At 51.7% G+C, this 57,671-nt stretch carries 51 protein-coding genes and 3 tRNA genes; 25 read left to right on the forward strand and 29 right to left on the reverse strand.

Going from position 1 to position 57,671, the window contains the following annotated elements:
• The first annotated feature begins 276 nt into the window (after positions 1-276).
• Together mtaB and ABD843_RS03995 are read left to right on the forward strand one after the other, a co-directional pair.
• Positions 277-1,563 carry a tRNA (N(6)-L-threonylcarbamoyladenosine(37)-C(2))-methylthiotransferase MtaB gene (gene mtaB / locus ABD843_RS03990; protein WP_345078872.1) on the forward strand — a complete coding sequence of 429 codons (1,287 nt, stop codon included), beginning with the start codon at positions 277-279 and terminating at the stop codon, positions 1,561-1,563.
• Positions 1,564-1,633: 70 nt separating this feature from the next.
• Positions 1,634-1,706, forward strand: a tRNA-Lys gene (locus ABD843_RS03995).
• 382 nt (positions 1,707-2,088) lie between these two features.
• Here ABD843_RS03995 and ABD843_RS04000 read toward each other — a convergent pair.
• From ABD843_RS04000 to ABD843_RS04025, 6 genes are all read right to left on the reverse strand, one after another.
• Positions 2,089-4,911 carry a GEVED domain-containing protein gene (locus ABD843_RS04000; RefSeq protein WP_345078875.1) on the reverse strand — a complete coding sequence of 941 codons (2,823 nt, stop codon included), beginning with the start codon at positions 4,909-4,911 and terminating at the stop codon, positions 2,089-2,091.
• 6 nt (positions 4,912-4,917) lie between these two features.
• A complete protein-coding gene (locus ABD843_RS04005; RefSeq protein WP_345078878.1) occupies positions 4,918-5,145 on the reverse strand; it encodes a hypothetical protein in 228 nt (75 codons plus the stop codon).
• Between the two features lie 94 nt (positions 5,146-5,239).
• A complete protein-coding gene (locus ABD843_RS04010; protein ID WP_345078881.1) occupies positions 5,240-5,773 on the reverse strand; it encodes a hypothetical protein in 534 nt (177 codons plus the stop codon).
• Positions 5,774-5,790: 17 nt separating this feature from the next.
• A complete protein-coding gene (locus ABD843_RS04015; RefSeq protein ID WP_345078884.1) occupies positions 5,791-7,941 on the reverse strand; it encodes an RHS repeat-associated core domain-containing protein in 2,151 nt (716 codons plus the stop codon).
• 75 nt (positions 7,942-8,016) lie between these two features.
• Entirely contained in the window at positions 8,017-8,511 is a 495-nt protein-coding gene (locus tag ABD843_RS04020) for a hypothetical protein (protein ID WP_345078887.1), read from the reverse strand.
• Positions 8,512-8,513: 2 nt separating this feature from the next.
• Positions 8,514-8,879, reverse strand: coding sequence for a hypothetical protein (locus tag ABD843_RS04025; protein WP_345078890.1), 366 nt, complete (start codon positions 8,877-8,879; stop codon positions 8,514-8,516).
• 106 nt (positions 8,880-8,985) lie between these two features.
• On the opposite strand from ABD843_RS04025, the gene ABD843_RS04030 reads away from it, so the two are divergent.
• The 4 genes from ABD843_RS04030 (at position 8,986) to ABD843_RS04045 (ending at position 12,897) form a co-directional block, all read left to right on the forward strand.
• Positions 8,986-10,104, forward strand: coding sequence for an OmpA family protein (locus ABD843_RS04030; RefSeq protein ID WP_345078893.1), 1,119 nt, complete (start codon positions 8,986-8,988; stop codon positions 10,102-10,104).
• A 35-nt stretch (positions 10,105-10,139) separates the two neighbouring features.
• The gene (locus ABD843_RS04035; protein WP_345078895.1) at positions 10,140-11,543 is read left to right on the forward strand and encodes a PI-PLC domain-containing protein; all 1,404 of its coding nucleotides are present in this window, start codon (positions 10,140-10,142) and stop codon (positions 11,541-11,543) included.
• A gap of 167 nt (positions 11,544-11,710) precedes the next feature.
• Positions 11,711-11,784: transfer RNA gene (locus ABD843_RS04040), tRNA-Met, on the forward strand.
• 390 nt (positions 11,785-12,174) lie between these two features.
• Positions 12,175-12,897, forward strand: coding sequence for a hypothetical protein (locus tag ABD843_RS04045; protein ID WP_345078897.1), 723 nt, complete (start codon positions 12,175-12,177; stop codon positions 12,895-12,897).
• Positions 12,898-13,074: 177 nt separating this feature from the next.
• On the opposite strand, the gene ABD843_RS04050 is transcribed toward ABD843_RS04045, so the two are convergent.
• The 4 genes from ABD843_RS04050 to alaS all read right to left on the reverse strand — a co-directional run bounded on the left by ABD843_RS04050 (position 13,075) and on the right by alaS (position 17,750).
• Entirely contained in the window at positions 13,075-13,809 is a 735-nt protein-coding gene (locus tag ABD843_RS04050; protein WP_345078900.1) for an outer membrane beta-barrel protein, read from the reverse strand.
• Between the two features lie 192 nt (positions 13,810-14,001).
• Positions 14,002-14,526 carry a DUF4402 domain-containing protein gene (locus tag ABD843_RS04055; protein ID WP_345078903.1) on the reverse strand — a complete coding sequence of 175 codons (525 nt, stop codon included), beginning with the start codon at positions 14,524-14,526 and terminating at the stop codon, positions 14,002-14,004.
• Between the two features lie 247 nt (positions 14,527-14,773).
• The gene (locus tag ABD843_RS04060; RefSeq protein WP_345078906.1) at positions 14,774-14,995 is read right to left on the reverse strand and encodes a hypothetical protein; all 222 of its coding nucleotides are present in this window, start codon (positions 14,993-14,995) and stop codon (positions 14,774-14,776) included.
• A gap of 127 nt (positions 14,996-15,122) precedes the next feature.
• Positions 15,123-17,750, reverse strand: a complete 2,628-nt coding sequence (alaS, locus tag ABD843_RS04065; RefSeq protein ID WP_345078909.1) for an alanine--tRNA ligase — start codon at positions 17,748-17,750, stop codon at positions 15,123-15,125.
• Positions 17,751-17,850: 100 nt separating this feature from the next.
• Here alaS and ABD843_RS04070 point away from each other — a divergent pair, with 100 nt between their 5' ends.
• Complete coding sequence (locus tag ABD843_RS04070) at positions 17,851-18,339, forward strand: hypothetical protein (RefSeq protein WP_345078912.1); 489 nt, start codon at positions 17,851-17,853, stop codon at positions 18,337-18,339.
• A gap of 66 nt (positions 18,340-18,405) precedes the next feature.
• Here ABD843_RS04070 and ABD843_RS04075 read toward each other — a convergent pair whose 3' ends face one another.
• The 5 genes from ABD843_RS04075 to ABD843_RS04095 form a co-directional block, all read right to left on the reverse strand.
• Entirely contained in the window at positions 18,406-19,164 is a 759-nt protein-coding gene (locus tag ABD843_RS04075) for a DUF4290 domain-containing protein (protein ID WP_345078915.1), read from the reverse strand.
• A gap of 235 nt (positions 19,165-19,399) precedes the next feature.
• A complete protein-coding gene (locus tag ABD843_RS04080; protein ID WP_345078918.1) occupies positions 19,400-20,284 on the reverse strand; it encodes a Ppx/GppA phosphatase family protein in 885 nt (294 codons plus the stop codon).
• Positions 20,284-22,359 carry a polyphosphate kinase 1 gene (ppk1, locus tag ABD843_RS04085; protein ID WP_345078923.1) on the reverse strand — a complete coding sequence of 692 codons (2,076 nt, stop codon included), beginning with the start codon at positions 22,357-22,359 and terminating at the stop codon, positions 20,284-20,286. The genes ABD843_RS04080 and ppk1 overlap by 1 nt, the downstream gene beginning before the upstream one ends.
• Before the next feature lie 171 nt (positions 22,360-22,530).
• A complete protein-coding gene (locus ABD843_RS04090) occupies positions 22,531-23,451 on the reverse strand; it encodes a bestrophin family protein (protein ID WP_345078926.1) in 921 nt (306 codons plus the stop codon).
• 23 nt (positions 23,452-23,474) lie between these two features.
• Positions 23,475-23,951 carry a hypothetical protein gene (locus tag ABD843_RS04095; RefSeq protein WP_345078929.1) on the reverse strand — a complete coding sequence of 159 codons (477 nt, stop codon included), beginning with the start codon at positions 23,949-23,951 and terminating at the stop codon, positions 23,475-23,477.
• Between the two features lie 173 nt (positions 23,952-24,124).
• Between ABD843_RS04095 and ABD843_RS04100 the strand changes: the two genes are divergently transcribed.
• Positions 24,125-24,523: an RNA-binding S4 domain-containing protein gene (locus ABD843_RS04100; RefSeq protein ID WP_345078932.1), complete on the forward strand. Its 399-nt coding sequence runs from the start codon at positions 24,125-24,127 to the stop codon at positions 24,521-24,523.
• On the opposite strand, the gene ABD843_RS04105 is transcribed toward ABD843_RS04100, so the two are convergent.
• The 6 genes from ABD843_RS04105 to ABD843_RS04130 all read right to left on the reverse strand — a co-directional run bounded on the left by ABD843_RS04105 (position 24,520) and on the right by ABD843_RS04130 (position 30,690).
• Positions 24,520-25,707, reverse strand: a complete 1,188-nt coding sequence (locus ABD843_RS04105; RefSeq protein WP_345078935.1) for a beta propeller repeat protein — start codon at positions 25,705-25,707, stop codon at positions 24,520-24,522. The genes ABD843_RS04100 and ABD843_RS04105 overlap by 4 nt on opposite strands.
• A 138-nt stretch (positions 25,708-25,845) precedes the next feature.
• Positions 25,846-27,477 (reverse strand): DUF4836 family protein, encoded by a 1,632-nt coding sequence (locus ABD843_RS04110; protein ID WP_345078938.1) that lies wholly within the window; start codon positions 27,475-27,477, stop codon positions 25,846-25,848.
• A gap of 16 nt (positions 27,478-27,493) precedes the next feature.
• Positions 27,494-27,931 (reverse strand): DUF3127 domain-containing protein, encoded by a 438-nt coding sequence (locus ABD843_RS04115; RefSeq protein ID WP_345078942.1) that lies wholly within the window; start codon positions 27,929-27,931, stop codon positions 27,494-27,496.
• Between the two features lie 100 nt (positions 27,932-28,031).
• Positions 28,032-28,108 (reverse strand) — tRNA-His (locus ABD843_RS04120).
• Positions 28,109-28,188: 80 nt separating this feature from the next.
• The gene (locus ABD843_RS04125) at positions 28,189-28,674 is read right to left on the reverse strand and encodes a hypothetical protein (protein ID WP_345078945.1); all 486 of its coding nucleotides are present in this window, start codon (positions 28,672-28,674) and stop codon (positions 28,189-28,191) included.
• 21 nt (positions 28,675-28,695) lie between these two features.
• A complete protein-coding gene (locus ABD843_RS04130; protein ID WP_345078948.1) occupies positions 28,696-30,690 on the reverse strand; it encodes a M1 family metallopeptidase in 1,995 nt (664 codons plus the stop codon).
• 150 nt (positions 30,691-30,840) lie between these two features.
• Here ABD843_RS04130 and mqnB point away from each other — a divergent pair, with 150 nt between their 5' ends.
• The 3 genes from mqnB to ABD843_RS04145 are packed head-to-tail and all read left to right on the forward strand — an operon-like array spanning position 30,841 to position 33,330.
• Entirely contained in the window at positions 30,841-31,464 is a 624-nt protein-coding gene (mqnB, locus tag ABD843_RS04135; protein WP_345078951.1) for a futalosine hydrolase, read from the forward strand.
• 43 nt (positions 31,465-31,507) lie between these two features.
• Entirely contained in the window at positions 31,508-32,338 is an 831-nt protein-coding gene (locus ABD843_RS04140) for a 1,4-dihydroxy-6-naphtoate synthase (protein WP_345078953.1), read from the forward strand.
• 47 nt (positions 32,339-32,385) lie between these two features.
• Positions 32,386-33,330: a hypothetical protein gene (locus tag ABD843_RS04145; RefSeq protein ID WP_345078956.1), complete on the forward strand. Its 945-nt coding sequence runs from the start codon at positions 32,386-32,388 to the stop codon at positions 33,328-33,330.
• 10 nt (positions 33,331-33,340) lie between these two features.
• On the opposite strand, the gene ABD843_RS04150 is transcribed toward ABD843_RS04145, so the two are convergent.
• On the reverse strand, positions 33,341-35,299 hold the full coding sequence (locus ABD843_RS04150; RefSeq protein ID WP_345078958.1) for a M1 family metallopeptidase: 1,959 nt from the start codon (positions 35,297-35,299) through the stop codon (positions 33,341-33,343).
• Between the two features lie 227 nt (positions 35,300-35,526).
• Positions 35,527-36,561: a threonine aldolase family protein gene (locus ABD843_RS04155; protein ID WP_345078962.1), complete on the reverse strand. Its 1,035-nt coding sequence runs from the start codon at positions 36,559-36,561 to the stop codon at positions 35,527-35,529.
• Between the two features lie 82 nt (positions 36,562-36,643).
• On the opposite strand from ABD843_RS04155, the gene ABD843_RS04160 reads away from it, so the two are divergent.
• On the forward strand, positions 36,644-37,144 hold the full coding sequence (locus ABD843_RS04160) for a hypothetical protein (protein ID WP_345078965.1): 501 nt from the start codon (positions 36,644-36,646) through the stop codon (positions 37,142-37,144).
• On the opposite strand, the gene ABD843_RS04165 is transcribed toward ABD843_RS04160, so the two are convergent.
• Complete coding sequence (locus ABD843_RS04165) at positions 37,145-37,528, reverse strand: energy transducer TonB (protein WP_345078968.1); 384 nt, start codon at positions 37,526-37,528, stop codon at positions 37,145-37,147.
• 114 nt (positions 37,529-37,642) lie between these two features.
• Here ABD843_RS04165 and ABD843_RS04170 point away from each other — a divergent pair, with 114 nt between their 5' ends.
• The 7 genes from ABD843_RS04170 (at position 37,643) to miaA (ending at position 43,669) form a co-directional block, all read left to right on the forward strand.
• Positions 37,643-38,842: a di-heme oxidoredictase family protein gene (locus tag ABD843_RS04170; RefSeq protein ID WP_345078971.1), complete on the forward strand. Its 1,200-nt coding sequence runs from the start codon at positions 37,643-37,645 to the stop codon at positions 38,840-38,842.
• 3 nt (positions 38,843-38,845) lie between these two features.
• A complete protein-coding gene (locus ABD843_RS04175) occupies positions 38,846-39,289 on the forward strand; it encodes a Rieske (2Fe-2S) protein (protein ID WP_345078974.1) in 444 nt (147 codons plus the stop codon).
• A complete protein-coding gene (locus ABD843_RS04180) occupies positions 39,289-40,512 on the forward strand; it encodes a hypothetical protein (RefSeq protein WP_345078977.1) in 1,224 nt (407 codons plus the stop codon). The genes ABD843_RS04175 and ABD843_RS04180 overlap by 1 nt, the downstream gene beginning before the upstream one ends.
• A gap of 58 nt (positions 40,513-40,570) precedes the next feature.
• Positions 40,571-40,798 (forward strand): hypothetical protein, encoded by a 228-nt coding sequence (locus ABD843_RS04185; RefSeq protein WP_345078979.1) that lies wholly within the window; start codon positions 40,571-40,573, stop codon positions 40,796-40,798.
• A 385-nt stretch (positions 40,799-41,183) separates the two neighbouring features.
• Positions 41,184-42,065 (forward strand): ACP S-malonyltransferase, encoded by an 882-nt coding sequence (fabD, locus tag ABD843_RS04190; RefSeq protein ID WP_345078981.1) that lies wholly within the window; start codon positions 41,184-41,186, stop codon positions 42,063-42,065.
• 64 nt (positions 42,066-42,129) lie between these two features.
• Positions 42,130-42,738, forward strand: a complete 609-nt coding sequence (locus ABD843_RS04195; RefSeq protein WP_345078984.1) for an IS1096 element passenger TnpR family protein — start codon at positions 42,130-42,132, stop codon at positions 42,736-42,738.
• A 19-nt stretch (positions 42,739-42,757) separates the two neighbouring features.
• Positions 42,758-43,669: a tRNA (adenosine(37)-N6)-dimethylallyltransferase MiaA gene (miaA, locus tag ABD843_RS04200; RefSeq protein ID WP_345078986.1), complete on the forward strand. Its 912-nt coding sequence runs from the start codon at positions 42,758-42,760 to the stop codon at positions 43,667-43,669.
• On the opposite strand, the gene ABD843_RS04205 is transcribed toward miaA, so the two are convergent.
• The 5 genes from ABD843_RS04205 to hutH form a co-directional block, all read right to left on the reverse strand.
• A complete protein-coding gene (locus ABD843_RS04205) occupies positions 43,656-45,113 on the reverse strand; it encodes a TlpA family protein disulfide reductase (RefSeq protein ID WP_345078989.1) in 1,458 nt (485 codons plus the stop codon). The genes miaA and ABD843_RS04205 overlap by 14 nt on opposite strands.
• Positions 45,114-45,125: 12 nt before the next feature.
• Positions 45,126-46,154, reverse strand: a complete 1,029-nt coding sequence (locus ABD843_RS04210; RefSeq protein WP_345078991.1) for a homocysteine S-methyltransferase family protein — start codon at positions 46,152-46,154, stop codon at positions 45,126-45,128.
• Between the two features lie 149 nt (positions 46,155-46,303).
• Positions 46,304-47,041 (reverse strand): phosphoglycerol geranylgeranyltransferase, encoded by a 738-nt coding sequence (locus tag ABD843_RS04215; RefSeq protein ID WP_345078994.1) that lies wholly within the window; start codon positions 47,039-47,041, stop codon positions 46,304-46,306.
• Between the two features lie 96 nt (positions 47,042-47,137).
• Positions 47,138-48,046, reverse strand: a complete 909-nt coding sequence (locus ABD843_RS04220; RefSeq protein WP_345078996.1) for a hypothetical protein — start codon at positions 48,044-48,046, stop codon at positions 47,138-47,140.
• A 40-nt stretch (positions 48,047-48,086) separates the two neighbouring features.
• Positions 48,087-49,565 carry a histidine ammonia-lyase gene (gene hutH / locus ABD843_RS04225; RefSeq protein WP_345078998.1) on the reverse strand — a complete coding sequence of 493 codons (1,479 nt, stop codon included), beginning with the start codon at positions 49,563-49,565 and terminating at the stop codon, positions 48,087-48,089.
• A 249-nt stretch (positions 49,566-49,814) separates the two neighbouring features.
• On the opposite strand from hutH, the gene ABD843_RS04230 reads away from it, so the two are divergent.
• The 6 genes from ABD843_RS04230 to ABD843_RS04255 all read left to right on the forward strand — a co-directional run bounded on the left by ABD843_RS04230 (position 49,815) and on the right by ABD843_RS04255 (position 57,654).
• Positions 49,815-50,585: a tyrosine-protein phosphatase gene (locus ABD843_RS04230; protein ID WP_345079001.1), complete on the forward strand. Its 771-nt coding sequence runs from the start codon at positions 49,815-49,817 to the stop codon at positions 50,583-50,585.
• A gap of 127 nt (positions 50,586-50,712) precedes the next feature.
• Positions 50,713-52,005, forward strand: coding sequence for a nucleotide sugar dehydrogenase (locus ABD843_RS04235; RefSeq protein ID WP_345079004.1), 1,293 nt, complete (start codon positions 50,713-50,715; stop codon positions 52,003-52,005).
• A gap of 152 nt (positions 52,006-52,157) precedes the next feature.
• The gene (locus tag ABD843_RS04240) at positions 52,158-52,931 is read left to right on the forward strand and encodes a polysaccharide biosynthesis/export family protein (protein ID WP_345079007.1); all 774 of its coding nucleotides are present in this window, start codon (positions 52,158-52,160) and stop codon (positions 52,929-52,931) included.
• An 11-nt stretch (positions 52,932-52,942) separates the two neighbouring features.
• Positions 52,943-55,465: a GumC family protein gene (locus ABD843_RS04245; protein WP_345079010.1), complete on the forward strand. Its 2,523-nt coding sequence runs from the start codon at positions 52,943-52,945 to the stop codon at positions 55,463-55,465.
• A 47-nt stretch (positions 55,466-55,512) separates the two neighbouring features.
• Positions 55,513-56,379: an ABC transporter permease gene (locus ABD843_RS04250; protein WP_345079012.1), complete on the forward strand. Its 867-nt coding sequence runs from the start codon at positions 55,513-55,515 to the stop codon at positions 56,377-56,379.
• Positions 56,380-56,385: 6 nt separating this feature from the next.
• Positions 56,386-57,654, forward strand: coding sequence for an ABC transporter ATP-binding protein (locus tag ABD843_RS04255; protein WP_345079015.1), 1,269 nt, complete (start codon positions 56,386-56,388; stop codon positions 57,652-57,654).
• The last annotated feature ends 17 nt before the right edge of the window (positions 57,655-57,671 follow it).

Below are 57,671 nucleotides of genomic sequence, written 5' to 3' on the forward strand. Positions count from 1 at the left end.
TTGGTATTCCGATGAATTTGATGAAATGGTCAGGGAGCGTAGCAAATAATTTCAAACTGAGACACTACCTAATAATCGTGTCAAGATCTGATGAATGCGTCAATATCGTCCGTAACTGAGTATCAGCACCGCAACACGTTGCGCATACTTTGTATTGAAATTTACGCTTAAAGTAGCTACACTACCTGCTTTTATATTGACGATATTTATTATTCGAAAAGGACATTGTGGGTATTTAACCCTAACTTTGCGGCCTTTTAGTATCGTAGGGCATATATGAATAGGTCTGTGGCATTCCATACGCTGGGTTGTAAGCTCAACTACTCCGAAACATCGGCCCTTGGCCGTATGCTGGAGGCCGATGGGTTCACAAAGAAAGAATTCGACGAGGTGGCCGATGTATATGTGATCAACACCTGCTCTGTGACCGAGAATGCCGATAAGGAATGCCGCCAGATAGTACGCCGCATACAGAAACGCAATCCCGATGCCACAGTGGTCATCACCGGCTGCTATGCCCAGCTGAAGCCTCAGGAGATAGCCGCCATAGAAGGTGTGGACCTGGTGCTGGGCGCTGCAGAGAAATTCAACCTGGCCACCCACCTGAGGGAGATAACCGCCGGCCCGGCCGATGGCGGTGGCGCCCGCATATGCTCTTGCGATATAGAGGATGTAGGCGGTTTCCATAGCTCTTACTCCGTCAACGACCGCACCCGTACCTTTCTGAAGGTACAGGACGGCTGCGACTACAATTGCAGCTTTTGCACCATACCACTGGCACGCGGCCACAGCCGCAGCGACAGCATACAGGGCGTACTGAACAATATAGAAGAACTGGCCGCCGCAGGCGTGAAGGAAGTAGTACTTACCGGCATAAACCTGGGCGACTTTGGCAAGGGCGCCGATGGCGGGCGCACTCGCGATACCTCTTTCTACGAGCTGATACAGGCCATAGACAGCCATGCAGCGGCAGGTGTAGAGCGGTTCCGCATATCGTCTATAGAGCCAAACCTGCTCACCGACGAGGTGATACGGCTGGTGGCGGGGTCCAAAAGATTCATGCCTCACTTCCATATACCATTGCAGAGCGGCAGCGACCGCATACTGGGCCTCATGCGCCGCCGCTACCGCCGCGACCTGTATGCCGACAGGGTGGCGCTGATAAAGCAACTGATGCCCCACTGCTGCATAGGGGTAGATGTGATAGTAGGCTTCCCCGGCGAGACCGATGCAGATATGGATGAGACATTCCGCTTCCTGCACGACCTGGACATATCTTATCTGCATGTCTTCACCTACTCAGAGCGGACCAATACCCTGGCCGCCGAAATGAGGCCACAGGTGCCCATGCATGTGCGCAACGAGCGTAACAAGACGCTGCGCAACCTATCGTTCCAGAAAATGCGCTATTTCACCGAGGCACATACGGGCGCTACACGCAAAGTACTCTTCGAGCATGCCGAAAAGAACGGGATGATGGAAGGCTATAGCGACAACTACATCAAGGTACAGGCCCCCTTCCGCCAGGAAATGGTGAACCGGGTGGTGGATTGGACCTTGTAAAAGAGAAGAAATTCCACCACGATTTGCATACATCGTCCGATACCCCTAAATTTGCACTCCCATAATGAATGGTCTCGTAGCTCAGTTGGTAGAGCAGCTGACTCTTAATCAGCGGGTCTAGGGTTCGAGTCCCTACGCGACCACACCTTAATTCAATTGATTATCAAGGCGTTACATGCAAAGTGTGACGCCTTTTTACTTTCATCGAAATTTGCCCGCACTGAAAATTGCAGTATTCGTGGCAGGGAAGTGCTTTAAATGTTTTTTACCATACATGTCATACATGTGAATTTTATTATTGCATTTGTGCTCGCTGGCAGAATCGTGTCTACTTCAAATCGAAAACTACCAACTATTTTTGGACGCATTATTGCAATCGAAATATAAACAATCTACTAAAGCATCCTGCATAAATAATAATAATAAATTATTCACATAAAACGTAATAGCGTTCAGTACTACTCCACTCTTATATTGAACTATTTCGCATGAAAGCCATTAACAAACAGCCAAATCCAATCAGACCTAATACAATACAAATACTTTTACCTTTTTAGAATAGCACAGTTTGCCTTCTAATTGAATAAAAATACAAAAGTAGCCTTTGCCTACACTAGCAGGAGCTACAGTAAGATCGCCAGTAAAATTAGAATAAATATTTACTCGAGGCGTTGCTACTGGTTCCTGAGAAAAACCATATGAAGGCCCCCAAGGTGCGCTACTCGCCCAAGGTGAATAATTCATAGCCACACCGTATATCACATGTGAAGATAGATAAACAACAGGGAGTCCGCTTACCGTTATCAACTCCGGACGATTACGAACAGTAACTGTTTTTGATACAGGACAACTTCCAAGATCATACATAAGAACAACAGAGCCCCCGGGGTCATTATCTCTAATAGTAATATCCCCCGATGGAGATATAGAAAGTAGAGATGGATCAGAGCTAGTCCACACCCCTCCTGTGGGAGAACCAGTCAACGAATAACCGGTTCCCGTAATGCAATAATTGTCATTGCTGTTCGTAATTTGAGGCTTTAGCGATGTTATTGAATATGTACCCACGCATCCTTGCATACTTGTGTAAGAGATGAGAACACTGCCATATGCTAAACTAGTTACGATACCACCACTTGTTACCGTTGCGAGACCAATATTACCGCTTGACCAAGTTCCGCCACTCATATTAGAGGATAGGGTGGTAGGGGCACAAACGGATGAAGCTCCCGAAATGGCTGGCATACCATAAACAGTAACTACCTTAGTTGCTTCGCATCCATTAGAGGCCACATAAACGATGGTAGGTGTTCCAGCAGCCATGCCGGCAACTACCCCACCACCACTTACACTTGCCTGTAAGTTGCTACTGTACCATGTGCCGCCAGATGGGCTTCCTGTAAGGGTAATGGTAGAGCCTTGGCAAACGGTAGAAGTACCCGAAACAATAGGTGATTCTAAAACAGCTATCTGATGAACGACAGGGCATCCGGCACCAAAATACGAGGCAGGTGTGAAGGTAATATTTGCGGTGCCTGTCCCCACGGTCGTTACTAGACCATCGTTAAGCTCAACATCAACTACCGCGATATCGCTGCTGGTCCATGTGCCATCACCATCTATAGAGAAGTCCAGAATATTACCCATACATAAGTTCATAGTCGGCATTAAAGGTGTTGTGCCAACAGCAACAGTTTTAGTGGCAATACAACCAGGGGTCATAGTATATGTGATAATGGCCGTTCCTGTTGCGACACCAGTAACATAACCGGTACTGCCATTGGCAGTTGCCACAGAAGGATCACTACTGCTTAACATAACACCCGATACAGGACTTGGAGGAAGCTCTGGATTAAAAGATATCCACACCTGTATTGAAGAGCCAATACATATGGCATCTGGCAGATGGATCCGGGCACTGTTAACATTTACCAAGGTCGTACCCTGACACCCGGCAGGTGTTGTGTATGTGGCCATTGACCCATCACGATAGGTATATATGCCAGAAAGTACTCCATCCGAGCTATGTGTCATTCCCGATGCAGTAAAATGCAAGGCCCAGGTACCACCAGATGGTGTTGCAGTCAATGTGGTCGTAGCTCCGGCACAGACGTCAACCTCATAAGGCGTAATAACATCTTCTACCGTCATTATCTTATAGCCCATACATCCACCATAAGGCGCCGTATATGTGATAATAACTGTGCCGGGAATAACGCCTGTTACTACGCCTCCTGTACCTATGGTAGCAATAGAGGTATTGTTACTGCTCCATGTACCACCCGGGGGTACAACAGATAGTGCCTTGGTACCAGCCGGACACACAATAGCATCACCACTGACCGAAACATTACTATAAATATTCATCGGCATACTCGCAGAACAATCTCCAAAAGTATATGTGAGTGCGGTACTGCCTGCGTGTACACCCGTAACATCGCAAGTAGCGCCAGAGGCACTGATAATTGCTACATAACTAGACCCTATACTCCATGAACCACCTGCGGGCCAAGATGTCGCAGTGGCTATACCTCCGATACATAGAGGGGTCGGCATTGCTATAGTGGCAGGCGCTACTGACACCACCACGGTTGAGCGCCCACAAGCAATGGAAGAATATGTGATGATTGCGGTACCTGTGGCGGTACCAGAGGTAATAACACCATTAGTATCTACCGAAACATATATTGAATTGCTACTTTCCCATTCCCCACACCCATAGCTAGCTCTCAACGTGGCTGTATCATTGCGACAAAGCAGAGTATCACCTACAAGAATATTATTGGGACAATATGAGTTGAAATAAAAATCATAGGCCTGACCGTAAGTGCCAATACAAGGGGCATCGGTATTGTTACGAGCCTCCGAAAGCATCACACGCATATGGTAGCGCCCTGCAGGGGCACCACAAACAAGACTTATTTCATAAACCGAGTCCATGACAGTGGGGCCAAGCTCCACATCGGGGGTAGGATTTGCAGGCCAGTTAGCATACTCTGTCGACCCGAATATATTATCACGATTCCAGTCTATATAAACCGATACATAACCCGTATAGTGAGTTGTGTAGCGCGATATATGCAAGTATACCTTGGCGCCTACGGGGGCATCTATACCCTGGGTGGCAGAGAGGTCGGTATAGGTGCCGGTGCAGCTGGTGGCATTCACGCTGATGGTAGATGTGGTACCCATATCTCCGGTGGCATGTATATTGGTGAAATACTCTGTGAAGCAGCTTTTACTGAAGACCGGCGCAGTAGCGGTATCGCACCCCTGCCCATAACTATTGGCCATGCCCGCCACACACAGCAGCAGCAAAAAAACACGCATATATCTTCTAAGGTCCATTTTTTGTTATTTTATAGAGTTGTATAGTTCTTTATTTTTGTTCGTTATTACGGTGGGTATGCCGCTGGCCATGCTTAGGGTGGGGCCTATGGCAGAGCCCGTACTAACATCGGTAACGGTGATGTCGTGCAGGTTTATCATGCTGTTCACGGCTATCTGCACATTGTCGCAATACGATGATACAGCAAGGTCTATCTCGCCTCCCATGCCGGAAGTGAATTTACTTACAGGCATACCCATAGCCCTGCCACATGCCAAAAGGCACAGAAACATTAGCCATATTTTTACCTGTTTCATCCTATTCATCTCTTTATGCTATTCCGTTTTTTTAGTTCCCCAAACATGCGTTCCAAATGTCCACACATTGCATAGTGGGAGAAAGCCAACCGTGCAATACCCCTTCACCCCTTTTCTCAAGGACAATTTGCAACCAAATCTGATTACGAATGAAGGCTACTTTGCTAATTGAAAAGGGGTTTGCCAACCTGTTTGAATCAATATAAATTTTGCTAGAGGTGTTATCCGTCCCCGTATAAACGAATGGCATAACCGAGCGCTTTGCAGCATAATAAATACCAATATCACCAGACTTTATCCAGCCCGATAGAACCTGTTTTGCATCATGTTCTGCGTCAATCGTGTATTTCACCTTTACTTTAATCCTGTCCCCATGTGTTCTAACAAATTTAAAGATGTAGTATTTGTCTTTTAGTTCATCATTCTTAACGATACGGCATACTTTTGAGCCTACACTATCGATATATATAGTACATCGATGATCATTCAACAGGAATGCATTACCATCAAATTCATTTTCCTGAGCTAGAATCACTCCACACGAAATGAAGAGAAACTGCACCATTAATATTATACGATACATCATTTGCTTCTACCGTTTACCTGTAAATGAAATTGTTTTACACCATTTAACTGCTGGTTGAATTCATTCCAACCAATACTTTTGACATTCCCTTTGATATCATATTGAGTAGGTGTAATGATAAGGCATCCCGTAGTCACACCTCCCTTTAATTTGCCCTTTAGCGGACCGTCTTTATAATACGTTTTACCAGCCCAACCATTTCTATTCGATGTGTGGATATATACACCATCTTTCTGAGTAGCACTATATGGGTGTATAGGACTTGGATTAACTCCATCTAACGTATTGACTGGACCTGTATTATTGATTGCCCAGTTAGATTTTAAGGCTCCTGACTTACCTGGATTTCGATACGAGACGGTATAGTCACCATCATCAATTGCACCAAACGTTTTGAAATCAGATGTCATCGAGAGGCCTTTATAATACTGAATATCATTTTCTCCTTTAGGTCCATATACAGTAACGTCAGCAAGCTTTGCTCCCTTGCCAAAAAGATTCTCCCCTTCGCCAAGCTTTTCATCTCTGCTACCTTTAAAATCAACCACCGCTTTCCCCAAGTATTTTTCACCTGGTTTAGTTGTTGCCTGAGAAGTTGCATCTTTGTCCCAAACGATATTTCCATCCTTCTTTTCAACCCAGTCATCAATATTTCCTAGAGGATCGTTTCGGGAGATAGGGTTGCCACTGAAAGTTGAATACGTTGAAATCGAAGGATTACCGTTCCAATCATCTTTATTCCACCTCCTTCCTATCCTCGGGTCATACTCCCAATACAATGCAGAATAGTGGTTGCCCACACCCGCCACTTCATTCTCCTTCATCTGCCCATTATACCCATACCTATATCCATCATTGTTGCACACCGTGCTTACGATGTTGCGCGGTACTACGGTGTCTTGCTGGGCGCGTATGCTTACCAGTTCCACATCGCCGCCACCGGGGTTGGTGCATTCTATCTTCAGGTGTATGTTGCCGCTGTGCGGGGTGCTGGTAATGTTCACCGTTATTACGGTGGGTATACCGCTGGCCATGCTTAGGGTAGGCCCTATGGCAGAACCCGTACTAACATCGGTAACGGTGATGTCGTGCAGGTTTATCATGCTGTTCACGGCTGTCTGCACATTGTCGCAGTATGATGATACCGCAAGGTCTATCTCGCCTCCCATGCCCGCACCTGTGCTGTAAATATGATAACCGGTAAGGCCACCGCCAATGCCGGAGGTAGCCCCTACTATACCCACAAAGGCCCCGCCGAACGAGGTGAACGCGAGGTCGTAGCCGCGGTATACCAGCACATTGCCCATGCCGCTGTAGGTGGTGGTGAAGCAGTGTGTGGCCGTATCGACCGTATAGCGGCCGGGTATGTACTGCCCAAAAGGATAGTGGTCGTGCGCGGAGGGCACTATGGGCGCCCACGCATCTATAAGGGCATCTACACCCGTGGTGAGCCAGCCGCTCACAGGGGTGAACTCGCTACCCTTGCGCTTGTCGCTGAGGGTGGCCAGCACATTGCCCAGGTGGTCGGGCACTTCATACTCGTTCTGGCCCGTACCATGCTTCGCATAGCGCCATAGCTTGTCGCTGTTGCCATAGGGGTTGGTACTATCTATCGTTATCACGTCCTGGCACTCCAGGCTATACCATGGCACCCGGGCAAACAGGCGCACCGTATCGTACACACCTGTGGGTATCACAGTGCCATCTACCGTCATACCTATCTCCTGCCCATAATACTGCTTCTGCCCCAGCCGGCTACTGCCATATATATCGTGAGATGCAAGGGCGAAATCGTGGTAGAAGCCAGGATTTCTGGACGTACCAGAACCTTTGTAAGTAGCCAGTATATTGCCCCCGGCATCGCGTATGTAGTATTCATCGTGCCTTACCTTAGGCAAGCTGCCTATCTTGCTGTAGTGCTTGGCCACGCGGTTGCCGGCCGCATCGTACTGGTAGGTCACAAGGCTGGTATCGGTATTGTTGATGAAGCCTACCACCTTGTTGTACAGGTTCCAGACAATGGTATCCTGCCCGCTCTCCAGGTTGGCAGAAAGGTTGCCTATGGCATCAGCAAAACAAAGCCCCCTGTAGCATACCAAAAGGCTTGCTATCAACAACCATGTTCTTATTGGGGGCGTCAGCTTCATTACTACTATTTTATTTCAGTGGCGTTGCACCATTCGGCTTCGGACCGTTATCGGGCTTTTCTCTTACCGTTTTCTCTATTGAACACTATAGAAAAACAAATTTTTGTAGAGTAGCTTATCGTAATCAGTGTTCCATTCTTCTAAATTATAATAAGCTTTTACTGCTTTTTCTACTCTTACTGGAGCAACATAATTGCGATAACTAATTTTATCTTTTTCAAAAGATTTTATGGCCGTAGACGGCAAAGGATTCTGAAAAAAATCCTCGTATTGTGGCATATCGTCTGTTCCCAGTTTATATACAGGCAATCTAATGCCCTCTAGATTTGTCTGAATATTTGCAAATACTATCCAATGTTTATGATAGAATTTTGCATCAAACGTATTTGCAAAGAATAGTACATCATTCTTAATAATTTCTTTTGGATCAATTGGCGATGTAATGCCTTGTAGTCCTTTAAAAATTACAACTGTGAGACTCTCCTTGTTAAGAATACATCTTATCTGGCCAATGGCATAGTTAGAATCGCTAACGCGTAATGTGAATAAATCTCCTTCTTTAAGTTTCATCGCTATTTTTTTATTACATTCTTTTTATTTGACAATTGTCCATTAGGATTACTCTTATTTGTTGGACCTCCACCTGCATCAATATGTTTTTGTTCAGCAAGATTCAAAGCCTTGCCAGGTGTTGCTCTGTCTAGTATTTCAAATTCAAAGTCTGCATCTGGGTTATTACGAGCATGTTCTTTTTGACGTTGAAGGTATCTATTCTCATTCTTGGCTTGACCAACATATGGTTTAATCTGGTTATTACGGTCTTTTCTTCCGTATATTATACCTTCTGGGATTTCTTTAGGCGCTGACTTTGAACTATTAAGTATAGGTCCACCATTATCTCTGGTCTCTTGCCCAACATTATTCAAACCTTGCTGCAACCAAAAACCTACATCAGCACTTGTATTTGCGAAGTCGGCATCTTTAGCATTAGCTGCTGAGTTATACGAAGGGTAACTAGCACTTTCATCATACTTTACCTCTTGTATGCAGAAATTCTACGACCTGCAGGCACAGGGCTACAACATAGGCCTGGGCGTAAAGCCTGCTGCCAATACGGGTTCAGCATCGTACAAGACGGGGTCTGTAGGTCTTATGCTGCATCCTGCCCTTAGCTACCGCCTCAGCGATATGCTCTTCCTCAAGGTAGGTGTCTACTATGCAAAACAGGTATATAGCAACGATGCATCTGCAACTTATACTATCACCGACAGGGCCGGAACATACAGCGGTATGCTCAATGGTGTCACTAAAAGTGATAACAGCTCTTTCGGGGGCGATATAGGTGTGCGCTGGTTCCTGGGCAAGGCAAAAGATATGGACCACGACGGCATAACCGACAAGCGCGACCTCTGCCCCGATATAGCCGGTCTGCCACACTTCAAAGGCTGCCCCGACCGCGATGGCGATAGTATAACAGATGCCAAAGATCATTGCCCCGATGTGGCCGGCCTGAAAGAGCTGCACGGATGCCCCGATGCCGATGGCGATGGTATAACTGATGCAAAGGATGCATGCCCTCATAAGTATGGCCCTGCAGCTACCCGTGGCTGTCCCGATGCAGATGATGATGGTGTGGCCGACAAGGACGACGCCTGCCCGTCTAAGAAAGGCCCGGCATCTGCCGCCGGCTGCCCCGATACCGATGGCGATAGCCTGCCCGACAATAAAGACAACTGCCCCGAGGTATCTGGCACGGCTGCCCATAATGGCTGCCCCGAGCCTCCCAAAGAAGAGCCGAAGAAAGAAGTGGCAAAGCCCGTCATAGACATCTCCAGGCCTGTTCTTTTCCGCGTGGCGAAGACCACTATAAGCAAGGACGACCATCCGCAACTGGACGAAGCCGCACGGCTTTACAAGGCTACTCCCGGCGCATACATACAGCTCGACGGCTATACCGATAATACCGGTAATGCGAAATACAACCGCACCCTCTCCCGCAAACGCGCCAGTGCCGTGAAACGCTACCTGGTACGCAAGGGCGTGGACGGCTCGCAGATAAAGATAAAAGGCCACGGCAGCAAAGAGCCCGAAGGCACCAACAGCACAAAGGACGGCCGCGCACAGAACCGCAGAGTGAGGATACGCCTCACCAATGACCAATAGATCATTTCATCATCATTGAACAACCACATATCCTAATGAAAAAACACATCGTTCTTATGCAGCTACTGGCACTCCTGTTGGGAGCCGGTAGCCATGCCACGGCCGGTATAGGCGGCTACCTCAACATCTACAACAGCACACCCGATACCATAACGCTCAATGTCGTCGACCCATCGGGCTGGGAAAGTGGCGATGCGCCTACGCTGGGCATTTCCCTGCCACCTATGACAGGCATACCGCAGCAATATATCGAGGCCGATTACACCCAGGCCACAATGGCCACCATCACTGTCAGCGGCAACAATATCAGTGGCGGTTTCGTGCTGTCTGAAGGAGTGGGGTCGTATGCTATTTCCGGGGTATCGGCATCTGGCATTACCATAGCCAGCAATATCACATCCGCCAATTTCATTTACGTCACCATCACCGACCCTTCCGAATCCTGGATGACGAGCAACACTAGCATCCGGGGTTCTACCCTGCAGAACATCGTCATTCCCGGCGCCCACGATGCCGCTATGGCCACCAGCTCCAACTGCACTGCAGGAGGCAGTACTGCCAATACGCAGACACAGCAGTACTCCTTCCTGCAAATGCTCCTCTCCGGCATTCGCCTGTTCGATTGCCGCCCTGTCATCATAGACAATAGCGGTACTATATACTTGGGCCACTATGGCTGGGTAGCACCGCTGAACAGCTACCAGGGCTGTACCGGCGCTACTGTAGCATCTCTGCTAAACCAGGTAAAGACATTCATATCCCAGCCCGGCAGCAAAGAGGTGGTGATACTGGAGTTCTCCCACTTCTTAGACCTCTATGCCAACCCCCAGAACAACTCCTACTTCACTCCGGCAGATCTGAGCACCCTTATGACACAGATATACGACTCCCTGGGCAGTTATCTCTACACCGGCAATGGCAATTTCCTTACCACCAATATCGGTACACTTACCGCCAATGGGGCAAAGGTCATCGTCATGTTCGATCCGGAAATGAATGTCACCGGCAATACCTCGCAGGGCATACAGATCACCCCTTCCTCCGTTTACAATAATTTTAGCCAGACCAACGATGTAGATTCTATGATGTACGGGCAGATAGGGGCACTCTGCGATACTAATAACGCAAGTACCTACTTCTACCTGTCATGGACACTTACACAAGAGCCCGAACAGGCCGCAGCATGCTCTGGAAATAAAACGTGGATACAGGTCGTTTTGCCCTTGCTGGGCCCCTTAGGTAACGGTATCTCTATCGCTGCCAACTGTTTATGTACGCCCATTATCTCCCTGGCCAATGAGGCCAACAGCCAGCTACCTGAATTTCAGGCCCTGGCCATGCAGAAAAAACTGCCCCGTCTGCCCAACGTTCTCTATGCCGATATGATAGGTCTGCAGCACTATGTCTATTGCTGCATGCTCAATAACATCACCCCCTGACGAAAAAACACCCGAAGGCGTGTGTTGTTGCCCGCCGGCAGCCCCCAACAGGGCTGGCCGGCGGGTCTTTTTGTGACAGCTATGGCTACAAGGGCTCCGGTTCAAAAAAATTAGGTATTATCTAGTGTTTATTGGAATATTTATATACCTTTGCAGTCCAAATTTTTGGCGAGGTAGCTCAGGCGGTTAGAGCGCAGGATTCATAACCCTGAGGTCTCGGGTTCAACTCCCGATCTCGCTACAGACAGAAAAGGCATCCATTCGGGTGCCTTTTTTCATTGACGATCCAGAGCGCAGGATCCATAATCCTGAGGTCTCGGGTTCAACTCCCGATCTCGCTACACACAAACAAAAGGTGCCCATTTGCGGCACCTTTTTTCATTGACGATCCAGAGCGCAGGATCCATAACCCTGAGGTCTCGGGTTCAACTCCCGATCTCGCTACACACAGAAAAGGCATCCATTCGGGTGCCTTTTTTTATTGACGACCCAGAGCGCACGATCCATAACCCTGAGGTCTCGGGTTCAACTCCCGATCTCGCTACACACAGAAAAGGCATCCATTCGGGTGCCTTTTTTCTTCCATCCCAGATAACGCTTCTACATTTTTCGTAATTTTCATATTGCATTTATGACACGCGTATTCGTTATCTGCATGCTCCTGCTGCCCGGGGTCTCCCGGGCTCGCGTCAGAACGGAGTGGAAGGGCAATGTACAGCGGGTAGAGGACCATAAATACTATCCCGGCATTACCGGTCCTGTTCATACCACCATTTATACCTACGATCTTTCGCGCAAGCAAATGACCAAATTTGTTTACGACTCAGATACCCTCCAGTACACCACCAAACGGATCAGCTATTACAACAAAAGGGACCGCCTTGCCAAAATGGAGTATTACGGAAAGGACGGGCTGGAAAGCACGGTCACCTTCACCTACGATGAGATCGACAGGCTGCTCAGCTCACAGGAGATAGCCATCACCATTTGTCGCTGCCCGGGCGATACCGAGAGGAACATATCATACATCAGGTACGATACACTGGGCCAGGCGGTAGCTAAAGACCTGAACGGCAAGCCGGAAGAACATATCTACTACCGCTACGATACCTGCGGACAGGAAGTGACCATATACGAATATTCATCTATGGCCGGTTATCCGTACATCTGCACTTACAACGATAAAGGGCATATGATACAGGAGGTCTCTTATAGCATCAAACTGGCACGGGAGCCCTACCCGGTCGTTACACGTTACGAATACATATATGACGAGAAAGGAAACTGGGTGAAAAAAACATGCCTGCGCAACCACAGGGTACTATCCTATACTTTACGCACCATCACCTACTAATGGGGCCGTTTTTAACGAATATTCAATAGATACTGGTACGGTTTTTGAACTATTTATTTTGCATTTCCGTATAGTGTGTGTGTTTGATGGAAATTTAGGTGAGGAAATGACCATATATAGATTTCCATAAAGGGGTGTCTTTCAAGGCTCCCCTTTCTTTTTCACTATCACATACAGTTACAGGCCTGTGAGGCATATACCTACCGACATAGGTGTCAACGTAGGTCCGGCATTGTCTTTGAAGACATTGGTAAGATTATATGAGCCGAATATGGAGAAATTGCCCCAGCCCACACGCGCCGTAGCGGCAAAGTTCCATGGGCTTATATAGCGTTTGGTGCTTACTTTATCCTTTATATTGGTTCCTTCTACCGAGCGCAGTCCTTTGGTATGCGCACCTAGCAGGGTCCCTACCTGCAGACCTATGGCCGCCTTGAAGCCCTTGTTCCTGTTATTGATATTGCTGAAATACCTCAGCTCGAACGGCGCCTGCAGGTATGCAGTGTTGAACTTATAGCGCTTATAGCCGGTTATAGAGTCCTTCATGAAGTTGGCATCATAGCCGCCCACACCCGTATCGCTTGTATACAGTACCTGTTTGTCCATGTATATCGATGTGGTACTTATGCCCAGGCCTGCGGCAAAGCTCAGCTTGCTCTTCTTTATAGGGAAGTCATAGCACAGGAACGCATTGAAGGTATAGGCAAATGGTTTTGTGTTCACCTTGGCCGTATCGCTCGTTTCCTTGTTCCAACTGGCGTAGCCGAACTGCACCAGCACGAAGTCGCGCGCCGACTTCGTTATCTGCGGCAGGGAATCCTTGCTGCTTACATTGATAGAGTAGCCGTTTTGGGCAGAGACGCGGGTAGCACATACCACCATCAGCGCTATTACAGCCAGGATCTTCCGCATATTCATGTATTAGGGCGCAAATATAATAGCTGCCCGATGGATAAATTGTTAAAAAGAAAGGAATAATGCGATAATGTGACGGAATGTGGCAATGCGATACTGCGGCAACGAGGCTTTGGGAGGGTGATGCAAAACAAAAGCGCCCCGTTTCCGGGGCGCTGCACCAAACCTATATCACTATATTCTTTACTATTAGTTGTAGTTCACTGTTACGGGCACACCGGTAGCGTTGGTGTACAGACCAGAAGCCTGACCGGCAGCTACGTTCAGGGTAGCACCTACGTTCAGGGTCTCAGTACCGCCCGCGCTCAGGGTACCTGTGGCAGAAGGTGAGCTGGTAAAGTTGTCTACGGTCATGTTGTGTGTAGCACCGTCTGTTATTGTGCAAGAAGTAGGAAGAGTTATTGCGTAAGTATAACCACCCTGACCAGAAACTGTGAAGCTGGCAGCAGCTACGGTACCTGTAGTAGCAGGAAGGGTAACACCACCTGCACCGCCTGTAGTGCGGGTACCTGCAGGAGCCAGAACAGCAGTACCGGCTATAGTTGCAGATACGGCCACGTTACCGAAGTTCATATCTACTGTCTTTACTATAGATATCGGAGTTATGATGTTAGCAGATGCAGAAGCTGTTGCAGTGGCCTGTGCGAATGAGCTGTTAGAAAAAGATACCAGTGCAACAGTAGCGAGAGCGAGAGACTTGAAGATGTTTTTCATTGTAGTTCGTTTTAGTTTGTTTGTTTAGATTGTTTGTTGCCTGCCTGCCGCAGGTAGGTTTGACAGGTATATAACCAACGCTGTGCCAGAAACATAAATAATTGAAAATCAAACAGTTGAATTTTTACATGCTATGCCAAACATCCACCACGCGGACAATAATTCCAGAAAATAGAAAAGCTAGACCGAACACAAAGAAAAAGACCGCTCATGAGAGCGGTCTTTTATAACTATTAAAAAAATCGCATTACAGTTTGCAAGATGCGGTGCTCAGTGCTGTAGTATAAGTTGCAGACATCTTATCGCATGCGTCTTTCGCATCACTCTTTGATTGTTTGCCCAGTGCATATGGCTGAGTAACAGTTGTGCTACCGGTAGTGATGGTACAGGTGCAGGTATAGTCTTTCTTACAAGATGTGAACATTGATGCTGCAACAGCTACCACCATCAGAGGAAAAAGTTTTTTCATTGTATATATTATGTTTTTTGTAGCGTAAATATCATAAACTCCTTCCGCATTTACATTTGCACACCCCCTGATACTTATATCTTTTTTGACAATGGTCTTTCTTTACAGGGAATGGTATATGGCCATCTTACAGCAGCCCCCGCACTTTGTCTATAACGGCCTGCAGCCCACCTACATCCTGCCCACCTGCCGTAGCAAGGGTCTTTTGCCCGCCGCCACCGCCCTTTATCAGGGGCGCCACATGCTCCTTTATTATCTTGCCAGCATCCAGTCCGCGGGCGGCATGTACCTTTTCGTCCACGCCTACAGCTACAAAGGCCTTGCCATCTATATTGGCGCACAGCACTACCACATGGTCGTTCAGGTGGTTCTTCAGGTCGGTACACAGCTTTTTCAGGCCATCGGCGCTGCTCACGGTCACTATCTGCCCTATGTACGATACCTGGTTCACTATCTCGTCTTTCGTCAGCAGTTCGTTGCGAATACCCACCAACTGGCGTGCCTCCAGGTTCTCTACATGTTTTTCCAGTTGGGTACGCTCTTCCTGTAGTTTTTCTATGGCCTTCACCGGGTCTTTGGCATTCTTCAACTGCGCCGCTATGTTGGCTATCAGCTGCAGTTGCTCGTTTATGAAGTGCTCTGCGGCCAGCCCGCTCACCGCCTCTACACGGCGCACGCCTGCGGCCACTGCCGCCTCGCTCGTTATCTTGAAGTACCCCAACTGTCCTGTAGCGCCCACATGGGTACCACCGCACAGCTCTATAGAGTACTGCGGATCCATTACCACCACGCGCACGGTATTGCCATATTTCTCGCCAAAGAGCGCCATGGCGCCCATTGCCACTGCCTCCTCTTTGGCCATTTCCTTTATCACTACGGGTATGTTCTCGCGTATCTTCTGGTTCACTATGGCCTCTATGCGCTTTAGCTCCTCCTCTGTTACCTTGGCAAAGTGCGAGAAGTCGAAACGCAGATGCTCCTCGTTCACCAGCGATCCCTTCTGGGCCACATGCGTGCCCAGTACCTCGCGCAGGGCGGCATGCAGCAGGTGCGTGGCGCTGTGGTGCACCGCTGTGGCCACACGCTTGCCGGCATCTATACGCGCATGCACAGGGGCCGTCACATTCTCCGGCAACACCTCTGCAAAGTGTACTATCATGCCATCTTCTTTCTTCGTATCTATTATCTGTATGGCCTCGTTGGGGAATATCAACTCGCCCGTATCGCCCACCTGGCCACCGCTTTCGGCATAGAAAGGGGTGGTATCCAGCACTATCTGGTAAGATTCCTTGCCCTTGGCGCTCACCTTGCGGTACTTCATTATGCTGGCATCGGCCTCGTGATGGTCATACCCTACGAATACCGAGGCATTGCCTTCCCTCAGCACTACCCAGTCCTGCGTGTCCAGCGCAGTGGCCGCACGGCTGCGAGCCTTCTGCTGCTGCATCTCGGCGGCAAAGGCATCCTCATCTACCTGCAGACCCTGCTCGCTACCTATCAGCCTCGTCAGGTCTATAGGGAAACCATAGGTATCATATAGCTCGAAAGCGGCCTTACCATCTATGGTTATGGTATCGCGGCTGCGTGTATCGGCTATTATGTCGTCTATCTTACGCAGGCCTTTGTCCAGCGTACGCAGGAAGGCCTCTTCCTCCTCCTTTACCACACGGCTCACAAGGTCGGCCTGCTTGTGCAGCTCAGGGAACACATCCTCGAACTGCTTTGCCAGTGCAGGCATCAGCTGGAACAGCAGCGGCTGCTTATACCCCAGGTAAGAGTAGTAGTAGCGCACCGCGCGGCGCAGTATGCGGCGTATCACATAGCCCGCGCCCGTGTTCGATGGCAGTTGTCCGTCGGCTATGGTAAAGCCTATGGCCCTTATGTGGTCGGCCAGCACACGGAAGGCTATATCCTGCTTGCGGTCGCTGTAGCCATAAGGCTTGCCCACTATCTTCTCTATTATGCCTATGGTGCCGGTAAATACATCGGTATCATAGTTGCTCTGCTTGTTCTGCAACACACGCACCAGCCGCTCGAAGCCCATACCCGTATCTACATGCTTGGCGGGTAGTGGCACCAGCGTACCATCTTTCTGCCTGTTGAACTGCATGAACACATTGTTCCATATCTCTATCACCTGCGGGTGGTCTGCATTCACCAGGTCGCGGCCGGGCTGCTGTGCTTTCTCCTCATCGGTGCGGCAGTCCACATGTATCTCCGAGCAGGGGCCGCAGGGGCCTGTATCGCCCATCTCCCAAAAGTTGTCCTTTTTGCTGCCCAGCAGTATACGGTCTTCGCTCACATGGCGTTTCCACAGGTCGTAGGCCTCCTGGTCCATAGGCAGGTCCTCGGCGCTGTCCCCGCCAAAAACGGTCACATACAGCTTGTCCTTCGGTATGCCATATACTTCTGTCAGCAACTCCCAGCTCCATGCTATTGCCTCGGCCTTGAAGTAGTCGCCAAAGCTCCAGTTGCCTAGCATCTCGAACATGGTATGGTGATAGGTATCCACACCTACTTCCTCCAGGTCGTTGTGCTTGCCGCTCACGCGTAGGCACTTCTGCGTATCGGCTATACGGGTATGCTCCGGCTCGCGGTTGCCCAGGAAATAGTCCTTGAACTGGTTCATACCTGCATTGGTGAACAGGAGCGTAGGGTCGTTCTTCACCACTATCGGGGCCGATGGTACTATATCATGGCCTTTGCTGCGAAAAAAATCAAGGAACTGGCGGCGTATCTCGGTTGCTGTGAGCATTATTATATGATATTAAAACAGGCTGCAAAACTAATGGAAAAGATGCAAGGAAGGGAACTCCCATATTCCGTAATTTTAGGTATACAAGCAGCTTTCGCCAATGAGATACACCGCAAAAGGCAAGTATGGCAAGTCTATAGAGTTGACGGACGACAAGGCCGCCCTGCTGGGCAGTGTGCGCCGCGCTTCGTGGAGGGCCATAAGGGGCGCCATCATCTCAGTTGGCGGTACAGAATATACCGTAGCGCCCCGTGGGGTATTCAACCGAACGGTAGATGTCACCAAAGACGGGCAGCAGCTCATATCCTGCACCTTCAAGCCCATGGGCAAGGTGGTCATCACCACTGCCAATGGCACATCGTATACCCTAAAACGCACCAACTTCTTTCGTGGGCATTATGGCCTGTTCTCCTCGCAAGACCAGCAGATAGTCACCATTGTGCCCCACTTCAAGCTCTGGTTCTTCGGCATTACATACGATATAGATACCGATGACAACTATACCGAGGGCCGCGATACCCTCTTGCTACTGCTGCTGGTATATGCCATCAATACCATGCAGCGGGCCGCAGCAGCCGCAGCCACCTGATATTCGTATAAAAGCCGATAGCCGCCCATGGGGGCGGCTATCGCATATCTGTAGCAGCTATGCAGGCTATTGCCCCTGCTGCCCCTTGTTCTTGTTCTTGAACTTGCGGTTCTTGTTGAAGTTGTTGTTGTTATTGTTGTTATTGCCAAAGGCGTTGGGGTTGCTGTTGTTGAAGTTGTTGCCCCGCTGGCCACCCTGGTTGTTGCCCTTGAAGTTGCGGTTGTTGTTATTGTTGTTCCGCTGCTTGAAGTTGCGGTTGTTGTTATTGTTGTTCTGCGGCGTAATGTCAAAGTGTACCCTGTAGCCGCCGGTCTCGTACTTCAGCAGGCCGCCGCTTATCTCGGCCAGCTCGTTCTTTATCATATCGTCATGCACGGGTTCCTTGTGCCAGTTGCCATAGGCCAGCTTCATGTAGTAGCCCACGGCCTGTGTGAGGCCATGTTTCCTTTCCTCGTTGGTCTCTTCCATAGCACGGTTCAGCAGGCCCTGTATGTTCTTGCCCAGGTGCCTGTGCTTTATCGGTCCCTGCGGATATGGCAGCACTTCCGGCCTTTTGAAGATCGATTCCGGCGTGGGGCATGGGTATGGCCCGTCCACATCCAGCTTGAACTCCGTCATCTGGAAGAGGTGGTCCCACAGCTTATGCTTGTAATCCTCTATGGTCTTCAGGTGGGGGTTCAGCGTGCCCATCAGCTCTATTATTATCTCGGCCTGCTGCAGTCGCTTCTGGCGGTCTTCTATACCCATCAGATATTCCACCATCTTCTGCACATTGCGCCCATATTCCGGCATCAGCATCTTGCTGCGCGTAGTATTATATTCCATTTTATATTTGTCTTTTTGGTCTCCCATCAGGCCAATGCACAAATGCATATGCAGCCACGGGAGTAGTTCATTAAAGAAATAATGGGACCGTTGAAAAAAGCTGGTGAAGCGGCCAGAGTAGGACAGGCGCCTGATCACCGTGGGATGGGTCCTTTAGCAAATATAGGTATTATCGCCCAAACAGCAATATGAGGCACTCTCCCCACTCTCACACTCTCTCTTCGCTCCCCGCTCTCTATTTGTCCTTCCGTTCGTTGTACAGCATCTTTATCAGGCCATCTGCCAGGCCTATCTTGGGTACATATATCTCATCGGCCTCGGCCCAGCGCATCACCGATGTATATATCTGCAGCGCAGGTACTATCACATCGGCACGGTCGTCCCGAAACTGGTACAGGTGTTTGCGCTCCTCCAGCGTGGTATTGCTCAGTTCCTTGTGGTAGTCCTTCAGCAGCTCCAGTGGCAGTGGCTTGCCCTCCTTCCGTTTCGAGATAGAGAATATCTTGTTGATGTTGCCACCCGTGCCTATGGCCTCTATGGGGTGGTGCCCGCGCGTATAGGTCTTTATGTACCACTTCATATGGTCCCACTGCTCTTCTGTCACCTTGTTGTGCAGCAGGCGTATGGTACCTATGTTGAACGATTCTTTGAAAATGGTATGGTTCTGTGCATACATCGTTACCTCGGTGCTGCCGCCGCCCACATCTATGTACATGTAGGCCTTGTTGCTGCTCAGGTTCTCGGCTATATGCGTTTCGTATAGTACAGCGGCCTCGTACTGGCCGGTTATTATGTCCACCTGTATGCCGGTCTCGCTCAGTATAGCGGCCAGCAGTTCTCGGCCATTGCTGGCATCCCTCATGGCCGATGTGGCACATGCCCTGAAGGCCTCTACGTTGTAGATATCCATCAGTATCTTGTATGCCCTCAGCGTGTCTATCAGTTTCTTTTTCTTCAGCTCGCTCACATACCCTTTGTCGAATACATCGAAGCCCAGGCGCAGCGGTATGCGCAGCAGGCACAGCTTTGTGAAGTCTACCGTTCCATCCTTGTACACCGATGCCTCGCTTATGAGCAGTCGCGCGGCATTAGACCCTATGTCAATAGCCGCCAGTACCATTATTGATAGCTTTTCCCTTGTAAATACCTGTATATGGCCTCCTGCGAGCGTACCAGCACCTCTTTCTTCTGCGGCTGAACATAATTGTTACTTTGTTCATTATCCAAGATACGGCCTTTCACGTTCTCTGCAAGCTGTATGTGCAAAATATCTGTCAGCTCCTGCCGTATCTTCTCATCTTTAATAGGACAGGCCGCCTCTATGCGGTGGTCTATGTTGCGCACCATCCAGTCGGCCGATGATATGTATACGTGCATATCCTTCCCCGTCCCGAACATCAGCACCCGCGCATGCTCCAGGTTGTCGTCTATTATGCTTATCGCCCTCAGCGATCCCTTTATGCCCTTCAGCTCGGTATAGGCGCAGCATATACCGCGTATCACCATCTGCACATTCACCCCTGCCCTGGCAGCGGCATATATCCGGTCTATGAGCACCTGGTCCACAAGGCTGTTCAGCTTTATTATCATAGCGGCAGGCTTGCCACGTTTTGCCAGCTTTATCTGCTTTTCTATATTGGCCAGCATCACGCTGCGCATGCTCACCGGCGATACCGCCAGTGTCTTGCATGCCTTTAACGCGCCTGCCTTCTTCACCGGGTTCTCTATATGGTCGAAGATGCGGTTCATATCCGCTATTATGGTCCGGTCGGTGGTGAGCAGGGTATGGTCGCCATAGTATGTGGCCGTGTTCTCGTTCAGGTTGCCGGTGCTCACAAAGCCATACTGTATCGTTTTGTTGAACTCGCGCTTCTTTATCACGCATATCTTGGCATGCACCTTCATATTGGGTATGCCCAGCAGCACCTTTACGCCTTCCTCTTCCAGCAGGTTCTTCCAGCGCATATTGGCCTCCTCGTCAAAGCGGGCCCGTAGCTCCAGCACCACTGTCACCTGCTTTCCATTGCGCACGGCATTTATGAGGGCGTTCACTATTTTCGAATTCCTGGCCACACGGTAGAGGGCTATGCGTATGCTCTGCACGAACGGGTCTATGGCCGCCTCGCGCAGCAGGTCTATCACCGAGTCGAACGAGTGGTAGGGCAGGTGCAGCATCACATCGCGCTTCTGTATCACATCCATTATGCGGCATGGCTGCTGCAATAGCGGGTGTACCATGGGCCTGGGCCTTACCCTCTGGTTCCTGAATATAGACGATGGAAAGTCTATGAAATCCTTGAAGTTGTGTATGCGCCCGCCCGGTATCAGGTTGTCCTTCTTGGTCAGCCCCAGCCGCTGCACCAGGTAGTTCAGTAGTGTGGTATCTATCTGCCTGTCGTATACGAACCTCGTGGCGCGGCCCTTCTTGCGGTTCTTCAGACCTTTTTCCAGATCGTCTATCAGGTTGGTGTTCACATCATTGTCGGTCTCCAGCTCGGCATCGCGCGTCACCTTTATGATATAGCTCATGAACCTGTCGAACCCGAACGGGGCGAACAGCATGGGCAGGTTGTACCGTATGATATCCTCCAGCAGTATGATGTCCGTACTCCCCTTCTCCGATGGCATTATCACGAACCTCGGCAATACCTTCGTAGGTATCTCTATCAGCGCATAGCGCTGCGCCATCGATTCGCTGGTCTTGCCCAGCACACAGGCCAGGTATATCGATTTGTCGCGCAGCAGCGGCATCTGCGGTATCGATTCTATCATCAGTGGTATGATCTGCGTCCTCACCTTCTCCTCGAAGTACTTGGACACGAACTCCTTCTGCGGCCTTGATAGCTGCTTCTCGTTCTTGATGAGTATGTGTTGCTGCTCCAGCTCGCGTATTATGTCCGAGTACGATGCATCGAACTCCTGCTGCTGCGTCAGCACCGTCTGCTGTATCTTCTTCAGTATCTTGGCGGGGTTGCTCTCCAGGTGCACTTTCGCGGCCTTGCCCAGCATCACCATCTTGTTCAGGGTGGCCACGCGCACCCTGAAGAATTCGTCCAGGTTGTTCGAGAAGATACCCAGGAATTTGATCCTGTCCTGTATATGGTTCTCCGGATCGTTGGCCTCCTGCAACACACGCGCATTGAATGCCAGCCAGCTTAGATCGCGTATTATCGTCTGTTTCGGGTTCTTCTGCATATACAGTATATATCAGGCATCCTGATGGTGGCGCGAAAATACTGCCATATACGCTGGCATCTTACCACCATACGCAAGGTAATGGTGATTTTACATAAAATTAATATTGGGAAGGATATTAGAATAAAGCAGCCCGCGGCGCGAAGCCACAGGCTGATCTTTATTCATCCTCTACATCACGAAAAAGGTCTCTTTTTCCCTTATGGCCATGGTCACATCTGCCATCAGGGGTTCGCGTATCATCTGTTTCAGATCGCGCTCTATATTCCCGGCAATGGTGGTCACCGGGGTATCGGTAGGCTTGTTGTCAAAGGGATCTTGCAGGTGTATGGCCATCTTCTCTATCAGCAGGAAGCAGGCCGATATAGCGGTCACTACCAGTATCTCGGCCCAGCCAAAGAAGTCTATGAGGCCAAAGGGCAGCAGCCCTATGAACAGCAGCAGCGAAAAGTGTATGTACAGGCTGTAGGTAGATGGGAATACAGTGTTCTTTATACGCTCGGCCTTGCCCTGCGAGTCGCACAGGCGCGATAGCGTACGGTCCAGCTCTACCTGCTGGTAGCGGTTCAGCCAGCCCTCGCGCATGGCTATGGTTATATCGCGGGCATGCAGGTTCAGCATGGCGGCGGGCTTGTTTGTATACCCGGCCAAGTAGTCCATATCGCTCTTGTCCAGCCACTTTTCCAGTCCCTGCAGGGCATTGCGGCCGCGCAGGTGCTGGCCCAAGCTGTAGGTCCAGGCTATCTGCCTGTTCACAAAGCGGTTCCTGAACTGCTCTATCGCTTCGTCCTTGTATTCCTTGTCCAGGAAGCAGAGCATCTGGCGGGCCACAGTGCGCGAGTCGTTCACTACGGCACCCCATATATGGCGTGCCTCCCACCAGCGGTCATAGGCCTGGTTCGACCTGAAGCCCAGCAGCAGCGATATCACCGTGCCCAGCATGGCAGGCACCGACAGCGGTATGGCTATCCGCACAAAGTGGAAGTTATGGTACATTATCCATACCAGTATAGAATAGGCCAGCACGCCCATCACTTCGTACTTTATCTTCCCAAATGTATAATGGAACGGTATCTTCTCTTTCAGCAGCATCTCTTTCGGTTTTACAGGGTTATTTATATCGTTCCTACTTCGGCCACTTCTTTTGCAGTGGCCGTTACCGGGCTTGTTACCGGTCTCAGGTCGGTCATTATCTCTATTCCCGATCTTTTGAACATGCGCAGCGGGTTCACACTGTCTCTTACCAGCGGTATGAAACGATAGCCCTCCGGCAGCGCTATCAGGTCTATCCTGTTCGCCTCGGCATAGTTGCGGAAGGCAACATCGGTAGAGCCATACATAATGCCAAAGCTTATGTTATCTATATTGCCGGTCTGTTTTTTCACTTTGCGGCATTTCAGGCGCAGCTCCTCGGTTATGAAGCCATAATGGCCGCCACCACCCATACGCACCATGGCATCTACCAGGCTGTCAGGTATGTCGAATGCGTGAAAAAGAAAGATGTTCACTCTGTCGTCTATAGCTCTCGCTACACGGCCTGCCAGCTCGGCAGATACTGGTGTCAGGTCCGATGGTATCAACACGTTTTTCATAGCTATTATACTGTTTTGGTTCTGTGGCAAAGATGCACCCACGGTATTAGCCACCCCTAAACATCAAATTAGATAGTGATAAAACATTCATTAGAGCAACATTAGAAACATTCATCCCCCACAGGCCGATGCCGGCCGGCCGCAGTGGTGCCGCCGTTTCGTATTTTTGCATCATGGAAAGACCCCGGCTAGACAAATACCTTTGGGCCATAAGACTGTTCAAGACACGCACCCAGGCCACCGAGGCCATAGATAGCGGCAAGGTAAAGATGAACAGCGCTGCCGTAAAGCCATCGCGCACGGTATCGGTAGGCGACCGCTACCAGGTACGCACGCCTGAAGGCCGCAAGACCATAGAGGTGACCGCACTGCTGCACAACAGAGTAGCATACCCCGAGGCCATAAAACACTATATAGATATCACACCCGAGGAAGATAAGGTACTGAACGCCGCCACTACATCCAGCTTCTATACCGGAAAGCGCCTAAGTAAAACAGGCCGCCCCACTAAGAAACAGCGGCGCGACCTGGACGATCTTATGAACGATGTGCCCGAAAGCACAGATGTTTAATATACTGCGGCATAGTTGCCCGGTATGGTCTGCACCCAGTTGTGCCCGCCATCAGAGCTTTCATATATACCATTGCTTGTGGCCAGGTATATGAATTTCCGTACCGATCCGTTCTTGAATACGTTCTTCTTGCCTGCTATGCCCCTCACCGTAGTGCCGCTGGCCAGGCCATTGTTGTTGGCCTCCCAGGCGCCGGTATGCAGGTTCAGTATATACAGGCCCTTGCCTGCTGTACCTACCAGGCACACCTCCTCAAAGGGCGACTCTATGCACAGCAGTGGTGTATTATCGGGCAGGCCGCTATACTGTGTCCAGTTGGCGCCCAGGTCATCGCTATACCATGCGCCATAGTTGCACCTGGCATCTATAGCTATCAGCCTGTTGTTCATATGGCCCAGGGTAAAGTAGCTGGTATCTACATGGGTAGCGCCAAATGGCGGCAGCGGTGTGCCCGATAGGTTGCCTTTGTATATATAGGCTATATTGTCGGGGTTGGCGGTCTTTTCGCGCCACCTGTTGGCATATACGGTCTCATCCTTGCCTTCTTTCACAAAGTTGCGCACATGGAAGTTGTCGCCATCTGCCGGGCCCGAGTAGGCCAGCCCGCACAACTTGCCATTGGCCAGGAAGGTGTATGAGAACATCCTCACGGGCAGCCTGCCGGTCTCTACGGTATCATAAGAGCCATCCAGCGCCCATGTACGCGGGTTACCGAAGTTGTCGCTGTACAGTACGCCCAGCCAGTTCTTGTCGGTGTTCTGCGACTGGCTTACAGTGTACACACGGTTGCCCCATGCAGTTATGTTTATCAGCATGCTCTGGTTCAGGTTCATGCTGTCGCCATTGCACAGCTTTGTAGGGAATGCCACCAGCGAGTCGTACGTCAGGTTGAAGTTCCTGCCATTGTTGTTGCTGTAGTAAAGGTGATTCTTCGCCCACAGTATATTGCCACCCGATGTCACCAGCGAGCGGCAAGGCTTGCCATCCGGCGGGAATCCCATACCGCTGTAGTTCCTGCCATCGTTGGTGTGGTAAAGCGCCCCGCCCATATCTGAGAAATAAAGGCTGAAGGGAGTAGTAATGACATTATTATTGTCTATACCCGTCGTTTTTTTACAACTGTACACACCGGCTACTATGGCCGCAGTTAGAAAGCAAAAAGAATATAGGGATGACCTGCGCATGCTTATCAGTTTGTCTGTAAATGTAAGTTAACAAAGATAATTATTATACCGAGAATATATAAAGGACGAAGAAATAACCGGGATCGTATGGAAGAGGCCCCATTTTTTTGATCTACGGCCTTTTACAGACGCAGCCGCCTACCTGTCGGGTATGTTGCTCAGGTCGTTCATCCTCATCCCGAAGTCTATGAGCTCCAGTATACTGTTCTCGTCCTTATCGGCAAAGTTTATCTCCAGGTCGAATTTGTAGGCATTATCTATATAGTTGCCCCCGTACAGGGTCACATTGTCCAGCAGTTTTTTGCTCTCGGCTATTATGGCAGAGTCTCTCGGCGAGCTACTTATGGCAGGGTCTACCTTACCCAGCATCTGCTTTATATCCACACATATCGCAAAGGGGTTGTCATATGCCTTGTCGGCCGCTTCCCGGGGCATTTTGTCTCCCTTGTACCTGCCATCCAGTATGCCCTCGGCATATTCGTGCCTGTTCGACATCACCGCATATTCCCTGCTCATCTGCAGGTGCAGGCTGTCGTCCGTCGTCAGGGGGAACACATAGCCGCTGCCACTCCTTTGCATCTGGGTACCTGCGGTCATTTCCAACAGGCGGGCAAAATTGTCGGGGTTCCCTATTTTCACTGCATAGGTCATGTTCATGGTGGCACGCTGCCTGCGGTATGCTACTTCCTGCCCCATAAAATCTTCCTTCAGCGTCTCTGTCCGCAGGCTGAAGTTGTTCATCGCTATCACCATATCGCCGGTAAAGGCGCCCAGTACATAGTCCATATCCAGCCCCTGGGTGGTAAGCCCCACATTGGCCGGGCCGAAGAGGCCTACTTTCTCCAGCAGGGTCTTCACCCCCGCCGGCGATATATGCATCGATACCAGCATGTCCAGGTCCTTCTTCGGCAGCCTGTCCAGCAGGTCTTTGTCCGTCCTTACGGTACCAAAGTCTTTGGTGGCCTCCTCTACCTGCGCGGGCAGGTAGTAGTTCACGGCCCCGCTTATCTTTCCTTTCTTGAAGTCGAAACCGGCGGTGAGCACTGCATCCCTCCACACTGCCGACGATAGCGATACGCCGTTCAGGTCCACGCTCACATCGCCCGTCAGGTCGGTTATCAGGCTGCCGTAGTTCAGCCAGAACGACAGGTCGTACCCGCCCTTTGCCAGCGCTGCAAAACGGCTGTTGCCCACTATATTGCTGCCCGATGGCACCATGAAGGCCCTTGCCATCTCTGCGGCTATCAGTTGGGCGGCATCGTTCTCGCTGCCCTCGGCCATGGTACCGTTTATTATTATCAGCAGGTCGTTCGTCCATCCTACATACATGCCCTCGCCGGGTGCGGCCTCCTTGCGGTCCTGCCTCACCTGTATGGGTGTACCGTCGAACACCTGTTTCACATAGGCCTCCCATCGCCCGGCATCGGCCAGTGGCACCAGGGCCACCATCAGGTTGCCGCCGGCAAAGCGCGTGTCCGACCGCGTATAAATATAAAAGGTATTGGAAACGTCGATACCGGCGTTCTCAATACCTTTCATCGCATCGGCAGAGCCCTGTGCAGACATCCGCTTTTGCATCTCTTTATACAGTTTGCTGCCTGTTATCAGGTTCCAGGCTATCTTCTTGCTCAGCGACCTCAGGTTTATACCCGCCACCGCCGTAGCATCGGCAGGTATGTACTTCGCATTGTCGGGTACCCGGCTACAGGCGCCCAGTACCAGTATCAGAACGACACACAACAATATGGAGCTTCGGCCCTTCCTGTGCATGAGCAGATCCTTTTGGTTAGAACGGCAGATCGTCCACTGTCTGCGACGATGCCGGTGCATTGTATGCGGGGGCGCTGCTATAGCCGTTACCCGCATTGCCCGCAGGGGCATTGTTGTATGCAGGCGCTGGCTGGCCGCCATTGTTCACCGGTGCGGCAGTAGCGCTTTCTACACGCCATGCGTCCAGGTTGGTTATGTATTTGGTAGTTCCGTCTTTCTTATCTACATATGAGTTACCCTTTATATTGAAGCTCACCCTCACTGCATCACCCACATTGAACCTGTCTATTATATCGCATTTGTTCTGTACCAATTGCAGTTTGGCGAAGTTCGTATACACATTACCATTTATCTCTTCGGCCAGTTCTATCACGAACTCACGTTTCCTGAACTTGTCGTTCACCTGCTGTGCGTCATACTTTACCAGTAATTTACCTGTTACTTCTAAACTCATTTTTCTACTTTTTAATAATTAAACCAAATTTTCAGTATCCGACCCGTAAGGTAATAAAAAAAGTGCTTCCAGAAAAGCACTTTTTTATTACCGAATGTTTTGGGGAGGCTAAAGGGGTTCGAACCCTCGACCCTCAGAACCACAATCTGATGCTCTAACCAGCTGAGCTATAGCCTCCATCCCCGTGATAATTAGGACGGCAAAGGTAAGGAAATTTGCCGCCTCAAATATACTTGCACCAATATTTTTTTTCATCATCACTCTGCCCGCATCGGGCATACTGATGTCTGCCCGCACAGCAGTTTCCAGCCGTTCTTGCGTTTTATCACAGTTCCGGTCTCTACCAGGTATACTACTACATATTTCCCGGCCGTGTCCGTAGTTGCCGACCGTATGCGCGCGCTATATGCCGCCAGTCTGGTGGTCAGGGGTGTCACCACCAGCGTGTCGAAGGTGTTGTTCACATCTTTGTACATGCCGGCATTGCGCCCTATCATGCTTATCACCGTATCGAAGCAAAGCGGCGCTGTCGCACCCGGCGGCACCCAGAAGAACTCGCCCGAATTGTCTATATGATCATATTCCGCATGCAGGCCGCGTGCCTTTACATCGGCGCAGTACTTGTACAGCATGGTCTTCACCTCGCCGCTCACCTCGGCACGCTGCCGCTCTGATAGCGCGGTATGGTCCTTACATGCCGCCAGCAGCAGCATGCCCGCGCATAATAGCCATAGCTTTCTCATTGCATCCCATTACTGTTATCGCTATTCTTTTACCACCTTCAGCACCCGTTCGCTGCCACTCGTGTTAGTTACATGCAGCAGGTACATGCCGGGGGCAAGTGTGGTGGCGGGTATCTCCCTGCGGGTATCACTGCCATTGCGGGTAGCATACAGGGCTCTGCCGGTCATATCGGTAAGGGTAATGCTACAGTTCGCAGGCAGGCCATATATTGCCCATGCAGTGGATGAGGGATTGGGCTGTACACTTATGGTATTGGCTATAACACCTTCCACACCCAGTGTCACATCCTTTGTTATGCTGGTCACACTATCTATCAGCCAGTGGTTGGGGTCTATGGCCAGGCCGTTCATGTTCTTGCTCCAGGTAAAGTGCAGCAACTGTGTCTCCTGATCGTTCAGTATGCGTATGGTGGTATCTCCTGCAGCAGAGCGCAGGCGCAGCTCCAGCGGCACCTTGAAGGGCAGTACCGATGATGGCTTGCTCGTGGTCTGTTGCAGGTTCACATATACATCGTTCCCTATCCTGTTCCAGGTAGCGGTATATATGGGATGGCCTTCGCCAAATACCCACTGGTTGAAGAAAGTATCCAGGCTGATGCCGTTGATCTCTCCTCCATACATCACCTTCGCCAGTTCGCGGAGATCTACTACCGTGCCCACGCTATCGCGCATGGCCGTTTGCCATCCCCTCAGCAGGTCGAAGAAACGGGTATCGTCATTGAACACATGGCGCAGCGTATGCACCATACAGGCGCCCTTGTCATAGGTAAGACGGCTGCTGAATATGCGCGGCTCGCTGGTGGTATCATCCACATATATGAAACCGCTCAACTCGCTCAGTACGTTCTTCTGGCGCTCTACCATATCGGCAGTGGCCACGGCATGACCGCGAAACGCATCGAGGTACATATACTCACAGTAACTGGCAAAGCCTTCGTTCATAACTATATCCTGCCAGGTGGCGCAGGTCACATTATCGCCGAACCACTGGTGACCCAGCTCATGTGCCACCAGCCAGCTTTCAAAGAAGCCCATGGTGCTCATGGTCTGGTGTTCCATACCACCGCTCAGCGGCCCCATACAGTGCCCATATTTCTCTTTCCAGAAGGGGTAGCGGCCAAAATACTGGCTGAAGAAGTTCACCTGTATGCCCGTACTGTCTATCACGTTCTTGAAGTTGGGCAGCGTGGCGGGATTGTCATATACATAGTTCTGTATCAGCATAGAGTCGGGGCTGCCGGTAAAATGCATGTAGTATGAGTAATCCACATACTTGCCCACCGCTGCCGATATCAGGTAGTAGTCTATGGGATAACGCTCCTTCCATTCGTAGCGGTCGCGGCCGCCGCCCAGGTGGGTCACCGCCTGCAGCACGCCATTGCTGCCTGCCTTCAGCGAGTCATCTACCGTTATCCATATGTCCGATGAGTCTATCTTGTCCGTCAACGACTGCTTGCAGGGCCACCACTCCCTGGCCCTGTAAGATTCGCTTAGGGTAAATGTGGCCCAGTTGCCCCAGCTTGGCGACCGCAATGCATTTATGCCCTTCGCGCTGAAGTTGGTACCCGATACCGGTATACCATGATAGTATACCTGCGCAGTGAAGAGTGTACCCATGCTCAATGGAGCAGGCAGCGATACCGTATGCACATCTCCCACCGATGTGTAGGGGCAGAGCGCACCATCTACCTTTACCGAATCTATCACCAGCGGCGGCTCCAGCTCAAAGACGTAGGTCGTCAGCGCCGGCGCTGTCACCTTTGCCGTGGTCATCACATTACCACCCAGTGCAGTGGTCACATTGCTCATGCTTATGTCCAGCTTCACATATTTCACATCATATTTATCCTCTTCCACGCTGGCCACTGTGGGTTTGCCTGCGGTGCCATGCTCATGCTGGCCCATACGGCTTTTTGCAACATGGCATTGCCATTCATGCCTGTTCACCTGTGCTTGTACGCTACTGCATACCAGCGTTGCACCCGCCACAAAGGCCCATACACTTCTTATATTCATCTATATCTGTTTGTGCGCTAAAACTAAGCCTTTTTCCATAAATGCCCTTTTTCCTCACCCCCGGGTATTCCCGGCCGCCACATGCCGGGCAGGGGTGAGGCATGTGCGCAAAGAATTGAAATGCATCCATAAAGGCAGTAACATTGCACCATGAAGCTGCTTGTAGTTGCTGCCACAGCGGCAGAGATAGCGCCCTTCCTAGCGCAGTGCCCCGATGCCGATGTACTGATAACAGGCGTAGGTATGGTAGCTACCACATATGCCCTTACCCGCAGGCTGGCCACTACCCGTTACGACCTCGTGATACAGGCCGGTGTAGGGGGTAGTTTCGATGAAAGCATACCCCTTGGCGAGGTGGTATTCGTTACCGCCGATACCTATGGCGACCTCGGTGCCGAAGACCATGATGAGTATATCGACATCTACGGCCTCGGCCTGCTGGGCCGCAACGATCACCCACATACCGAAGGCATGCTGCGCAACCCGTTATCGGCCATGCACAGCGGTATATCGCTGCGACAGGTAAGTGGCCTCACGGTCAATACCGTAAGCGGTAATGCCACCACTATAGCGCGCAGGCGCACCCAGGGCTGCCAGGTAGAAAGCATGGAAGGCGCTGCCTTTCACTATGTATGCCTGCAGGAGGGCGTACCATTCGCACAGGTGAGGGCCATATCCAACTACGTCATTCCCCGCGATAAAAGCCAGTGGAAGATGAAGGATGCCATTATAGCTCTAAACAACTGGCTCATAGAATATACCCGCACTGCCTGATGCGTATTGCTCGTTACCTTTGCACTGGCAAAAAGACATTCAGATGAAACTAACGCTTGGGTTCAGCCCATGTCCCAATGATACTTTCATATTCGATGCCATGGTAAATGGTGGGGTAGATACGCATGGTATCACCTTCGAGTATGTAATGGAAGATGTAGAGACCCTCAACCAATGGGCCATGGATGGCAGGCTGCATATCACCAAGCTCAGCTACAGTACCTTTCTGCATACTGTGCACCGCTATGCGCTGCTGCATAGCGGCAGTGCGCTTGGGCAGGGTGTAGGGCCGCTGCTGGTGGCCCGCCACCCGCTGGACATGGCCCGCCTGCACGAGCACAGCATAGCCATACCGGGTATAAAGACCACGGCCAACCTGCTGCTGTCGCTGGCATACCCGCAGGCAAAGAACAAGACCGAGCTGCTTTTCAGCGACATAGAGGCCGCCGTGCTGGATGGCCGCTACGATGCAGGCCTCATCATTCACGAAAGCCGCTTCACCTATGCGCAGAAGGGGCTCATAAAGCTGGCCGACCTGGGCGACTGGTGGGAGCAGGCTACGGGCGCGGCCATACCGCTGGGTGGCATAGTCATGCGGCGCGACCTGGGTGCAGAGCTCTGCGCCACCGTCGATGGTATCATCCGCAAAAGCCTTGAGCTATCCTGGCAGCGTTACCCGCAGCTATCGCAGTTCGTGAAGGAGAATGCACAGGAAATGGAAGAAGAGGTGATGCGCAAGCATATAGACCTGTATGTGAACAGCTATACTACCGACCTGGGCGACACAGGCCGCAACGCGATAGCCACCCTGTTCAGCAAAGCAAAGGAGGCTGGCCTCATACCCTACTCTGCCAACGACAATATATTTTATTGACACTTCGTTTATAGACCACGATCATGAAAATGAACAGATCCCTTTTGATGGCGTTGACCATCCTCTCATTCGCCTCCTGCAGGAAGGACCCCGACCCCATACCTACCGATACATCCTGCTACTCCAAGGTCTATGGCGTTCGTTCCGAAGCCATCCACATCACCGATACCGCCGCTGCGGGTCAGTATGGTTTCATAGATACTGCCGGTGGGCAGATAGGCGTTGTTTCTGTTGTCAATTCCGCCTTCAGCAAGCAGGGCGCCTTCAGCAATGCCGATAGCTGTTATTATACCATAAAGACAGTACGTGGCTCTTATACCGGCAATGTGCTGTGCAGGGTCACTGCGGGCAGTAGTGTCTCTTACCTTACCGATGCATCGGTAAAGAAGCTCAGTTACCAGGCCATTGTGTTCAACAGGGCAACTAACAGGTTGTACTGCCTATATAACGATACGGTGAACAAAGTAGGAGAGGTGACCATTTCAGGTGGTTCGTTCTCCGTTACAGAACTGGTACGGCTAAAGGCCCGCACCACCATACTCACCGGCATCACGGCCGATAACAACAGCGGCGCTCTCTACTGCCTCACCGGCGACCTGTCGGTATCTTACCTGGAGCGTTACATGCCGGGCGCTACCGCATCATCTGTGACCGATACATTGCAGGGTGGCTGGGGCACTATCATGGGGCTTCGCTATAATGTCAATGACAGCAAGCTATATTACCTCAAGATCAACGGCTCACCAGGGGCTGTGGTCTATCGCGAAGACCCCGCTACAAAGGCGCAGACAATGGTAGCTACCCTGCAGGGCTATATAGACCATGAGTATTTCTCTGCCGCCCTCGACCCCTGCCGCAATGAGTATGTACTCAGTACACGCACAGGTGTGGGCTGGTCGTCTCAGATGTATGTGCGCATCAATTTGGCCAGCGGCCTGGTGTATAAGAACGCTATACCTGCCCTGTACACAGGCCTCGATGTAGCTTATTGATCGGCCCTGCTTACCAGCGCACCAGTCTTATATTGTCCGTCACAGCGCCGCTCAGCCGCAGCAGGTAGGTGCCGCTGGGCAGGCGTTCTCCCGGTATGGTGGTACTACCCTTGCCTGTTCTGCCCTCCCACAGTACTTTGCCGGTCATGTCCATCAGCGCTATGTCGGTCTCCTCGGGCAGTGGGTCTATCTGCCAGTAGTTCTCGGTGGGGTTGGGGTGTATCCTTATGCGGCCGTGCTCTATGTCGTTCATACCCACCGTCAGCGTGGGGTCTTTGGTAATGCCTATATTCCGCATCACCACCCATACATCGGTGTTCAGGTATACGTTCGTTACGGTAGGCGCCCAGTCAAAGGTGAACGTCTGCGTATCTACATTGTTATACACTTTTATAAAGGTGTCCAGCGTGCCTGCTCTCAATTGTATCTGCACCGGTGTGCTGAAGTGGTTCGTATACGAGGGGCAGGATTGCGACTGCATCAACTGCACTATCACCGTACTGCCCACCTGGTTCCATTTGGTGCGGTATATGGGATAACCACGGCCATATATCCACTGGTTGAAGAAGGTATCGAGGTCCATGCCATACGTCGCCTCTGCCACTGCCTTGAAGTCTTCTGTCGTTGCATTGCCAAAGCTATACATGCTCTGGTACGTTCGCAGTGTCTTGAAAAATACGGTATCGTGCGGCGCCATATAGCGCAGCGTATGCAGTATGATGCTGGCCTTGGTATACTGGTTGGCGGTAAAAAGGCTGTCGCTGGTGCTGGTATCGGTTATATAGGTGCGCCCGCATGCCTGCCCCACTGCCGATGACAGGTGCTGCTGCCTGCGCTGCTTGGCAGGGCCAGCGCCGTGGAAGTGCTCGCGGTACAGGTGCTCAGAGTAAGTGGCAAAACCCTCGCTCAGCCACATATCTTTCCAGGACCTGTACGTCACATGATCGCCGAACCACTGGTGGGCCAGCTCATGGGCTATGGTCTCTACATCGGTCACTCCTATGGTCACCATGTTCTGGTGCTCCATGCCGCCCGTCAGGGTGGTAAAGCACATGCCGAACTTCTCCTGCCAGAAGGGGTACCTGCCCCACAGGGTAGAGAAATAGTCTATCATATATCGCACACTGTCGAACTTCACCTTATGTGCCGGGTTGAAGCTGGCCGTGTCCATAAAGAAGTTCTGTACCAGCACCGAGTCGCTGCTGCCGGTAAAATAGGCATAGCTCTTATACTCCGAGTACCGTGCTATCGCCAGCGATATCAGGTAGTAGTCTATAGGGTAGTTGGTCTTCCAATGGTAGGTCCACCAGCCGGGTATGGTGGTCATATCCACGTTCACCAGCTTGCCCGTGCTGCCGTCCATCACGTTCTCGGGCACGGTTATCAGCATATCTACCGAATCCGCCTGGTCCAGTACTGATTGTTTGGTGGGCCACCAGTTCAGCGCCACCCATGGGTCGCTCACGGTATACACCATATGTGTGCCCCCTGATGATACAGTGTGCGTGATGCCATTGAAGAAACCGCCGCTTCCGGCAGGTGGGGTGCCCTGGTACCATATGCGCGCAGCGAACATAGTGCCCGCCGTCAGGGCCACAGGCAGTGTTATCCTGCGTATGCTGCCTGTAGTGGTCACAGGTAGTGTCACGCCATCTACCTTGGCCGAATCTATGGTCAGTGCATTGCTCAGTTCAAAGACATATTCGCTCATTGTTGTCGCTGCTACCCGTGCCGTAGTGGTCACATTGCCCTGCACATATATCGATGTGTCGGTCATCTTCAGCTCAAAGCGCAGATGCTTTATATCATAATTGTCCTCGGCAGGGTCGCCCAGTGCGGTGGTCTTTACCGCTGTTCTGCCACGGCCTTTCTTCTTGTCCATGCAGGGGTTGCCCGCGTGCGCTGTTCGCGATAGATAGGGTAGCAGCAGCATTATGGCTGTACACAGTATGGTCAACTTCCTTTTCATGCCCTGGAACTATTTATAAATAATAGCAATTTAATGCATTTCACGCAAATGCGCCATCGTATCGGGCATATGAGTTGCATTTTTAAATATACGGTCAACCTTTTATGAAGGCTCGACCTCACCTCCCCGAATGGGGAGGCCGGGAGGGGCTGCACACAGGGCGACTTGATCTTTATGGTAACACCTCCCTCTCCTTCATCGTACGCCATAGCCAACGGCGAAGGCGCTTAGGAGAGGGTCGGGGAGAGGCCCCCTATAGCAGCCGCGAAGGCAGCTATATCTTCCTCGCGCGTGTCCCAGGCACACATCAGGCGCACCTCGTGCGTGCTGTCCTTCCATACATAGAAGGGATAGTGCTCCTGCAGCGGCTCATACCAATGGCGGGGTATCTCGGCAAATACTGCATTGGCCTGTACCGGCCTCGTCACCCTTACTGCCGGGTGGGCGCTCAGTGCCGCATGCAGCCGCTGTGCCATGGCATTGGCATGTGCGGCCGTACTGCGCCACAGCTCGTCCTTCAGCATGGCCTCGAATTGCGCTGCTATATAGCGCGTCTTCGATGCCAATTGCATCACCTGTTTGTGCTTGTAGGCTATGTGTCTTGCCAGCTCTTTGTTGAAGACCACCACGGCCTCGCCATACATCATGCCCGCCTTTGTGCCTCCCAGCGATAGTATGTCCACTCCCGCCCGGGCGCTTATGTCGGCCAGGCTGCACCCCAGCCCTGCTGCGGCGTTGAAGAAGCGCGAGCCATCCATATGCAGGTATAGCCCATGCTCGCGGCACAGGGCCGCTATAGGCTCCAGCTCGGCCTGTGTATACACGGTGCCATATTCTGTGGCCTGCGTTACCGATACCATGGCCGCCTGCGCATAGTGTACATCTCCACGGCGTATCAGCCTTTGCGCTATTATCTCTGCATCCAGTTTGCCATGCTCGTTGGCCGCCAGCGGAAAGAACCTGCAGCCTGTAAATGTCTCCGGTGCCGATGATTCGTCGCAGTATATATGCGAGGTGTCTGCGCACAGTACCGAGTTGTAAGAATGTGTAGCGCTGCTGATGCTCAGCACATTGGCCCCTGTCCCATTGAACACGAAGAACACCTCTGCATTGCCGCCGAACAGGTCGCGGAACAGTGCCACGGTGCGAGCCGTTATATCATCTGCCCCGTACGACCGGGCATGTGCCGTATTGGCCTGCTGCAGCGCTTCCATCACCTGGGGTAGTACGCCTGCATAGTTATCGCTTGCAAAACTCTTCATAAATTATTGTGGCTCTATCTTGGTCTGGCAATAAAATTAGTCGTTTTCCGTACTTTGGCATATCCATTTTTACCTGCTGCATATGGTGCGCTCATTATCATTGGTGGTCGCTATGTTCTTTTCGGGTACGCTGCTGGCGCAAAGTACCGTCAGGCTCCACAACCTTTGGGCCCGCCCGCAAGTGCATGTCCTATTCGGTGAGTACAGGCTCTCTTTCAAGATAAAGGATATAGACCGTACCCTGCAGATACTGGCCGATATAGGCAATAGGACCTGGGGGCCTTCCTCCGGCCTGGATACCAACAGGCAGTACAGCATAGAGCTATACGCCGACAGGCAGGAGTACCGCGGCAGGTTCGAAAGAATGATGCACCAGGCAGTAGCTACCTTTCTCCTATCGGCCGGGCAGGCCGAGGTAAGGCATGGCCGCAAGCGGCTGCACTCGGTAATTATGGAAGTACAGCCCGTGCGGCAAGATGATATGATGGCCCGCATCAAATTCTTCGACCCTAAAAAACACAGGCTGATCTACAGCGGCACTATGCCCGTAGATATGTACAACCGCGACATCGGCATCGACTGATCATTTTTGCGGCCGGGTAGCATCCAGCCTGAAGACTATCGGTACCGATACAGGCGCCATTATGTTCGTCTTACCCTTTTGTGCGGGTTTCCACCGGGGCATGGTGCGTGCTACGCGTACCGCCTCGCTGTCCAGCAAGGCATGTGCATGCTTTATCACGTTCACGCTCGTTACCTTGCCCTTTTTGTCTATTATCAGGCCCAGCAGTACGCGCCCTTCTATCTTCTGCTCGCTTGCCTTTGGGGGGTATACCAGCTTTTCGCGCAGGTATTTGTCCAGCGCCGCATTACCACCCGGAAACTCCGGCGCCCTGTCATACGCGCCACCCTGCGCCAGTGCATTCATACCTGCCACTATACATGCCACCAATAAGAGACCTCTCATAGCTACAAGGTAAGAAGAAGATGCACATCCAGAACAGGCAGAAATATTTTAGTCTCCAAAAATATTTTGTTAGTCTTACCTAATTTTATATTTTTGTGCCGTATCATTCTCAAAATGAAACAGACCATTACCATATTATCTATCGTTGCCTTCGGTTACCTGTCCTTTATGGCATGTAAAAAGGTAGAGCCCGCTGCTCCTGCTGAGGACAACATCCTCGATGGCCCGGTAGAGGGGCTCACCCCCGCGCAAAAAGCCATGTTCCTGCGTGGCGATGTAGCTTTCAACGATGATGTTTTCACGGCAGAGACCGGCCTTGGGCCCATGTTCGTGGCCACATCGTGCGGCAGTTGCCATGCCGGCGATGGCAAGGGTCATCCCTTCACTACCCTCACCCGCTTTGGCCAGGTAGATAGCAATGGCAACGAATACATGGCACATGGCGCACCCCAGTTGCAGAACCGCGCCATACCCGGCTACGAGCCCGAGGTGATACCGGCGGGTGCTTCCTTCTCGCGCTTTATGCCACCGGCCAATACCGGTATGGGCTTTCTGGAGGCCGTGACAGACGACGATATACTGGCCATGGCCGACCCCGACGATAAGGACGGCGATGGCATAAGCGGTGTACCCAACTGGGTACATATGAAAAGTTACATTACGCCCATGGCAGGTGCAGCTACATCCAACGGCAGATACATAGGCCGCTTCGGCAAGAAGGCTGGAGCCTACGACCTACTGCAGCAGACAGCAGCCGCCTACAACCAGGATATGGGTATCACATCGGTCTACGAACCGCACGATACCTATACCGGGCTGGCCATAGACCCCGAGATAAGCACGCAGAAGCTGCAGGATGTGGTCTTTTACCTGCAGACCCTCAAAGCCCCCATTCAGCGGCATACCGGCGATGCCGATGTGATAGCGGGCAAGGCGCTCTTCATACAGGCCGATTGCGGCGGCTGCCACAAGCCCGAGCTCAAGACCGGCTACTCTGCCATAGACCCACTCTCGAACAAGACCTTCCACCCCTATACCGACCTGCTGATGCACGATATGGGACCCGGGCTGGACGATGGCTATACCGAGGGTACTGCAAAGACCAGCGAATGGCGTACACCTGCCCTTTGGGGACTGGGCCTGTCCATGAACTCGCAGGGTGGCAAGTACTTTCTACTGCACGATGGCCGGGCGCACAGTATAGAAGAGGCCATACTGCTGCATGGGGGCGAGGCTACCGTCAGCCGCAGCAAATATGTTGCCCTTCCTGATGCGGACAAGAAAAAAGTGCTTAAATTCCTCGAAAGTCTCTGACCTATGGACCGTAAAGAATTTCTGCGCACCGGCTGTATCACCTGTATAGGCATGGCATTGGGCGCGTCTCTGCTGCAAAGCTGTGCTGCCGGTGGCAAATATGTGAAAGGCACCCTCAACGGCCGTGGCCTGCTGGTGAACCTGAGTGATTTCGAGACCGGCAAAACAGGCATGAGACCATACCTCATCGTTCGGCACGATGCCATAGAGTTCCCTCTATGTGTATACCACATAGAGGGCGACACATTTACCGCACTCCTTATGCGCTGTACCCACCAGGGGGCAGAGCTGCAGGCTGCCGGCGACCAGCTTACCTGCCAGGCACATGGCAGCGAGTTCGACAGGTATGGCACCGCCACACAGGGCCCGGCAACATTGCCTCTGCGCTCGTTCCCGGTATCGGTGGCCAACGGGCAGGTATTTATTGATCTGAGAAAACAGTCATAATGCGTTCATTCCTACTTGGCATATTTTGTATAGCAGCGCTCACTTCGCAGGCGCAGATAGATAGTACCCTGCTGCGCCGCCAGCCCGTAGATACCACGGGGTTGAAACTGAACATGGATGCTGTATATAACCGTCCCTTCCTGTCGCTGGGCAAGGCGCCGGTGGCGCTGGGCGGCTACCTGGAGGCCAATTACCAGCACCTGGGTACCGATGGCATCAGCGAGGGGCACCAGTTCCAGATGCGCCGGGTCACGCTGTTCGTGGCATCGGGTATAGGCCACAGGCTGAAGTTCCTTTCGGAGATAGAGTTCGAAGACGGTACCAAGGAGATAAACATAGAGTTCGCTGCGCTGGATATGGAATTCCATCCCCTGCTGAATCTGCGCGGCGGTATAGTGATGAACCCCATAGGCGCCTTTAACCAGAACCATGACGGCCCCAAGTGGGAATTCGTGGACAGGCCCATTGCTGCCACGCAGATGCTGCCTGCCACCTGGAGCAATGTAGGCTTTGGTGTTTATGGCAAACGCTTCCGCAACAACTGGGCCGTTGCATACGAAGCCTATCTTACCAATGGTTTCAATGGATATATCATCAACAATGCCAATGGCCGCACATCTCTGCCCGCGGCCAAGCAGGACCGTGACCGTTTCGAGGAAAGCTATAATGGCATGCCGCTGGTGACCGCAAAAGCGGCCATACGCCACCGCAAGATAGCCGAGGTGGGCGTATCGTATATGGGCGGGGTGTACAACAAGTTCGAGGATGATGGCATGGTGCTGGATATAAAACGCAGTGTGCGCACCTATGCCATAGATGCCAATGCTACACTGCCCGGCACCCGTACCGGCATCATAGCCGAGTGGGCATGGGTACATGTAGATGTGCCCCCTACCTACAGCCAGCAATATGGTACACGGCAGCAGGGTGGTTTCATAGACCTCATACAGCCCATATGGAAGAGACCGGTACTGGGCTTCGAGCATTCTGTAGTGAACATTGCCTGCCGCCTGGAGTATGTAGACTGGAACATGGACACCTTCCACCAGACCGGCGATAGCATAGGCGACGACCTTATGAGCATAGTGCCTGCCATAAGCTGGCGTCCCGGGTCGCAAACGGTGCTGCGCCTCAACTACCGCTACGACCTGCAGCGCGATCTGCTGGGCAATCCGCCTGCACGCACGGCAGGTTTCCAGGTGGGGTTCTCCAGCTATTTTTAGGGATATCTTGACCCCGGTGTGGTCGAAAAAGCCTTAAATTTGTATAAACACAGAGTGTATGACCGCAGCGGCTATAAGAGAAAAACTACATAGATATATCGACAGTACCGATGACAGGCATGTCGAAGATCTGTTGAATTATGTAGAGAGCCTGGAAGCACATGATATATCTGATGCCGACATGAAGGAATTGCATGAGCGTGCAGATAAAGTGCTTAAAGGAAAGGCCGTAGTATATACAGTAGCAGAGACCCACTCTTTCATAAGAAATAACAAAAAGAGATAGATGGGCTACAGCATATTCGTTTCTGACGAGGCCAGAAACGAGACCTATCATGCATATCTATGGTATGAAGATAAACTGGAGACATTGGGAGAGGAGTTTCTCTCTGAATTGGAACATTGGTACACAAAAATATCGTCCCGGCCGTTGGTATATGGCTTTCTGAACAATTCAACTATTTTACGTTCCGCTCTTTTGAACAGGTTCCCCTATTCGGTCATATATATCGTGCATGAAAGCCGCATCACTGTCGTTTCTGTAAGACACATGAGCAGCAGACCTATACTTTCGTCGCAGACCGGCAAATAGCATATTATTTGCTCATTGGTGCATTTCAAAGTACTTTCGCCGCCGGAAGAGCAATACTCATTTCGCACTACATTTATATATGAAACACGCTTATGTATTTCCCGGTCAGGGCGCACAGTTCCCCGGTATGGGCAAGAACCATTATGAGCAGAACCCCGCCGCTCGCGACCTTTTCGAGCAGGCCAACGATATACTTGGTTTCCGCATCACCGATGTGATGTTCGGCGGCACAGAAACAGAGCTGAAGCAGACCAACGTCACGCAGCCTGCCATTTTCCTGCACTCGGTGATACTGTTCCTCACCACACCCGGCCTTGCGCCCGATATGGTGGCGGGTCATTCGCTGGGCGAGTTCTCGGCCCTTATAGCCAATAGGGCGCTATCGTTCGAGGACGGGCTGCGCCTGGTAGCAAAGCGTGCGATAGCCATGCAGCACGCCTGCGAGATAAACCCATCTACCATGGCCGCGGTGCTGGGTATGGAAGATACTAAAGTAGAAGAGATATGCGCCGGTGTAAGCGGGGAGATAGTAGTGGCAGCCAACTATAACTGCCCCGGCCAGTTGGTGATAAGCGGTAGCATAGAAGGTATAAACATAGCCTGCGAACGCCTGAAGGCCGCCGGTGCTAAGCGTGCGCTGGTGCTGCAGGTAGGTGGCGCCTTCCACTCGCCCCTTATGGAACCTGCAAGGCAAGAACTGGAAGCCGCCATATCTGCCACTACCTTCAATATGCCCACATGCCCTGTATACCAGAACGTGGACGCACAGCCATATACCGACCCCGCACAGATAAAGCAGAACCTTATAGCCCAGCTTACAGCGCCTGTACGCTGGACACAGACCATACAACATATGACCGCGAACGGCGCCGGACGCTTTACCGAAGTAGGCCCCGGCAGCGTACTGCAAGGCCTTGTAAAGAAGATAAACCGCGAGGCCGTGACCGACGGTATAAGCTGATAAGGCTAAAATACTGTATCATTCATTAAATTTGCCATAGCTGTGCTGGCGGGAACCGCCCTGTATGCTATACTTAAAAACTACCGACCACATAATGGCCATACTCCGATTCAGGGTCTATTGGGAAGAAGACGACCAGACCTACCGCGATATAGAGCTGCAGGTGGGGCAGACCTTTATGGATCTGCACCAGTGCATAGTAAAAGCCTTCGAGTTCGACGGTAAGCATAGTGCGTCCTTCTTCGAGAGCAATGACAAATGGGAGCGCAGTGGCAGAGAGTTCAATTCGGAGGTGCTGGCGAACAAAAAAGATGCCCCGGCGCTTTCTATGACAAAAACACCTGTATCGGCATTGATATCCGTCCCCGATCAGAAGTTCATATACGTTTACGACCCCGCCAAAAAGTGGAGCTTCCTGGTAGAGCTGATAGGTGTGAGCAAGGAAGAGACCTTCCGCAGGGTATATCCCTTTGTGCTGCGCAAAGAGGGCCTCGCACCCGCCCAATACGGAATAAAGGGCGTGAGTGTAGATAAAATAATGGAGATAGAGGAAAAGTACGACCTGGGCGCCGACGAGATGGCCGAGGGCTTTGGCAATGAGGGAGAGGGTGAAGGAGAGAGCAGCAGCGAAGGCGGCGAAAGCTATACTGAGGACACAGGCAGCGACTACTAGGTCTCATATCCCCCATCTTTTGACCACAGCCAGCAAGATATTGTATGTGATAGCCGGACCTACGGCAAGTGGCAAGACGGCCGCTGCCATAGCGCTGGCACAGCGGCTGGACACCTGCATCATATCGGCCGACAGCAGGCAGTGCTACCGGGAAATGACCATAGGTACTGCCAAGCCCACCGCCAACGAGCTGGCAGCAGTAAAGCACTATTTCATAGACGAATTTCCTGTGACACAGGAATTGACCGCCGCCGACTTCGAGCGGCTGGCGCTGGGGTATCTCAACGAGATATTCGCCACGCGCCATACGGCAGTGCTATGTGGCGGCACAGGCCTGTATATAAAAGCCCTATGCGAAGGGCTGGATGCCATGCCAGCTACAGACCCTGACATAGCGCTGCGTACAGAGGCCGAGTATAAGGAGAATGGCATAGAGTGGCTGCAACAGGCCGTAGAGACAGAAGACCCGGAATTCTACGAGACGGCAGAGGTACAGAACCCCGCGCGCCTGCTGCGTGCACTATCGTTCATACGCAGTACCGGTAAGAGTATAGTGCATTATCGCTCTCATACGCCTAAGGAAAGGCCTTTTCGCATTATAAAAATAGGGTTGGAATTGCCTAGAGAGGTGCTCTATGACCGCATCAACAGACGGGTAGCTATGATGATGACCGAGGGCCTGGAAAGCGAAGTACGAGGATTGATACCATACAAGCACTTAAAGAACCTGCAGACAGTGGGCTATGCCGAACTGTTCGAACATTTTGAAGGGAAATGTACACTGGCTGAGGCCGTGGACAAGATAAAACAGCATACGCGCAACTATGCCAAAAGGCAGATGACGTGGTTTCGGAAGGATGCGGAGATGACTTGGCTGCGGGCAGATGATGAGCAACTGGTAACGAAGATATTGGCCATCAGTACAGCTTAGAGATAGCTACCAGCAGCTCTGTGGACCGCTGTGGCGATGGTGGCTGGGTGACCGCGAAATTCCCGTTCCTGTCCACTAGGAAATAGGCGGGTAGAGCGCGTACACCATAGCTCTGTGCAGCAGGGGCATACCAGCCGCCGGTAGTATAGGTGAAGTTGCCGGTAAGACCCATTTGCTGTTGCAGGAGTTTAGCCGTAGCGGTGTCCTCGTCTATAGATACGGTCACGAATTCTACTGGCTTATTGGCGAACATGTCCTTCACCTTGCGCTCCATCATGCGCAGCTCGCCAACGCATTGCTTGCACCAGGTGGTCCAGAAGGATATATACACTACTTTTCCTTTCAGGTCAGATAGCCGTACTTGTTTGCCATCGGCCATGGTCACATTCATGTCCGGCGCGGGTTGGCCGGCCTGCAGGCGTTCGGCCATGTCCATCTCTTTTTGCAGGGCAGGCAGGTACTGGCTTGCCGGCCAGCGTTTGCGAAAGGCCGCGAACACAGCCCTCGACCGCTCTATATACTGTACCCGCGCACGCGCATACAGGCTTTGTGCTATGAAATACTCGCCGCTACCGGTGGGCAGCAGCTTATAAGCCAGTTTATCTACACTGTCCAGCAGCTTGCGGGCATTGGCGCTATCGGTAACGGGTACAGCATAGCCCGCCCCACGCAGCCTTGTCTCAAAAAGACCGGACAGGTAGAGGAGGTAGGGTGGCACCTGAAGGTATTCATCATCAAAAGCATCAGGCAGGCCTTTCAGTACCGCATAGTTAGCCTCGGGAATGGTATCGGTATAGCGCCTTATGCGCTGCATCTCGTGCATCTGCGGATACTGCTCTATGAAGAAGTAGTTGTAATAGGTAAAGCTGGCATCCCATATCCTGCGGAACCGTGCAGGTAATTTATCCCCGTGCCTGGTGGTAAACGCCAGCTCTTCCTTCTTCTCGTTCTCCAGACCTTTTAGATAGTCCTCGGGCGTTTCGGCAATGTGGTTGCGTATGCGCATGGTATACTGGTTCACCCGGCCACGTTCCAGTGTGTGCTGCGCCACAAAATTCTGTATGTCGCTGCCACTGCCTGTGTAGCTGATGCTGCTGTCGAACCGGCGGGCATCGGCTATCACCTTCAGGCTGTCGCCATTGGTGAGCATCAGCTCGGCAAGATGGTTGCCATGGCGTAGCTCTACCATGGTGTACACATCTGCCGGTACAGGAAAGGAGACCGAAAAATTACCGTTCCTATCCAGCGGGGCATAGAACTCCTTGGGGTAGTATGCCAGCCTGTCGGTATTGTAGGTTATCCGTACACTGTCAGATGTGCGGTTGGTAATATGGCCTCGCAGCACTACATCCTGGGCATATATGCTGCATGAGCAAGCCAGCAGTAGCAGCAGGCAGCAATATATGCGGCGGCCGATGTTCATAGCAGCTAAGGACGTTCTCATAAGGTAATGCGGCTATGCCTCTACCAGTGCAGGCAACGGGCGTGGCGCATATTGTTTCACAGCACGGGCTATGGCGGCTATGTGTGGTGGTGTGGTGCCGCAGCAACCACCCAGCATGTTCACCCAGCCCTCTTTGGCCCATTCGGCCACTATAGATGCAGTGACCTCGGGCGTTTCGTCGTACTCGCCCATGGCATTGGGCAGGCCCGCATTGGGGTAGGCCGATACATAGCAGGGGGCTATAGCAGCCAGTTCCTCTATATGCGGGCGCATCTCTGATGCACCCAGCGCACAGTTGAGACCTATGCTGATGGGGTTGGCATGCATCACTGATATACAGAAGGCTTCCAGCGTTTGCCCGCTGAGGGTACGGCCCGATGCATCGGTGATGGTGCCCGATATCATTACAGGCAGTTTCTCCATCCTTGTATCGCGGAAGAACTTGTTCACCGCATAAATGGCCGCCTTAGCATTCAGTGTATCGAATATTGTCTCTATGAGCAATATCTGCGCACCACCTTCCACAAGACCTTTTATCTGCTCGTAGTAGGCATCGGCCACCTCATCGAAGGTAATGGCACGATAGCCGGGGTCGTTCACATTGGGAGAGAGCGAAAGTGTTTTGTTCATAGGGCCTACTGCACCGGCCACGAAATGTTCGTCGGGGTTCGCTCCGGTCTCAGCGCAGAACTCGGTTATGGCCTCTTTTGCCAGGCGGGCAGCGGCCACATTTATCTCGTAAGAAAGCGCCTGCATCTCATAGTCGGCCATAGACACGCGCTGGGCGTTGAAGGTATTGGTCTCTATGATGTTGGCGCCTGCGGCGAGGTACTCTTTGTGTATGGCCTTTATAATATCGGGCTGGGTGATGCACAAAAGGTCGTTGTTGCCTTTTATGTCCATATGCCAGTTTTTGAAGCGGTCGCCCCTATAGTCGGCCTCCTGCAGCTTGTAGCGCTGTATCATGGTACCCATGGCGCCATCTATTATCAGTATGCGCTGTTCTAAAAGGTTGCGAAGCCTGCTGTCTATATTATTCATATGTCAAAGGTAGGTAATTCGGCAATTTGACAATTCGGCAATTCGATAATGCCGGGAATGTGAAGGAATACGATAACGCGGGTGGGTCGTGTCCATCTCATTTTTCACATTGTCGCATTTCTTCGCATTATCGCATTCACATTATCGCATTAAACGGCAGCTTTGGCGGCCTGTGCCATATCGCGGATGAGGAGGGGGTCGCGCTCTATGGCGTTGCCCACTACTACGAGGTCGGCACCGGCAGCACTGGCGGCATATACCTTATCGGGGTCAGATAGGCCACCGCCTACTATGAGGGGTATGGCTATATTGCTGCTCACCTTGCGTATCATGGCCTCGGGCACGGGACGGCGTGCGCCGCTGCCGGCATCGAGGTATATGAGGTGCTTGCCCTGCAGCTCGCCGGCCCATGCGGTGCAGAGGGCTATATCGGGCTTGTCGGCGGGTATGGGGGTGGTATTGCTCATGTAGGAGACGGTGGTGGGTGTGCCGCCATCTACTATTATATACCCGGTAGAGAGGACCTCGAGCCCGCTGGCCTTCACCTGTGGGGCAGATGCTACATGCTGGCCAATGAGCAACTCGGGGTTGCGGCCCGATATAAGGGACAGGTACAACAGTGCATCGGCATAGGGGGTCACCTGTGCGGGACTGCCGGGGAAGAGCACCACCGGAATATCGCTCTCGGCCTTGAAGCGCTGTATGCACAGCTCCATCTGGTGTACCATAAGCAGGCTGCCGCCCATAAGCAGCAGGTCTACCCCGGCATCGTTGCAGAGGCGGGCCATATGCTGCATATCGGCAGGGGCTATCTTATCGGGATCGGCGAGAACGGCGAACCCGCCTTTCTTCTGTGTCTTGAATGCCTGAAGCTGTGTGAGTACCATAATAGCAGCTACAAATATACCGGATCCTTAGTGGGTATGAACAAGGTGCTAAAGATGAACGGCGACTCCCTGCTCGTGCTCAAATAAGCGCGTGTATCACAACTGCGTAAGCATTTCGTTCCAGTTGCACTCTGCGGGGGCCCAGTGTTTTTTCAGGAGCTTGTCGGTGATGTCCATGTTGGCGAGGAAATTGACCTTTTCCTGCATCAGTACATGCATCTGTATCATCTGGCTATAATGCACCAGGTCTTCCCAGCTTCTGTTCCTGAACTGCTGGATAAAGGATGCCAGCAGGGGGCGTACTTCTTTGAGGTTCCAGTAGTGCAATATATAGGGCGCGGCGGCCTTTATGGCACCTTCCTGCCTGAAGAAGACCGAGAAGGCGAACTGCTCTATGATGTGCTTGGGGAACTTGGCATACTCGGTATCGGTGAAAGTGAGCACATCATCGAGCAGGTAGCGGTGGCCGGTATAGAAGCCCAGCACGCCTGCATTCCACATGGCGAGGTCCCAGAGGGAGCGGCCATGTACCTGCATGGGCGTATTGTCGCGCAGGTGGGTATCGAGCTTGGCAAAGATGTGATTGCTGCGGGTACTGACCACTGCCTCCATAACGTGCATGTAGAGCCTGCCTTGCGCTATGTCGGCCAGCATGGGCTCTATGGGCCGGGTGAAGACCACATCGGTATCGATATAGAGTACGTTGCCTATGTGCTCTTTAGTGAGGTCTTTCAGTACCTCTATCTTCACCCGGTGTACGAAATCTATAGCGCCGCGCCAGCGTTTTATATCGGCCTCGCTGATGGTGCGGAAATGTATATCGAGCCCAGGATTGTGGAACTGCGCGAACCATGAGGGGTTGTCGGTATAGATCCACACCTGGGTATTGGCCGGGCCGCGACCGCCGTACTGCCGCGAAAGGGACAGCAGCGCAAAGGCACATTCGTAAAAGATGCCCTCGTGGCCGTAGCACTGAAGCACTATATAGTTCGTCTGCTGATCCATGGTCTCTTTAGCCGGGGTGTGGTGTGTGCTTACAAAAATATCATAGTCCGGCCAATTGTGCGGGATGGTTATCGAGATAGCGCTCTGCGGCGGTGAGGCGGTAGTGCAGCACATCGTCGGTAGGCATGAAGGGGGCTACCTGGCGCAGGCCATCGTATATCTTCTCCAGCGCTGGCGATGATCGGTGCGGGCGGCGCAGGTCCAGCGCCTGTGCGGCCGTGAGCAACTCTATGGCCAGTACGCGCTGCACATTCATGATGACCTTGCGCAGCTTTACGGCGGCATTGGCGCCCATGCTCACATGGTCTTCCTGCCCATTGCTGCTCACAATGCTATCGGCAGATGCGGGGGTACAGTATTGCTTGTTCTGGCTCACGATGGCCGCCGCCGTGTACTGGGCTATCATGAAACCGCTGTTGAGACCGGCATTAGGCGTGAGGAAGGGAGGCAGGCCACGCTGGCCACTTACCAGCAGGTAGGTGCGGCGCTCCGATATATTGGCCAGTTCGGACATGGCTATGGCCAGGAAATCGGCATGAAGCGCGAGGGGCTGACCATGGAAGTTACCACCGCTCATGATAGCTTCCTCGTCGTGGAAGACGATGGGGTTATCGGTAACGGAGTTCATCTCTGTTTCGGCCACACGCAGCACGGTATCTATCACATCGCGCGTGGCGCCATGTACCTGCGGTATGCAGCGAAAGGAGTAGGGATCTTGTACCTGCTCTTTGTGCAATTGTTGTATGGGGCTGCCATCCAGCCAGCGCAGCATATTGGCGGCGGCGGCTATCTGCCCTTTATGGGGGCGTATGCGGTGCAGCGGGTGACGGAAGGGCTCATTCTTGGCCATAAAGGCATCAGCAGAGAGGGCGCCTATGGCATCGGCCCACTCCGAGAGGCGCTGTGCTGCCATGAGCGACCATGAGAGGTAGGAGTTCATGAACTGGGTGCCATTGAGCAGGGCCAGGCCTTCCTTCGCAGCAAGGGCCATGGGCTGCAGACCGGCGCGCTGCAGGGCCTGTGCCGATGGCATGCGCTCGCCTTTATAGTATACCTCGCCCTTGCCAAAGAGGGGCAGGCAGAGGTGGGCCAGCGGCGCCAGGTCGCCGCTGGCGCCGAGGGAACCAAGCTCGTATACCACGGGTGTGATGTCGTGGTTGTAAAGGTCGGCAAGGCGCTGCACTATGCCGGTACGCACACCGCTATAGCCCTGGCCCAGGCCATGGACCTTCAGCAGCAGCATGAGGCGTACTATATCCTGCGGCACTTCGTCGCCCATGCCGCAGGCGTGGGAGCATACCAGGTTCTCCTGCAGTTGTGCCAGTTCGTCATCGGCAATGCGCACATTGCAGAGAGAGCCGAAACCTGTATTGATGCCGTAGTAGGTGCCGCCACCTTTTATCATATCCTCCAGGTAGGCGCGGTTGTGGGCTATGCGGCCATTGGCGGCAGGAGAAATGTCTATTTTGTCATAGCCGGCAGTGAGCTGGGCTATGGAGAGATGCTCTGGTAATTGCATGCGCAAATGTAAAAGGAATTAGGGATCGGGAATTGGGTATTAGGTATTAGGAATTGGGGATCTGGAATTTGGGCTTTGGAATTTGGTATTTTGAATTATGAAATTTGGGATCTGGAATTTGGAACTTGGAATTTTTGGAATTTGGGCTCTGGAATTTGGAACTTGGAATTTTTGGAATTTAGACTCTGGAATTTGGCATTTTGAATGATGCAACGGGCGGATCTTTTTTCATACCTTGCCATTATGTTTTTGTCGCGACTTTTTGGGAAGAAGAAAAAAGAGGGCTCGGAATATGACGACATGCCCGTGCCGGAAAAAGCGGACTGGAGCTTTCTGCGGGCAGATATGCATTCGCATTTCCTGCCGGGGATAGATGATGGTGCGAAGTCGCCGGAAGATACTGCGGTGCTGCTAAAGGGGATGGCCGATATGGGGTATACCCACATCATCACCACCCCGCATGTGATGATAGACCACCACCCCAATACCACGCATACCATACTGAGCGCACTGCAGGTGGCGCAGCAGGTGATAAAGGAGCATAATATAAATATAACCCTGAGGGCCGCAGCAGAGTACTATATGGACGACCACTTCGACCGGCTGCTGGAAACGGAGAAACTGCTGCCGATACACAAGAACGAGGTGCTGGTGGAATTTTCCATGATGTTCGAGCCGCCGCAACTGGCGAATACGCTGTTCAACATGCAGGCATCGGGGTATAAACCCATAATAGCGCATCCCGAAAGATATACCTTCTTTCACCGCACGCCCGACAAGTACCACGAGCTGAAGGACAGGGGCTGCCTGCTGCAGATGAACCTGCTGTCGCTGACGGGCTACTACGGCCAGCATGTAAAGGCTGCGGCAGAGCGCATGCTTGCCGACAAGCTGTATGACTACTGCGGCAGCGATGCCCACCACGAGCGGCATGTGGCCGCCCTGAACGCCCTGGCCCGCAGCACCGACCACTATAAGGTGGCCAATTACCCCTTTAGGAATGCCGGGCTGGCGGTGTAGGCGCCCAATGTGGCCGCAAGGTTATTATTTCATCAAGTTAGTGGTCGCTTCCTTTATAATAGAGGAAAGTATATTTTTGCCAGATCTTTAAGCGCGCCATTCAGGTGCGCTGTACAAAAGCTGTTGAATGAAAGAACGATCGTACAGTATCGCCGTTATTGGACTGGGTTATGTAGGCTTGCCCCTTGCCGCAGAATTCGCTAAAAAGTTTCCGGTAACAGGTTTCGATATCAATAAAAGAAGAATAGAAGAGCTGCGCCAGGGTGTGGACAATACGCTGGAAGTAGAACACGATGTGCTGAAAAAGGTGACAAAGACCGCCCAGAACGGCGATAATGGTCTTTTTTGCAGCTATGATATGGCAGATATAAAGGACTGTAACGTATACATAGTGACCGTACCCACCCCTGTGGACAAGAACAACCGCCCAGACCTGACACCCCTGTACAAGGCCAGCGAAACGGTAGGTAAGGTGCTGAAAAAGGGCGATATAGTGGTGTACGAATCGACCGTATACCCCGGTGTGACGGAGGATGAGTGTGTGCCTGTGCTGGAGAAATTCTCGGGTATGAAGTTCAATACCGACTTCTACTGCGGATACTCGCCGGAGCGTATAAACCCCGGCGATAAGCTGCATACGGTAGCCAACATCAAAAAGATAACATCGGGATCGACGCCGGAGATAGCCGAGGAGGTAGACCAGATATACCGCGCCGTGATAGTGGCCGGTACGCACAAGGCCACCACCATAAAGGTGGCCGAGGCGGCCAAGGTGATAGAGAACTCGCAGCGCGACATCAATATCGCCTTTGTGAACGAGCTGGCCATGATCTTCAACAGGCTGGGGATAGATACCCACCATGTGCTGGAAGCATCGGCCACGAAGTGGAACTTCCTGCCCTTCAAACCGGGGCTGGTGGGTGGCCACTGTATAGGTGTAGACCCCTATTACCTGGCCCAGAAGGCGCAGGAGGCAGGCTACCACCCAGAAATAATATTGGCCGGCCGAAGGCTGAACGATGGCATGGGCAGGTATATAGCCGGCGAATTCGTGAAGCTGATGATAAAGAACGGCATAACCGTGAAGGGGGCCGAGGTGCTGGTACTGGGTATAACCTTTAAGGAGAACTGCCCCGATGTACGCAACACCAAGGTGGTGGACATCATAAGTGAGCTGAGATCGTATGACATGAACGTGAATGTATATGACCCTCGTGCAAAGGCAGATGATGTGATGCACGAATATGGCCTGCCGATAGTGACCGAACTGCCTGCGGGCAAAAAGTACGATTCTGTGATGCTGGCCGTAGCACATTCCGATTTTCTGAATGTGAACTGGCAGAGCCATACCCGCGAAAATGGCGTGATATATGACGTGAAGGGATGCCTGGACAGGCAGGTGGCGAACGCACGTTTGTAAGAAAAAAAAGTATAATATTCCCATGGCGCCCGGCAGCGGTAGCGCCATGGGAATTTTCATTATTAGTACTTTTAATTTACTTTTGATGAAAATTCTGGAAAATGCATCAATTCCTGAGGCGGAGCGGTAACGTTCTTTGCCTGTATCTTGTTTTGTTTTCTATTATATCCTCATATTCCTGTGTCGTCCCTAAGAACTATGTATACTTCAACAACCTCAAAGACCATCCGCAGCACCCCAATGTAATAGTTCTGGACAGTACCACTAATTTTCGCGATCCGAAAATAGAGGTGAACGACCTGCTGTCTATATCTATAGGCGTCTTCAACCCACTGGCCGAGGACGAGATGCTGCAGAAAAGCGCTGCGGGCAGCGGCGACAACAAGGCCTATGCGGCCAATACATACCTGGTAGATAAGGATGGCTATGTGGAACTGAGAATGGTGGGATTTGTGAAAGTACTGGGGCTGACAACGGCCGAGGCCAGGGAACTGATAAAGCAGAAGGCAAAAGAGTTCTACCGCGACCCTATAGTGAATGTACACATAGTGAATTTCCAGGTAACAGTGCTGGGAGAGATAACACGCCCCGGTGTGGTGAAGATAGAGAGCGAGAAAGCAAGCATACTGGATGTGCTGGCCCTTGCCGGCGACCTGCGCACCAGCTCAAAAAGGAAGAACATACTGCTGACGCGTACCGAGAACGATAAAGTGACCTTTGCCCGGCTGGACATAACATCGACCGACATATATAAGTCACCCTATTTTTATGTGAAGCAGAGAGACCAGATATATGTAGAGCCGAGCCGTTTTGCGCGTCAGAACACGGACAATTCGTTCACCAAATACCTGGGTATGATGTCGGGCCTTATAGGAGTGGTATCACTGCTCTTCGTTACCAACATAATAAAAGTAAAATCTCAGTAGTAATAAGAGGAATGGAGAACAATAAGAGAAGACCCGGTGAAACGCCGCCCCCGGTACCTGCCGGGCCGGCATTGCCGAGGAACGAGGAAGGTGGAGCAGGCGGAGGCGGAGGTTCCTTTAACCTGAAGTGGTTACTCATTACCGTACTTACCATATGGCCCTGGCTATTGGGAAGTATCATCATATCGCTCATAGTAGGCAATATATACCTGCGCTACTACACCCCTGTATACAAAGCAGGCGCCGAACTGCTGCTGAACGACTCGAAGAAAGGAGGCAATGGCCAGGACGATGTGGTGAAGGCCATGAAGAGCAAGAACGACAAGATAAACATAGACAACGAAATAGAGGTACTGAAAAGCCGTACCACTATGATGAAGGTAGTGGCCGACCTGGACCTGAACGTAGTATACACCGTAGAGGGGCGTTTTAAACGTACAGAGCTGTATGGCAGCACCAACCCCTTCAGGCTGGTGAAGATAGATACCGTTTTCGATGATTATTTTCAGTGCAAACTGAATGTACTGTCGGGCGATAGATTCGAGGTATCGGTACTAAAGGACAAACAGGAGCTGAAAACGAAAGCTGCATGGGGCGATACACTGCTACTGCCCGATATAGGCCGGGTGGTATTTGCGAAGACCGGCGTATATGCTGCACCCAATGTGGACTACAGCGTGCTGCATATGCCCCTGCTGATGGCCGCGCTGAACTACCAGGGCAGTGTGTCTTATAGCGTTCCCAACAAATCGGCCAGCTGCATACAGATAAGCATGGTGAACACCATAGCCGAGCGTGCCGTAGATGTGATAAACCACCTGATGGAGGTATATAAGCGGAAGAACGTAGAGGACCGTACCCGCATCACAGAGAGTACCATGCAGTTCATAGACGAGCGCATGAACATACTGGGCCGCGAGCTGTCGCAGGTAGAGAAGGACATAGAACGCTTCAAGCAGGATAACAACATAGCCGACATGTCGGCACAGGCGGGGCAACTGGTGAATGCCAAGGCCGTGACATCGGAAAAACTGGAGGATGCCGAACTGCAACTGGATGTGACGGGATCGATAAGCAACTACCTGGAGAAGATAGATGACAGATCGCTGACGCTGCCGGCATCGCTGCTGGAGAACAGGGGACTGTCGGAACTTATCAATAAGTTCAAGGATGTGAACGCACGTCTGGAGTACCAACTGATGACCATGACACCGAACAACCCGGTGACAAAGGCGCTGCAAAAGCAGAAAGAAGAGGTACAGAAGAGCATAGTGGCCGCCCTGGCATCGTCGAAGAAGGAAATGGAGCTGAAGGTGGACAAAATAAAGAGGACACTGGGCAATAACATAAAGATGATACGCGATATACCATCGGTAGAACGCGAGTACCTGGAATATTCGAGAAAGCAGAACATCAAGCAGGACCTTTTCGTCTTCCTGCTGAAAAAGCGCGAAGAGACCGCTATAGAGAAAGCATCGACCGTGGCCGATGCCATAGTAGTGGACCCCGCCCTGACACAGGGCCTCATAGCGCCCAACAAGCAGCGCATACTGATGATGTCATTCATGTTCGGCGCACTTATACCGTTCGCCTTCATCATCATACGCAGGGCGCTCAATATCCGCATCATCAGCAAGGGCGACATATCGCGCGTGACCACTATACCCATAATAGGCGAGATAGGCAATAACAGTACCGGGGAAAGTGTGGCCATAGCGCGCAACAGCCGTACAGTGCTTTCAGAACAGTTCAGGGCGCTGCGTACCAACCTGCAGTACCTGATGCCTGACAAGGACCAGAAGGTAGTGATGATCACATCGAGCATGAGTGGTGAGGGCAAATCGTTCATCGCCATCAACCTGTCGGTGACGCTGGCCCTGTCGGGCAAGCGGGTGGTGCTCATAGAGCTGGACCTTCGCAAACCGAAAGTATCGAAGCTGCTGGGCATCAATAATGACATAGGTTTCTCTAACTATTCTATAGGAAAAGCCACTATAGAGCAGATACTGGTACCATCAGGCATAGACGACAATATGCTGATACTGCCATCGGGCCCTATACCGCCCAACCCTGCCGAACTGATACTGATGCAAAGCACAAGGGACATGTTCGCCTACCTGAAGGAGAATTTCGACTATATCATAGTCGATACATCGCCGATAGGCCTGGTGACCGATGCCCACCTGCTGTACGAGTATATAGATACCGCCATGTATGTGGTACGCCAGGGCTATACATACAAGCAGCAGCTGGGTATACCCAACGAGCTGTACTATAGCGGCAAAATGCCAAAACTGAACTTCATACTGAACGATGTGGTGGCCAACAGGGGCTTTGCATATGGCTATGGATACGAAGAAGGATACGGTTATGGCTATGGATACGGTTATGGCTATGGATATGGCTATGGATACGGTTATGGATACGGTTACGGCTATGGCACATATGGAAGTGGCTACTATGTAGACGATGATAAGAAAAACAAGAAGAAGAAAAAAGGTGGTATCTCATCGGTACTGAAACGAAATAAATAACATGCACCCCACTGCCACCTGGCAGTAAAACACTGTATACCAGAGATATGTCTGTAACAACGGCCGACAACGAAAAATGGGATATAAATATAAGCTCTAAGACCAGCTTGCTGGATATAGACATAAAGGAGATATGGCGCTACCGCGACCTGCTGGTGATGTTCATCATACGCGATGTGGTGACCCGCTACAAGCAAACGATACTGGGGCCGCTGTGGTTCATGCTGCAACCTATACTCACGGCTGTGATATATACGCTTATCTTCAGCCGCATAGCGCGCATATCCACCAACGATACGCCGCCAATACTGTTCTACCTGGGCAGTCTCACACTGTGGAACTATTTCTCCGAGACCTTTGGCATCATTTCCAAGACCTTTACCGAGAATGCCAATGTGCTGGGCAAGGTATACTTCCCCAGACTGGTACTGCCGCTGTCCAAGGCCATATCGGGCATTATGAAGATGCTGATGCAGTTCGTCATCTTCTTTGGTGTACTTATATACCATGTGTTCGTGACCCACAAGGCCAGCCCCAACTGGTATGCACTTACTTTTCCGCTGCTGCTGATAGTGATAGCACTGTTCAGTATGGGGGCCGGGTTGCTTATCACGGCGCTTACCAGCAAATACCGCGATCTTAGTTTCCTTGTAGTGTTCGGTATACAGCTATATATGTACCTGACGCCGGTGATCTATCCACTGTCCATAGCCAGCCCGGACAAGCAAGTGTGGCTATGGCTGAACCCGCTGACGGCCATATTCGAGGCGTTCAAATATTCGTTCCTGGGCGCCAATGCCGGGCAGTGGAACAATTTCTGGCTTGGCTACAGCTTGCTTTTTACCCTGGTCATGTTCCTGGTAGGGCTTATCATGTTCAATAAAGTTGAAAAGAAATTCATAGACGTTATCTAGGATAGAATGAGCAGCAACATTGTAATAAAGGCCGAGAATATATCGAAGCAGTACCAGATAGGACAGATAGGCACAGGCATGATAAGCCATGACATAAAGCGCTGGTGGGCGCTGATGCGCGGCAAGGAAGACCCTTACCTGAAGGTGGGTATGGAGAACGACCGTACCCAGAAGGCCACAAGCGCCTATACCTGGGCGGTAAAGGATATAAACTTCGATGTGCAGCAGGGTGAGGCCCTGGGCGTGATAGGGAAGAACGGTGCGGGAAAATCGACACTGCTGAAACTCCTATCGAGGGTCACAGCGCCAACAACAGGACAGATAAAGATAAAAGGCAGGGTGGCATCGCTGCTGGAAGTAGGAACGGGTTTTCACCCGGAACTTACCGGCCGCGAGAACATATACATGAACGGCACCATACTGGGCATGACCCGCAAGGAGATAGCCCGGAAATTCGACGAGATAGTAGATTTCTCGGGCGTGCAGATGTATATAGACACCCCTGTGAAACGATATTCATCGGGTATGTATGTGCGCCTTGCCTTCGGGGTGGCGGCACACCTGGAACCCGAGATACTGATAGTGGACGAGGTGCTGGCCGTAGGCGATGCCGAATTCCAGAAAAAGTGCATAGGCAAGATGAGCGATGTGGCCAGCCACGGGCGCACCATCATTTTTGTGAGCCACAACCTGCTGGCCGTACAGAGCCTGTGCAAGAGCGCGATATTCATGAAGGCCGGTACGATAGCCGACAGCGGGCCTACCGAAAAAGTGATAAACAACTACCTGAGCCGCGAGATACGCAACTGCATAGAGGCGAAATGGGACATGGACAAGGCGCCGGGCAATGACAGGATACGCCTGTTATCGGCGAGGATAAATGTAGAGAAGCAGATAGACGGGCAGGATGTGATAGACGTGAACACACCATTCGATATAGACTTTGAGTTCTACAATGGAGTGGACGGACAGGGTGTGAACCTGAGCCTGGTGCTCTACACTACTTCCGGGGTATGCGTATTCAATGTTACCACGCCGGTAGCTAAACTATCGAAGGGACATCATACCAGCCGCCTGCGCATACCGGGCTCGCTGCTGAACGACGATATATATACCATAGTCCTCTTCCTGGTGAAGGACGGCTCGTCGGTACTGCATGTGGTAGAAGATGTGCTGACCTTTGAGGTGCTGGATGTGAAGCGCGGCGATACGGGCTGGTTCGGCAAATGGGTAGGCGCTGTGCGCCCTACGATGCTGGAATTCACAATAGATTAAGACGTATCATACTCACA

Source organism: Nemorincola caseinilytica (genome assembly GCF_039540515.1).
Lineage (GTDB): Bacteria > Bacteroidota > Bacteroidia > Chitinophagales > Chitinophagaceae > Nemorincola > Nemorincola caseinilytica.

Excerpts from the sequence above, each read along its gene's own strand:
- mtaB (WP_345078872.1), top strand. The coding sequence starts at position 277 with ATGAATAGGTCTGTGGCATTCCATACGCTGGGTTGTAAGCTCAACTAC.
- ABD843_RS04000 (WP_345078875.1), bottom strand. The coding sequence starts at position 4,911 with ATGGACCTTAGAAGATATATGCGTGTTTTTTTGCTGCTGCTGTGTGTG.
- ABD843_RS04005 (WP_345078878.1), bottom strand. The coding sequence starts at position 5,145 with ATGCCTGTAAGTAAATTCACTTCCGGCATGGGAGGCGAGATAGACCTT.
- ABD843_RS04010 (WP_345078881.1), bottom strand. The coding sequence starts at position 5,773 with ATGGTGCAGTTTCTCTTCATTTCGTGTGGAGTGATTCTAGCTCAGGAA.
- ABD843_RS04015 (WP_345078884.1), bottom strand. The coding sequence starts at position 7,941 with ATGAAGCTGACGCCCCCAATAAGAACATGGTTGTTGATAGCAAGCCTT.
- ABD843_RS04020 (WP_345078887.1), bottom strand. The coding sequence starts at position 8,511 with ATGAAACTTAAAGAAGGAGATTTATTCACATTACGCGTTAGCGATTCT.
- ABD843_RS04030 (WP_345078893.1), top strand. The coding sequence starts at position 8,986 with ATGCAGAAATTCTACGACCTGCAGGCACAGGGCTACAACATAGGCCTG.
- ABD843_RS04035 (WP_345078895.1), top strand. The coding sequence starts at position 10,140 with ATGAAAAAACACATCGTTCTTATGCAGCTACTGGCACTCCTGTTGGGA.
- ABD843_RS04045 (WP_345078897.1), top strand. The coding sequence starts at position 12,175 with ATGACACGCGTATTCGTTATCTGCATGCTCCTGCTGCCCGGGGTCTCC.
- ABD843_RS04050 (WP_345078900.1), bottom strand. The coding sequence starts at position 13,809 with ATGCGGAAGATCCTGGCTGTAATAGCGCTGATGGTGGTATGTGCTACC.
- ABD843_RS04055 (WP_345078903.1), bottom strand. The coding sequence starts at position 14,526 with ATGAAAAACATCTTCAAGTCTCTCGCTCTCGCTACTGTTGCACTGGTA.
- ABD843_RS04060 (WP_345078906.1), bottom strand. The coding sequence starts at position 14,995 with ATGAAAAAACTTTTTCCTCTGATGGTGGTAGCTGTTGCAGCATCAATG.
- alaS (WP_345078909.1), bottom strand. The coding sequence starts at position 17,750 with ATGCTCACAGCAACCGAGATACGCCGCCAGTTCCTTGATTTTTTTCGC.
- ABD843_RS04070 (WP_345078912.1), top strand. The coding sequence starts at position 17,851 with ATGAGATACACCGCAAAAGGCAAGTATGGCAAGTCTATAGAGTTGACG.
- ABD843_RS04075 (WP_345078915.1), bottom strand. The coding sequence starts at position 19,164 with ATGGAATATAATACTACGCGCAGCAAGATGCTGATGCCGGAATATGGG.
- ABD843_RS04080 (WP_345078918.1), bottom strand. The coding sequence starts at position 20,284 with ATGGTACTGGCGGCTATTGACATAGGGTCTAATGCCGCGCGACTGCTC.
- ppk1 (WP_345078923.1), bottom strand. The coding sequence starts at position 22,359 with ATGCAGAAGAACCCGAAACAGACGATAATACGCGATCTAAGCTGGCTG.
- ABD843_RS04090 (WP_345078926.1), bottom strand. The coding sequence starts at position 23,451 with ATGCTGCTGAAAGAGAAGATACCGTTCCATTATACATTTGGGAAGATA.
- ABD843_RS04095 (WP_345078929.1), bottom strand. The coding sequence starts at position 23,951 with ATGAAAAACGTGTTGATACCATCGGACCTGACACCAGTATCTGCCGAG.
- ABD843_RS04100 (WP_345078932.1), top strand. The coding sequence starts at position 24,125 with ATGGAAAGACCCCGGCTAGACAAATACCTTTGGGCCATAAGACTGTTC.
- ABD843_RS04105 (WP_345078935.1), bottom strand. The coding sequence starts at position 25,707 with ATGCGCAGGTCATCCCTATATTCTTTTTGCTTTCTAACTGCGGCCATA.
- ABD843_RS04110 (WP_345078938.1), bottom strand. The coding sequence starts at position 27,477 with ATGCACAGGAAGGGCCGAAGCTCCATATTGTTGTGTGTCGTTCTGATA.
- ABD843_RS04115 (WP_345078942.1), bottom strand. The coding sequence starts at position 27,931 with ATGAGTTTAGAAGTAACAGGTAAATTACTGGTAAAGTATGACGCACAG.
- ABD843_RS04125 (WP_345078945.1), bottom strand. The coding sequence starts at position 28,674 with ATGAGAAAGCTATGGCTATTATGCGCGGGCATGCTGCTGCTGGCGGCA.
- ABD843_RS04130 (WP_345078948.1), bottom strand. The coding sequence starts at position 30,690 with ATGAATATAAGAAGTGTATGGGCCTTTGTGGCGGGTGCAACGCTGGTA.
- mqnB (WP_345078951.1), top strand. The coding sequence starts at position 30,841 with ATGAAGCTGCTTGTAGTTGCTGCCACAGCGGCAGAGATAGCGCCCTTC.
- ABD843_RS04140 (WP_345078953.1), top strand. The coding sequence starts at position 31,508 with ATGAAACTAACGCTTGGGTTCAGCCCATGTCCCAATGATACTTTCATA.
- ABD843_RS04145 (WP_345078956.1), top strand. The coding sequence starts at position 32,386 with ATGGCGTTGACCATCCTCTCATTCGCCTCCTGCAGGAAGGACCCCGAC.
- ABD843_RS04150 (WP_345078958.1), bottom strand. The coding sequence starts at position 35,299 with ATGAAAAGGAAGTTGACCATACTGTGTACAGCCATAATGCTGCTGCTA.
- ABD843_RS04155 (WP_345078962.1), bottom strand. The coding sequence starts at position 36,561 with ATGAAGAGTTTTGCAAGCGATAACTATGCAGGCGTACTACCCCAGGTG.
- ABD843_RS04160 (WP_345078965.1), top strand. The coding sequence starts at position 36,644 with ATGGTGCGCTCATTATCATTGGTGGTCGCTATGTTCTTTTCGGGTACG.
- ABD843_RS04165 (WP_345078968.1), bottom strand. The coding sequence starts at position 37,528 with ATGAGAGGTCTCTTATTGGTGGCATGTATAGTGGCAGGTATGAATGCA.
- ABD843_RS04170 (WP_345078971.1), top strand. The coding sequence starts at position 37,643 with ATGAAACAGACCATTACCATATTATCTATCGTTGCCTTCGGTTACCTG.
- ABD843_RS04175 (WP_345078974.1), top strand. The coding sequence starts at position 38,846 with ATGGACCGTAAAGAATTTCTGCGCACCGGCTGTATCACCTGTATAGGC.
- ABD843_RS04180 (WP_345078977.1), top strand. The coding sequence starts at position 39,289 with ATGCGTTCATTCCTACTTGGCATATTTTGTATAGCAGCGCTCACTTCG.
- ABD843_RS04185 (WP_345078979.1), top strand. The coding sequence starts at position 40,571 with ATGACCGCAGCGGCTATAAGAGAAAAACTACATAGATATATCGACAGT.
- fabD (WP_345078981.1), top strand. The coding sequence starts at position 41,184 with ATGAAACACGCTTATGTATTTCCCGGTCAGGGCGCACAGTTCCCCGGT.
- ABD843_RS04195 (WP_345078984.1), top strand. The coding sequence starts at position 42,130 with ATGCTATACTTAAAAACTACCGACCACATAATGGCCATACTCCGATTC.
- ABD843_RS04205 (WP_345078989.1), bottom strand. The coding sequence starts at position 45,113 with ATGAGAACGTCCTTAGCTGCTATGAACATCGGCCGCCGCATATATTGC.
- ABD843_RS04210 (WP_345078991.1), bottom strand. The coding sequence starts at position 46,154 with ATGAATAATATAGACAGCAGGCTTCGCAACCTTTTAGAACAGCGCATA.
- ABD843_RS04215 (WP_345078994.1), bottom strand. The coding sequence starts at position 47,041 with ATGGTACTCACACAGCTTCAGGCATTCAAGACACAGAAGAAAGGCGGG.
- ABD843_RS04220 (WP_345078996.1), bottom strand. The coding sequence starts at position 48,046 with ATGGATCAGCAGACGAACTATATAGTGCTTCAGTGCTACGGCCACGAG.
- hutH (WP_345078998.1), bottom strand. The coding sequence starts at position 49,565 with ATGCAATTACCAGAGCATCTCTCCATAGCCCAGCTCACTGCCGGCTAT.
- ABD843_RS04235 (WP_345079004.1), top strand. The coding sequence starts at position 50,713 with ATGAAAGAACGATCGTACAGTATCGCCGTTATTGGACTGGGTTATGTA.
- ABD843_RS04245 (WP_345079010.1), top strand. The coding sequence starts at position 52,943 with ATGGAGAACAATAAGAGAAGACCCGGTGAAACGCCGCCCCCGGTACCT.
- ABD843_RS04250 (WP_345079012.1), top strand. The coding sequence starts at position 55,513 with ATGTCTGTAACAACGGCCGACAACGAAAAATGGGATATAAATATAAGC.
- ABD843_RS04255 (WP_345079015.1), top strand. The coding sequence starts at position 56,386 with ATGAGCAGCAACATTGTAATAAAGGCCGAGAATATATCGAAGCAGTAC.